At 42.8% G+C, this 42,516-nt stretch carries 38 protein-coding genes, 3 tRNA genes, 1 other RNA gene and 1 other annotated feature (1 of these 43 cut by a window edge); of the genes, 6 read left to right on the top strand and 36 right to left on the bottom strand.

What is annotated here, in order from left to right; genetic code table 11:
- Nucleotides 1–418, top strand: a 418-nt coding sequence (locus tag BXO88_RS16700; RefSeq protein WP_139355513.1) for an IS3 family transposase, incomplete at its 5' end; no start/stop codon positions are given.
- 293 nt (nt 419–711) lie between these two features.
- Here BXO88_RS16700 and BXO88_RS05175 read toward each other — a convergent pair.
- Complete coding sequence (locus BXO88_RS05175) at nt 712–2,889, bottom strand: FAD-binding protein (RefSeq protein ID WP_168171623.1); 2,178 nt, start codon at nt 2,887–2,889, stop codon at nt 712–714.
- A 213-nt stretch (nt 2,890–3,102) separates the two neighbouring features.
- Between BXO88_RS05175 and BXO88_RS05170 the strand changes: the two genes are divergently transcribed.
- Nucleotides 3,103–3,990, top strand: coding sequence for a LysR family transcriptional regulator (locus BXO88_RS05170; RefSeq protein WP_078036678.1), 888 nt, complete (start codon nt 3,103–3,105; stop codon nt 3,988–3,990).
- A 41-nt stretch (nt 3,991–4,031) separates the two neighbouring features.
- On the opposite strand, the gene BXO88_RS05165 is transcribed toward BXO88_RS05170, so the two are convergent.
- The 6 genes from BXO88_RS05165 to BXO88_RS05140 all read right to left on the bottom strand — a co-directional run bounded on the left by BXO88_RS05165 (nt 4,032) and on the right by BXO88_RS05140 (nt 7,244).
- A complete protein-coding gene (locus BXO88_RS05165) occupies nt 4,032–4,556 on the bottom strand; it encodes a cysteine hydrolase family protein (protein ID WP_078036677.1) in 525 nt (174 codons plus the stop codon).
- 111 nt (nt 4,557–4,667) lie between these two features.
- Nucleotides 4,668–5,384 (bottom strand): RraA family protein, encoded by a 717-nt coding sequence (locus BXO88_RS05160; RefSeq protein ID WP_078036676.1) that lies wholly within the window; start codon nt 5,382–5,384, stop codon nt 4,668–4,670.
- Nucleotides 5,385–5,619: 235 nt separating this feature from the next.
- Nucleotides 5,620–5,739: a DUF4869 domain-containing protein gene (locus BXO88_RS05155; protein ID WP_330395089.1), complete on the bottom strand. Its 120-nt coding sequence runs from the start codon at nt 5,737–5,739 to the stop codon at nt 5,620–5,622.
- Between the two features lie 253 nt (nt 5,740–5,992).
- Entirely contained in the window at nt 5,993–6,328 is a 336-nt protein-coding gene (locus tag BXO88_RS05150; protein ID WP_139355512.1) for a hypothetical protein, read from the bottom strand.
- Between the two features lie 8 nt (nt 6,329–6,336).
- Nucleotides 6,337–6,699: a hypothetical protein gene (locus tag BXO88_RS05145; RefSeq protein WP_078036673.1), complete on the bottom strand. Its 363-nt coding sequence runs from the start codon at nt 6,697–6,699 to the stop codon at nt 6,337–6,339.
- A complete protein-coding gene (locus tag BXO88_RS05140; protein WP_078036672.1) occupies nt 6,678–7,244 on the bottom strand; it encodes an HTH domain-containing protein in 567 nt (188 codons plus the stop codon). Before BXO88_RS05140 ends, BXO88_RS05145 begins: the two co-directional genes overlap by 22 nt.
- A gap of 320 nt (nt 7,245–7,564) precedes the next feature.
- On the opposite strand from BXO88_RS05140, the gene BXO88_RS05135 reads away from it, so the two are divergent.
- Nucleotides 7,565–7,807, top strand: a complete 243-nt coding sequence (locus tag BXO88_RS05135) for a helix-turn-helix domain-containing protein (protein ID WP_078036671.1) — start codon at nt 7,565–7,567, stop codon at nt 7,805–7,807.
- A 258-nt stretch (nt 7,808–8,065) separates the two neighbouring features.
- The gene (locus BXO88_RS05130; protein ID WP_078036670.1) at nt 8,066–8,983 is read left to right on the top strand and encodes a hypothetical protein; all 918 of its coding nucleotides are present in this window, start codon (nt 8,066–8,068) and stop codon (nt 8,981–8,983) included.
- 130 nt (nt 8,984–9,113) lie between these two features.
- Here the strand turns inward: BXO88_RS05130 and BXO88_RS05125 are convergent, their stop codons facing one another.
- From BXO88_RS05125 to BXO88_RS05035, 19 genes are all read right to left on the bottom strand, one after another.
- Nucleotides 9,114–9,455 (bottom strand): S41 family peptidase, encoded by a 342-nt coding sequence (locus BXO88_RS05125; RefSeq protein WP_242945158.1) that lies wholly within the window; start codon nt 9,453–9,455, stop codon nt 9,114–9,116.
- The gene (locus BXO88_RS05120; RefSeq protein ID WP_078036668.1) at nt 9,419–10,216 is read right to left on the bottom strand and encodes a hypothetical protein; all 798 of its coding nucleotides are present in this window, start codon (nt 10,214–10,216) and stop codon (nt 9,419–9,421) included. Before BXO88_RS05120 ends, BXO88_RS05125 begins: the two co-directional genes overlap by 37 nt.
- Nucleotides 10,217–10,393: 177 nt before the next feature.
- Nucleotides 10,394–11,401, bottom strand: a complete 1,008-nt coding sequence (gene asnA / locus BXO88_RS05115; protein WP_078036667.1) for an aspartate--ammonia ligase — start codon at nt 11,399–11,401, stop codon at nt 10,394–10,396.
- Nucleotides 11,402–11,551: 150 nt separating this feature from the next.
- The gene (locus BXO88_RS17045; RefSeq protein ID WP_330395088.1) at nt 11,552–12,895 is read right to left on the bottom strand and encodes a DUF4186 domain-containing protein; all 1,344 of its coding nucleotides are present in this window, start codon (nt 12,893–12,895) and stop codon (nt 11,552–11,554) included.
- A 121-nt stretch (nt 12,896–13,016) separates the two neighbouring features.
- The gene (locus BXO88_RS05105; RefSeq protein ID WP_078036666.1) at nt 13,017–13,664 is read right to left on the bottom strand and encodes an RluA family pseudouridine synthase; all 648 of its coding nucleotides are present in this window, start codon (nt 13,662–13,664) and stop codon (nt 13,017–13,019) included.
- Nucleotides 13,665–13,691: 27 nt separating this feature from the next.
- Entirely contained in the window at nt 13,692–13,943 is a 252-nt protein-coding gene (locus tag BXO88_RS16300; protein WP_139355511.1) for a hypothetical protein, read from the bottom strand.
- A 213-nt stretch (nt 13,944–14,156) separates the two neighbouring features.
- Complete coding sequence (gene pgeF, locus BXO88_RS05100) at nt 14,157–15,029, bottom strand: peptidoglycan editing factor PgeF (RefSeq protein WP_078036665.1); 873 nt, start codon at nt 15,027–15,029, stop codon at nt 14,157–14,159.
- 70 nt (nt 15,030–15,099) lie between these two features.
- Nucleotides 15,100–15,171: transfer RNA gene (locus tag BXO88_RS05095), tRNA-Glu, on the bottom strand.
- A gap of 24 nt (nt 15,172–15,195) precedes the next feature.
- A tRNA-Glu gene (locus BXO88_RS05090) sits at nt 15,196–15,267 on the bottom strand.
- A gap of 24 nt (nt 15,268–15,291) precedes the next feature.
- Nucleotides 15,292–15,363 (bottom strand) — tRNA-Glu (locus tag BXO88_RS05085).
- 112 nt (nt 15,364–15,475) lie between these two features.
- Nucleotides 15,476–16,801 (bottom strand): 3-phosphoshikimate 1-carboxyvinyltransferase, encoded by a 1,326-nt coding sequence (gene aroA / locus BXO88_RS05080; RefSeq protein ID WP_078036664.1) that lies wholly within the window; start codon nt 16,799–16,801, stop codon nt 15,476–15,478.
- Complete coding sequence (locus tag BXO88_RS05075) at nt 16,801–17,439, bottom strand: cytidylate kinase-like family protein (protein ID WP_078036663.1); 639 nt, start codon at nt 17,437–17,439, stop codon at nt 16,801–16,803. The genes aroA and BXO88_RS05075 overlap by 1 nt, the downstream gene beginning before the upstream one ends.
- Before the next feature lie 260 nt (nt 17,440–17,699).
- Nucleotides 17,700–18,515, bottom strand: a complete 816-nt coding sequence (locus BXO88_RS05070; RefSeq protein WP_078036662.1) for an ABC transporter ATP-binding protein — start codon at nt 18,513–18,515, stop codon at nt 17,700–17,702.
- Entirely contained in the window at nt 18,508–19,461 is a 954-nt protein-coding gene (locus tag BXO88_RS05065) for an ABC transporter permease (protein ID WP_078036661.1), read from the bottom strand. Before BXO88_RS05065 ends, BXO88_RS05070 begins: the two co-directional genes overlap by 8 nt.
- A 197-nt stretch (nt 19,462–19,658) precedes the next feature.
- Nucleotides 19,659–20,765 (bottom strand): ABC transporter substrate-binding protein, encoded by a 1,107-nt coding sequence (locus BXO88_RS05060; RefSeq protein ID WP_078036660.1) that lies wholly within the window; start codon nt 20,763–20,765, stop codon nt 19,659–19,661.
- A 157-nt stretch (nt 20,766–20,922) separates the two neighbouring features.
- Nucleotides 20,923–21,165, bottom strand: a binding site (T-box leader).
- A 60-nt stretch (nt 21,166–21,225) separates the two neighbouring features.
- Nucleotides 21,226–21,714 carry a GNAT family N-acetyltransferase gene (locus tag BXO88_RS05055; protein WP_078036659.1) on the bottom strand — a complete coding sequence of 163 codons (489 nt, stop codon included), beginning with the start codon at nt 21,712–21,714 and terminating at the stop codon, nt 21,226–21,228.
- A 149-nt stretch (nt 21,715–21,863) separates the two neighbouring features.
- The gene (locus BXO88_RS05050; protein ID WP_078036658.1) at nt 21,864–22,175 is read right to left on the bottom strand and encodes a HigA family addiction module antitoxin; all 312 of its coding nucleotides are present in this window, start codon (nt 22,173–22,175) and stop codon (nt 21,864–21,866) included.
- Nucleotides 22,176–22,187: 12 nt separating this feature from the next.
- The gene (locus BXO88_RS05045; protein ID WP_078036686.1) at nt 22,188–22,466 is read right to left on the bottom strand and encodes a type II toxin-antitoxin system RelE/ParE family toxin; all 279 of its coding nucleotides are present in this window, start codon (nt 22,464–22,466) and stop codon (nt 22,188–22,190) included.
- Nucleotides 22,467–23,245: 779 nt separating this feature from the next.
- Nucleotides 23,246–24,277: a sugar kinase gene (locus BXO88_RS05035; protein ID WP_078036657.1), complete on the bottom strand. Its 1,032-nt coding sequence runs from the start codon at nt 24,275–24,277 to the stop codon at nt 23,246–23,248.
- Between the two features lie 330 nt (nt 24,278–24,607).
- Between BXO88_RS05035 and BXO88_RS05030 the strand changes: the two genes are divergently transcribed.
- Nucleotides 24,608–25,636: a LacI family DNA-binding transcriptional regulator gene (locus BXO88_RS05030; protein ID WP_078036656.1), complete on the top strand. Its 1,029-nt coding sequence runs from the start codon at nt 24,608–24,610 to the stop codon at nt 25,634–25,636.
- Nucleotides 25,637–25,688: 52 nt separating this feature from the next.
- Nucleotides 25,689–27,104 carry a glucuronate isomerase gene (uxaC, locus tag BXO88_RS05025; RefSeq protein WP_078036655.1) on the top strand — a complete coding sequence of 472 codons (1,416 nt, stop codon included), beginning with the start codon at nt 25,689–25,691 and terminating at the stop codon, nt 27,102–27,104.
- Nucleotides 27,105–27,357: 253 nt separating this feature from the next.
- On the opposite strand, the gene rnpB is transcribed toward uxaC, so the two are convergent.
- The 10 genes from rnpB to ilvB all read right to left on the bottom strand — a co-directional run.
- An RNA gene (gene rnpB, locus BXO88_RS05020) (RNase P RNA component class A) lies at nt 27,358–27,705 on the bottom strand.
- Nucleotides 27,706–27,835: 130 nt separating this feature from the next.
- A complete protein-coding gene (locus tag BXO88_RS05015; protein ID WP_078036654.1) occupies nt 27,836–34,252 on the bottom strand; it encodes a Cna B-type domain-containing protein in 6,417 nt (2,138 codons plus the stop codon).
- A 361-nt stretch (nt 34,253–34,613) separates the two neighbouring features.
- The gene (locus tag BXO88_RS05010) at nt 34,614–36,266 is read right to left on the bottom strand and encodes a nucleoside kinase (protein ID WP_078036653.1); all 1,653 of its coding nucleotides are present in this window, start codon (nt 36,264–36,266) and stop codon (nt 34,614–34,616) included.
- Nucleotides 36,267–36,373: 107 nt separating this feature from the next.
- Entirely contained in the window at nt 36,374–37,246 is an 873-nt protein-coding gene (locus BXO88_RS05005) for a Nif3-like dinuclear metal center hexameric protein (RefSeq protein ID WP_078036652.1), read from the bottom strand.
- Nucleotides 37,243–37,986, bottom strand: a complete 744-nt coding sequence (locus BXO88_RS05000) for a class I SAM-dependent methyltransferase (RefSeq protein WP_078036651.1) — start codon at nt 37,984–37,986, stop codon at nt 37,243–37,245. Before BXO88_RS05000 ends, BXO88_RS05005 begins: the two co-directional genes overlap by 4 nt.
- 103 nt (nt 37,987–38,089) lie before the next feature.
- The gene (gene dnaG, locus BXO88_RS04995) at nt 38,090–39,850 is read right to left on the bottom strand and encodes a DNA primase (protein ID WP_078036650.1); all 1,761 of its coding nucleotides are present in this window, start codon (nt 39,848–39,850) and stop codon (nt 38,090–38,092) included.
- Nucleotides 39,851–39,939: 89 nt separating this feature from the next.
- Nucleotides 39,940–40,998 carry a deoxyguanosinetriphosphate triphosphohydrolase gene (locus BXO88_RS04990; protein WP_078036649.1) on the bottom strand — a complete coding sequence of 353 codons (1,059 nt, stop codon included), beginning with the start codon at nt 40,996–40,998 and terminating at the stop codon, nt 39,940–39,942.
- Nucleotides 40,999–41,210: 212 nt separating this feature from the next.
- Nucleotides 41,211–41,579: a RidA family protein gene (locus BXO88_RS04985; protein ID WP_044993888.1), complete on the bottom strand. Its 369-nt coding sequence runs from the start codon at nt 41,577–41,579 to the stop codon at nt 41,211–41,213.
- Between the two features lie 105 nt (nt 41,580–41,684).
- Nucleotides 41,685–42,179, bottom strand: a complete 495-nt coding sequence (ilvN, locus tag BXO88_RS04980; RefSeq protein ID WP_044993889.1) for an acetolactate synthase small subunit — start codon at nt 42,177–42,179, stop codon at nt 41,685–41,687.
- A gap of 10 nt (nt 42,180–42,189) precedes the next feature.
- Nucleotides 42,190–42,516: the 3' end of a biosynthetic-type acetolactate synthase large subunit gene (gene ilvB / locus BXO88_RS04975; RefSeq protein WP_078036648.1), read on the bottom strand. The gene runs 1,308 nt beyond the window's last position; only the last 327 of its 1,635 coding nucleotides appear in the window; the start codon falls outside the window, past its right edge; it ends in the stop codon at nt 42,190–42,192.

Raw genomic sequence — 42,516 nt, 5'->3', positions numbered from 1 at the left:
ATCATTAGAAGTAGATTTTGTCCTGGAAACAGTAAATACAATGATAGAAAAGCATGGTGTTGCGCTAACAACTGAAACCATAATCCATAGTGACCAAGGCTGTCACTACACAAGCTGCAGCTTCATTCAACTTGTAAAAGACAAAGGGTTACGCCAGTCTATGTCAAGAAGAGGCAATTGTTGGGACAATGCTCCACAGGAAAGCTTTTTCGGAAGGATGAAAGACCACATAAAATCCAAGCTTAAGAACTGCACTACTTTTGAGGAAGTTAAAGCAATAATAGATGATTGGATGGATTATTATAACAACGATAGATATCAGTGGAGATTAGCAAAGCTATCTCCTAATGAATACTATGAATACATAACATCAGGAGTATATCCTTTAAAGGATGTTATACCTTCAAAAAGATATTGAGAAGAAGGTAATTTAATAAAATATAGACATCTGCTAGACTGATTTTTCTCAAATCCCTTCTTCTTACTTTGTCCTTGACAAGGGGTACACTTTAACTGAATTAGCCACAGTAATAAAGCTTTTAAAATCCGGTTCACCGGTTCAGATACTTCTTGATAAAGGATATAATCCCGATATCGTTAAGTCTGCAAATGAACTGCTGGCAGAAATCTTATAATAGAGATACTGTATGTAAGCATCCGAATTTCTGGAAGGATATTGAAATTCGGATGTTTTTTTTTTATATGCTCACATTAAACCTCATTTGCAGCATTTTCTCCTGCAACTTTCCCATAATACATCGCCATGGAGTGGCTCACGCCCTTAAGTCCAATCGGATATTCCATTCCGAATCTTCCGCCCTGCATATTTCCTGCAACATAGAGGCCTTTAATAATGTCCCCACAAACCTTTCGGCCCTGTTCATCTGTGACCTCTGTAAATGTATGGCAATCCTCGTCCGATTCAAGGCCTCCGATACATACAAGCATGATGGCTGTTGTGAACTGGTCGGCATAGAAAGGAGCTTTATCTATAGGCAGAAGACGGCTTGGAGTCTTGTGGAAGTCCTCGTCGTAACCGGCATTTGCAAGTTTATTGTATCTCTTGATTGACTCAAGTGCCTGCTTCTGAGCTTTTTCATCATCAGGATAAACTAAAGCTGCAAGCTCTTCCAATGTATCTGCCTTGAGGCACCGTCCCTCAAGAACTGCTTCCTCAAGCTGGTAAGGACTCTTCCAATTACGATAGGTCTGGTTATTCTTAGGGGCTTCATCGATAGATGCATAATCTTCGTAATAACATGCACCGCCGTGAGCTGCCGGCATGTGAGTCACCTGCTCAGGCCAATTGGCATCAAAGAACTGCCAGCTCTGCATAAGTCTGGTCTGTTCGATCTGATTTTCAAGCTGCTGCCCCGGAATGTCCTCGCACATAAAACGGTTACCATCGACATCCAGATTCAGGAAACCGGCATTACCCATTACACCAACACCGGAGAGATCAGCGCCTCCGCCCATATGGTGAATCATAGGAGCATTGTAACCCATTATCTTTGCACCTGCCCAGGCGCCCATTCTGAGGCCGTCTCCCTGATTTGTCGGAACACCGTTGACATCAAAAGATGTAAAGAGTCTGTTGTTTGCATGTGTTTTCATTACGTCCGGAGCAAAATGATTCATAGCAGCATCATTGGAACCATAGTCTCCTGTGGCAAGGATGACTCCCTTTTTTGCCAGGAGCTTTAAGTACTTACCCTTATCAGCTGAGTCTGGATCATCGTTTAGGGCATAAACACCTACACATTTACCATCTTCCAAGATGAGCTTCTTTCCGAAATGTCCGAAATAAGCCTCAACATGTCCTGTATCGAGAGCCTTGTTCCAGTTCGCTGTAAATGTTGCTGACTGGTTAGGAAGGAACTCCACTGAAGTCGGATAACACGGGAAGCGCTCCTCCTTCCAGTTGTAAACATGCTCCTGACCACTAGCGTCCTTATATGAAGGAAGTGGTCGGAAGATCGGTACCAGAAAATCGTCTGCATTTTCATCATCGATAGGCTGTCTTGTTTCATCGGCGATAAACAGGTGATCATCTGCATCTGTCCACCAGTCAAAGGCTTCACCGATGTTGTCGGCCCATTTCTTGGCGATACTTCTCTTTACACGGTAGGATGACTCATTGACATGTGAATCGATGATCTCGTCAACTTCCTCTCGTGATAATGCTCTCTCTGGCCAGCGGGCATTGAGCTTCGGACTGTTGATGACAGCATACTCTCCGGAACGGCAGTTTGGAGCTGCGGAACCGTCTATTCCGATTACAGTTGAGCCTGCTTCCGAAGCGGATCTTGCTGCAGAAACTCCCGCAACCCCAAGACCAACTATGATGACATCAGCTTCAACCTCTTTATAAATATCACTGTCCTTTATCTCCGGTTCAGCGCCGAGCCAATCCTCCTCGGTCGCAGCTGCTGTAATTCCTTCTTCAGAGGATAATATCTCTCCCTTGGCTTGAGATATGCATTTTGCTGCTGCCTTCTTTACAGCGTTTGATGTTACTGTGGCACCGGAAACTCCGTCAACCTCCGCACTTTGCGCCTCAAGTATAGCCTTTTTAAGAGGCTCCGGTGTTGTTGTACCGATACCATCAGTTTCTCCTGAAGCATCGATAACTACATCTGTTATATTGTTTTCATCAAAGGTCATGGTTACGGTAACATCACTTTCCAGACCTTTTTCGCTGGCAGTATAAGTTCCCGGTATGTATAAGGATCTGTTTGCTTCTGTAGTCTTTGCAGCCTCCGTTGTCCCGACCGGTACAGCGTCGGACCCACAACCTGTGAGGGCTCCAACGAGTGTTCCCGCGGTTAGTGTTACAGCACCTGCTGCTGAGCCCTTTAGAAAATCTCTTCTGGATATAAGTTTAGCCATTTTCGCCTCCTGATAGCTATATCTAAGTAGAATCATAAAATCTAAGGAAACACTGATTTAATCAGCGATTCAATAGGTTCATCACGTAGTATGTGATTTTCTTTCCACTGAAAACATGAATGTATGTGCATTGTCACATATTTATCATTGTCTGTATATTTCAGATGTGTTAATGTGTATTCAATTTTACTTAATATCTAAAGTGAGGCGAATATGTACAGTACACAGATCATCACATTTCTGACAGTGTGTGAAAAAGGCAGTTTTAACAAAGCTGCTGCGGAATTATATATTTCCCCAAGTGCAGTTCTCCAACAGATCAATACTTTGGAAAAAAGGCTTTCGGTACAGCTTATCGTGAGAAACAGAAGCGGTATTGAACTAACTCCTGCCGGAGAATATCTGAAAAATGAAGCAAAGACCTGGGTACACAGTGCTGATGCGATAGTTGAAGAAACAAGAGCCATAGCTGAACGGGAAAAAACCATTTCCATCGGTACATCTCTTATAGAAAAATGTCGTCTTCTTTATGAGCTTTGGATGTTGTACTCTTCTGAAAACGACGATGTTAAGATTAATATGGTGCCTATTGATCCGGAACACCACATCCATACCAAGACGGATCTTATCGAAAGTATTAACAGTGATGTACCATGGATGAAGGAATGGAATTTTATAAAGATATGCGATGTGCAATTCGGGATTGCTGCCTCAGAAAGACATCCTCTTTCAAAAAGAGACCTGCTCTCATGGGCAGATCTCCGCGGTGAAACTGTCACTTGCTTTAGGGATGATAGTTCTCCTGTGCTGCAGGAAATGTTTACACTTATGAAAGAATATGACATTAAGCTTGATATAAAGGATTATCCGAATCATACGATTCTGTGGGGAAGCGGCTTTAGGGATCAGCTGATGCTTGTCCCTATGTGTTGGAATGACATAATTGCCGGCATGAGGATCATTCCATGCACCTGGAACTATACACTGCCTTATGGGATTTTTTACAGAAAACACCCGACACAAACTGTCCGTAGTTTTCTAAATTTCATCAGAAAAACTTATGGGGAAGGCAATAATCAGGGTATTGTGCCTGTATTGTAGGAGGAACGCGTGAGCGCTTTGTGCGAAGCGGTCCGATTTCATCATGATTTCACATAAATCTGGCAGGAACGCATGGTTTCCAGTGCAGCTTCATGTTTTTCGGGAGTCACACCGGCGCAGCATCTGGGATCTACGGAGATTGAAACTTCAGGCATAGAGGCTTTAAGGAGCAAAGCATTGGAAACTACACAAATATCCGTACAGAGACCGATGAGCTCTATCTCGATGCTTTCTTTTTCACTGATTGCCTTGAGAGTATCTGCGAGAATCGTGGAACCGAAGGTTGGCTTGTCGATAAAGGTTGCCCCTTCAACTGCCTGTGCCACGCTTTTATCAAGCTGCCATCCATCCGTTCCTTCCACACAGTGCACAACCGGAAGATTTTTACCTTCCTGAGTATCCATGTAGTCAGGCTGATGGGTGTCGCGGGTAACAAAAACATCCTTAATGTTATAGGATTTGATCTTTTCAACTACAGCCGGAACGATAGCCACAGCCTCCTTTGTGCCGAGGGATCCGTCAACAAAGTCCTTTTGCATGTCCACCACAACAAGTATCTTTCTCATATAGTCCTCCCATGATTCTGATTTTATGTTGAGCTAATTCTAGTGGTTTTTCTGTTTAAAAGCAATGTAAGCATTAATCAGAAAAATATGTGGAATAAGAGAAAATTTCAGTTATTTCCCGAACTGCTCCAGTCTTTCTCTTATCTCAATTACTTCCTTTGGGGCAAGCTCAGGCAGTGCCTCTCCGTTTTTCAGTGCTTCGGCATAGCTTTCTATCAGTGCTACTCTCTTTTCTTCGTATTCAAGCTTTTCTTCTGCCTTTTCAAGCACCACTTCTATATGCTCTCGTGGTATAACACAAACTCCGTCCGCATCTCCCACCACCAGATCTCCGGGCTTGACATCAACACCTGCGCAGTGGATGTCAGTGTTAATGTTTCCTTCGCCTTTTCTCACCGGACCTCGGGGAAGTATCCCCAGTGAATATACAGGAAAATCAAGCTTTTTTGTTTCCTCGGAGTCCCTTGAATAACCATTTACAACTATACCGGAAAGTCCCATGGCCTTGCAGGCTCTTTCAAAAAGATCTCCGATATAGGGCCTGTCTTTATATGCTTTACCGTCTACAACCATAACATAGCCTTCAAGAGATCTTGTATAGGCGGCGATATTGATGGGAAGATTATCTCCCTCTTCGGTTTCCACAGTAAGAGCCGTACCTGCCATAAGTTTGGTTGTTCCGACAGGCTTCATCTCAGCACACATACATCCGTCCATGGGTATGGAAATCTTTGCTTTCTTGACCCCGTCCAGAATCAGGGCAACACTTAATTTCTTTACCCTGTTCAGTATTTCATCAGGTAACAATGGTGCATTTTTATTTATCATGACAAAAGCCTCCTTCAAAGTATGTCTATAACATATCATTTAAAGGAGGCCCTTACAAATAAAACCAATATAATACTAATTATGTTTTTGTCTCTATTTCGCTATTGATACCGTAAATGTGATAGAATTCCTGATAACACTGCTTTATATCAGCGTATTTTCCGGACTTATGTATCCCGTATATCTCATCTACACTATATGGTAGATTTGGGAGACCTTCACGGCTTAAGCTCCCCTATACGAATTTCACTGCATTTCCAATTAGTTCTTTCATTGAGTGGACTATCATTCCGGTATTTGATATCTCAATATCAAAATCACCTTTTCCAAAGTCCATGAGGTGTCTCAAGTTTATAGTTCTGTCTTCAAAAAAAATAAATCAGTAGCTCTCGTCAAAAACTTTTCTTGATAAAAGGTATGATTTGAATATCGCAAAATCAGCAAGTAAGCTGTTGGCGGAGATATCGTAATATGATAAGCGTTCAAACCATATTTCTGATTGAACGCTTTTTAAACTAGAAAATTCAGGGCTACACGCTACAAGCAATGTGTGTAATTATGTAAAAGACACATCATAATATCGCATATGGTTAGCATTGAAAACTCTTTCAGCTAAAGTAATCTTCTGCCCCAACAAGAATATTTTCTGCCACTTCCTTATTAGCTTCGATGCCAATAGATTTAGCTTTATGAATATAACTTAATCCATTTTTTTCAATTCCAGAAATTCTATTTTCGATTTCACATACTTTTATTGGAAATATGATATTGTTATACAAAGAAAGCTCTATACCCTCGAAAATCTCTACTGCCTCAACTAAATTATCTGGAGTATAATATACATGGAACTTTCCATAATTATCTGTGGTATTTTTACTATATTTTGTTTTCTTAAACTCTGTCCACTTTTCTTTAAATAGTCCATGAACATCATCTCTAGGCATACCAATCATTATGGGTCCCACAGAAACAAGTGGAATACAAACATATGTTTTGTTAATTCCTCTGAAGAGATACAAATTCGCCTATTGGCTTCTTTAGAATGCATATGGTATGGGCATCCCAGTTCTATATCGAAGTAATCGGAGTCATGTTCTCTCAAAGTGTGTTCTTCTCTTCCAAATGCTGCTACATGCATTACAGGAACACCACCGATTGATTTTTCCGGAAGGTTAAGTGCACAGGCCACTTCGTTTCCGAAAATAGAGGTTGCTGCCGTGACCGGAGATGGATATATCAGATAATTTTCATCTTTATTGTACAATTCTTCTTTAAGAAGAAAAACAGGGTGCCTTAATCCTTTGATAGATGCCAAGATTTTTTTAATGTCTTCATTTTGTTTATATATCGAATCAGCACGCCAAATATTAACTGTGGTTTTTGACATGAATGACTCTGCGCCTGCGGCAAGGCTTCTGTAGGCATTAGCAACATTCTGAACCATTCTCGGAGATTCAGATATGATATAGGCAGTAAATCTCCATGCACCTGAAGATTCTCCATTTTCAATCCTTTTAGCAGTTTATCAAGGATGGTTTTCATATCTTCCTTGCGAAATGCCCGGCTGTCGAGAAGAATCTTGCATATAGCAAGAACTTCATCATTGGAAAATTTCATTCTGTTGATATGTTCGAAGTGATAGCCCCGGATGGTGTAATCGTAGATAAGGTCATTATGGTCATCGTCACTCACAAACCGGTTATCAAGAAACTGTCGTATATCATCCAGATCACGTTGTATCGTTTTTTCATTTACATCAAATTTCTCTGCAAGCTCTTTTTTCTTTAGTACCTTGTCGTTCAAGAGGTCCGAATAGATGGATAATATTCGTGTGCTTTTATTCTTATCATTTTCATACATATTGATTATCTCTTATCAAAACATTTAAGTGATTCTGTAAGTAGTATACTTATCAGGGTGGTCACAATATGTCCAAGTAAAAATAATTTATATAAATAATTTCTAAAAAACCTTTTCGGTATATAAATATACCGTGTAGATATATATCTCGACTGTTTTCATAAGATTATAAAACTGTATATATTTAGTATTAAATATGGAATCAAAACACACGAAGTTCACTATGACAATATTTTAAGAAAATCCAAAAATATACGCAAGCGCGTATACGCGACTGCGCCAATTTTCATAAAATTTTTATGAAAGGAGTGTGCGGCAGGATGAGTGTTAAGGATGCTGTTGTTACAAGATTTACTCGTTTATGCCAAACACGAGGAATCAAAATCAATGAACTGGCAAATCGTTCCGGTGTAACACCGTCTACGGCTTACAGTATGTTTGATGATTCAAGAAGAGATGTTTCTATTGTAACTATCAAAAAGTTTTGTGACGGGTTAGACATTAGCATAAGAGATTTTTTCGATTCTGAAGAGTTTGATGATCTGGAACAGGAAATAAAATAAGCGTTCAAGTTGAATTCTGACTTGGGTGCTTATTTTTTATTTTATACAAAATCCCATATAGTCTGAATTCAGACTATATGAATTTTTCTTTTTTCTGTTATTATTCATTTTGAAGTCAATAGTTAATAATTCTTATCATATTAAATATTCTTTCAATATCATCTATTTTAAGACTTCTTTCAATCTCGAAACATTCACATAGAGATACCCCCACTTATTGTCTCCTATAGTAATTGATGGTAATATGAAAGTGATCGTATGAAATCACTTATAATTACCATGAAAAGAAAGAAAACCATTATGAGTGAATACGAAAAGACCCAATGGCACCCGCCATTCTGTGCTGCTATGAAGCTTGAGCTTAAAGCCAATAAAAATGATTTAAGCTTTGATTCTGAACGCACCCTTAACACAAAGCCCATACAGATGGATCTGTTGGTCATAAAAAAGAAAAAAGAAGCTAAGATTGAAAATGAGATCGGCAGGCTCTTCCTGCAGCACAATATTTTTGAATACAAGTCACCTGAAGATGAGCTTGGTATAGATGAGTACTTCAAAACAATGGCCTATGCTTGCTTGTATAAAGCTAATGCTGAGAAAGAAGATGTTATAAAGTCAACTGAAATGACCATTTCTCTTGTCAGGGAAGGAATGACCAGAACACTGATTAATTGGTTAAAGATTAATGGTTCTGATGTGTTTGAGAAATCTCCGGGTATATTTTATATTTCCGGAGATAAAATACTTTTTCCAACTCAGATAATCATATCATCAAGACTTAATGCCACGGAACACCGGTGGTTAAAGGCGCTGACCCGCAAGATGGATGAAAATGCAGCTAAATGTTTAGTTACATCTGCTAAAGCCCTGATAGAAAAGGATGACAAGGAAAATGCCGATTCAATTCTGAATCTTGCAATGATAGAAAATGAAGAAATTTTCAATAAATTAAAGGGGGTACCGGAAATGAATGAAGCTCTTATAAAACTCATGAAACCTGAACTTGATGCGGCAAAAGCAAGTGCAAAAAACGAAGGAAAAGCAGAAGCTGCTGCTGAACTGGCTACTGTAATCAGGCTGTTAAAATCCGGATCTCTTGTTCAGACACTTCTTGATAAAGGGTATGATTCTAACATCGTAAAATCCGCCAGTGAAATTCTTGCAGAAATATCTTAACATCATAGAAAGCTATTGCGTGGATGAGTAAAAATCATTTACTTTTAATAAACAAAGTCCCTGCCGTGTCTCCGGCAGGGACTCTGTTTATTAAAAGCATCTGCTTTCGATACTCTACATCAAAATATGATCAATAAATATCGTTTATTATTTCCGTCAATTTTTTTCTGTCGTAGAAATCTGCGATCTTTGCGATGTAGATATCCGGATCTGCTCCCCGGTCTATATCGTAAAATGAACCGTTCTTAAATGTGCTCAGGCGATAGTTGCTTGAGATCTGGAAAACACTTCCTCTTGCAGTTGAAAGAGGCATGATACTGCAGGAGCCCCCTCCGGAGGTTTGACCTAAAACAGTCACAAAAGGTGAAGTTTTGAAGACATTGGGCACAAGGTTGCCGCAGGAAAAGCTGACAGGTGATGTAAGGCAGTAGAGGTTTAATCCTTTATCTGCAAGGGTGTCGTTACTATCAATATTCCGTCTCCGTTTGTGTTGATGGAATATTGATAGGTTGTGGTGGCTCCGGTCAGCATATCCCTCGTATTGGCTTCACCTATTCCGAGGTAGGATGCTATGACATAAGCTGCTGCATCTGAATAACCACCTAAGTTGTTTGATAAATACATAACCACATTTTCCACGGGGCTGTCCTCACGGAGTATACGGTCACATGAATACTGTATAAGTCTTATGGTATCATAAAGCTCCTGTTCCTTTTGCTCTGACAGATAATCGATGTTTTCATCAGGGAAAGTAAAATCGTCGAATGTTATGTAGGCTGTATTTCCTACTTCTTCATAGGGTGGAATGCCATCGGGAAATGCCTTTTCACGTTCACTGCCGAAGGTAAAGATGGTGTCGTCAAACCTTGCTTTCCATGGGCCGCTGGCAGGATAAACTTCACCAAAGGAATATAATTCTGTAGAATAGGATGGAAGCGTAAAACTGCTGTGGAGATCATCAAATCCCAAATTGATCACTTGTGCCAATGCTTCGTCCGTTTTCACAGAGTCTGTCCCCAAAAGCTTTTTCCTGAGACTCATTTCGAAAAAGTAATCATCAAAGCTTTGTATATCATGAATCTCTTTGAGACCGTAGAGATGATCCAGAGCAAAACAGAGTTCATTTATAAGATACTGCAGCAGAAATAACAGAATAGGTATGACATTGTATAATGCCTTTTGACAACTCACATCAAATGATTTTATATGTGAAAAAACTTTGTAAAAATTCAAAAACCTCCGGAATATCTGTGAAGATACCCCGGAGGCTTTTATGTACAGTTTTTCTGATACAAGTAAAGTGAATTTATTCTGAAATTCAATATGCTGTAATAAGATGAATTTGCTGAGAAATTCGATATCCTGTAATGAGTTAATTATATTCGGTAAATCAATATCCTGTAATTCGAATTACAGTAAGATGATATCGTGCTCTTTGCACTCGTCGATCATATCCTGAGGCCAGATACTTGCCTGAACCTCACCGATATGTGCACGGTCAAGAAGAAGCATACAGAGACGTGACTGTCCGATACCGCCACCGATGGTGTATGGAAGCTCCTTGTTGAGAAGCATCTTGTGATATGGAAGCTCTGCTCTCTCCTCGCAGCCTGACTTCTTGAGCTGCTCTGCAAGAGAATCCTCATCTACACGGATACCCATGGAGCTTACCTCGAGGGCACAGTTAAGAGTTGGATACCAGAAAAGGATATCACCGTTCAGCTGCCAGTCATCGTAGTCCGGTGCTCTTCCGTCATGTGGCTCACCATTTGAAAGCTTGTCACCGATTCTGCTGATGAATACGCATCCATGCTCCTTGGTGATGGCGTTCTCACGCTCTTTAGGAGTCTTGTCCGGATACATCTTGAGAAGTTCTTCTGAATCGATAAAGTATATATCATCAGGAAGCTTGTTTACAGCCTGAGGATACTTATACCATACCTCGTGCTCCATATGCTTGATGATACGGAAGATCATGCGAACTGTTCCCTCAAGGGTGTTGGTATTTCGGTCCTCTTTGTTGATGACCATTTCCCAGTCCCACTGATCAACGTAGCAGCTGTGAAGATTGTCCAGCTCCTCGTCACGACGGATAGCGTTCATGTTTGTGTAAAGCCCCTCGCCCGGCTTGAAACCGTAACGCTTAAGAGCCATACGCTTCCACTTTGCGAGTGAATGAACTACCTCGACTGTCTCATCTGGCCACCATGGTACATCAAAACTTACCGGACGCTCATATCCATTGAGATTATCATTGAGACCACTGCTCTTTGGTACGAAAAGTGGTGCGGAAATACGGCTTAAATTCATCTCTCGGCCGAATTCCTTCTGGAATGTATCGCGAATATACTTGATGGCTTCCTGTGTTTCACGGACAGAAAGTCTTGGATCATAGTCCTTTGGAATAATAAGTCCCATAGTATGCCTCCTGTGATTATTTAAATTTTTTCAAGTTTTAATAATATCAATATAAAAAGCGCATAGCAAGCACTAATAAATAAAATATAAGTGTCAAAAGTCTTCCTCCACTTGTGCCTGCACAAAGGTGGAGGGTAGACTTAATGACACTTACTTCATATCCTTCTCTATCCATTTCATGATGACGTCCACAACGTAATTCTGCTCACTCTGTGACAGTTCCCGGTGTTCCGGTATATGGTGCCATTTCTTCAGACATCCTCTACAACAGCAGGCTGTTGCATGTTGAGCTATGAAAACCGGATGTCCCTTCATAGGTGTCTGCTTTCCGTCATTGGCAGGCTCTGCCGGGGCGAGTCTCTGGGCTATAAAATCGGAAGCATGCTTTCTGATGGTTTCTTCACCGTGGGATATGAAATAGTCTCTTTCAAGTTTGTGAAGATGGAAACCGGAACGGAATTTGCTTCTTGCAAGATGTGAGAACAGCTCGTCCATACCCTGCACTTTAAAGTTTTGGGACAATGTTTCTGCATCATCATCGATCTCTCCGCATTCAGAAAGATCCCTCTTTTCAATTCCCAAGAGTCCTTTTTCTGTATATTCTGAAGAATCCTTTTCTACAGTTACTTCATAGTTGATGCCCGGTATAGACAGAGTTTCTTCATCTGAGTCATCAGACTGAAACTCTTTTTCATCCTCATCTTCTATCTCGATATCATAGTTTATGTGAGGGATCCTTAATTCTGTACCGGATAAATCGTCAACAGAGGAATGCTCCTCTGTTGATTCCAAACAAATGGATGAGCCTGCGTTTTCCTCAACGGCACCAATAAGAAAAGGATTCTGTGTGATGGATCCGGAATTATCTTCGGAATCTGCATCTTCAAGGAAAGGATTGAAAGAATCCGATGCATTCAGTGAACGAAAGCCCAATGCTCGTAAGTCATCAGAAGCAGTTCCTCTGTAAGAGGATTGCGTGGACTTTGAATTCCGGACAGATCTGTTTGCAGAATCGTAATCAACGGTACCTGAAAAATGAAATCCCATCTGACGGAGATCATCTGAAGCTGTATCTGTACCTTGTACCGGAGGATTCATGGCTCTCGACAGGGGAAAGTAATTCATTTCGGATTTTCTCGCCTGTGACTCCTGAAACTTTTTATCTATGTGGAAGTCACGGCCTCTCATCCTGAAGTTTGCGCCTGTACCGGTGAAGTAAAATGGGATATCCAGTTTGATGCACTGTCGGCGAAGATCCTGTATCCATGAAAAATCCAGAACTGAGCCGGATTCATCACTGTCACCGCAGCAGCTAAGATATGAGATCTTGCCGCTTTTGAGATCAGGATTGAGAGTGATCTGTCCGCGAAGAGGATCAGCAAGAAGAGCAACTGAATGATCTTCTTCTGTATCAGAAATCATCTGAAGCTGATGATCGGCTTCCTCCTGAGTGCTGAATTTTAATGTTTTTGAAGCCTGTAATCGGATTTCCATCGGATATCCTCCGTCAAAATTTTTTGTAATAGGCCATTTTCATAGTAAATATGGTCCATAAAAATGATGCCAAATCAATGTATAGAACAAAAGTATCGATCAAAAGCATTAATCTAAAACCTTATTTAAAAGCATCAAATAGATTCCATGGTGCCTCGTCCTCCGGTAAAGCTTCAAAAGACACTTTGGACTTTGCCGCAGAATCATAAAAGCCCAGACTGTTGCAGAAAAGACAGAGGCTTTTTGTCTTGATTCTGGAACCGTATTTTCCGTCTCCTAAAAGCGGCATCTTTCTCGAAGCGAACTGGCAGCGTATCTGGTGGAAACGTCCGGTGTGGAGTTTTACTTCAACCAGAGAAATCAAAGAATCCTCGTATTCGATGGTCTCCAGAACTTTGTAGGAAAGGTCAGCTTCTTTTACACCCTTTCGCATACGCTTAACAGGAAAAGATTTCTGCTTCATTTTATCCTTATAAAGAAGATCGTGAAAGCTTCCTTCCATTGTCTCTGGTTTTCCGGCAACAACTGCAAGATAAGTTTTCTCCACGGTCTCATCCTGTATCTGCTTTGTGAGATCTGCCGCAGCTGATTTGTTCTGTCCGTATACCAGCAGTCCTGAGGCTGTTTTATCCAGTCTGTGTACACAGAAATAGTCTTTGGCATCTTTTTCAGACTGAGAGGCGAGGAGCCCGGGAACATCCTTTTCAGAATCCTCTCCTGGCGCCTTGCAGATCACTATATAGTTTTCTGTTTCATTTATAATTCTCATATTTATTTATCAGTGCATGAAAGAATATCAGTTTGAAGTTTCAGCTTCTTTGTCTGTTGCATCGCATTTCTGAACAGTTTCTTCCTGAGAGCATCCCTTTGCACCCTTTAACTTTGAGTCATTACAGTAATGAGACATACGACAGGATGAGCATCTTGAGCGGATGATAGTCTCCTGCTCTTCCGGAGTCAGCTTGTCCATGCGTACTCCGTTCTTGAAGATGAAAACAGTACCTGCGGCTAAAAATATTAAAATGCAAATTGCGATTGGTAAATTCATAGGTTTAAAACTCCTTATAAACAGCTCGGAAATCTTCCGTAGTGAAGATTTTGTTATGTGAACTGGGTTGACGTGATCAGTTCACCAAATCAGATTGTAACATAGATTTAGTTTCGGCACATGCCTGTTTCAGGATGTTAGTACGGAAAAGAATGTGTACTTCATTTATTATGAGCAGCACCAACAACACATTCATGCATAATGTAAATCTTTTCATTTAAGCATGATAAATGCGCCGTTGTTTCCTCTTTGACCATTGGTGAAGCGGTGGCTGAAAAGCAGGTCCGGATTACAGTTTGTACATATGTCTGTCATGCTAATGTTTTTCGCCGCCACTCCTGCTTCTTCCAAAACGATTCTGTTTGCATTCCAAAGATCCAGATGGAACTTGTGCTCGCCCTGTTCATTTAATCCGTCATCAGTTAAGATCTCTGATTCATGCCCCGGAAAGACCTTTTTAAACTCCTCGGCGACATCCTCTGAAACCTCATAACAATTTCTGCAGATGCTTGGACCTATAGCACATATTAGATTCTTAGGATCAGTTCCGTAGCTTTCAGCCATCTTTTCTATGGTGACCTTACCCATGCGGCTAACTGTTCCACGCCACCCAGAGTGGCTCGCTCCGATAGCCTTGTGGACTGGGTCGACAAAAAGCAAAGGAATGCAGTCTGCCGCAAATACAGTAAGGACCAGGCCCGGAACATTGGTTATCAGACCGTCAACGTCAGTATAGTCTCTTTCCTTTGTGAGACCCTTTCCGGCATCCTCTTCTGTTACGACTCTGACATTTACAGTATGAGTCTGATGTGAAAGCACCAGACGGTCATCAGATACACCGAATAGAACCGCATATCTATGGAAGTTCTCATATGCATCCTTTGGGTCATCCCCTCTTGTGAAGCTAAGGTTCATGCTTGACCATATTCCCTTGCTGACACCTCCGATACGGGTAGAGAAGGCATGAGTCGCTATTCCTGCTTTTTCTATAGCCGGAAACTGAAGATACTGAAGCTGGCTTCCGTCTTCATTTGTATGATACTTGATTTCTAATCTGCCGGCATCGCCGGAGCGTTTTATTTTCATTAAATTTACCTTTCTAAGGAAATTCCACTATATACAAAAATAGCTTCAGGTCAAACGACCTGAAGCTTAGTGACGGATCCGGGAATCGAACCCGGGATTCAGCCGTGAGAGGGCTGCGTCTTAACCGCTTGACCAATCCGCCATAAAACAATATGAAGTTTTCAAGTGACGGATCCGGGAATCGAACCCGGGATTCAGCCGTGAGAGGGCTGCGTCTTAACCGCTTGACCAATCCGCCATAAAACAATATGAAGTTTTCAAGTGACGGATCCGGGAATCGAACCCGGGATTCAGCCGTGAGAGGGCTGCGTCTTAACCGCTTGACCAATCCGCCATTTGTGTGTCGCTTGTGGCGACTCACATAATTTATCAGAGACATGCTTATATGTCAACAACTTTTTAATATTACTTTTGGTTATTTAAAAGCGGGTTATTTATAACCCGCTTTACAGACTTGCAAGGTCCTCATAGAATCCCGGATAGGAAATACTGATGCAGTCAGCGTCGAGAAGCTTCACTTCGGTACTCTCCGAGCCTGCGAGAGCCAGGACCGCGAAGGTCATGGCTATACGGTGATCCTTATGGGTATCGATCTCACCTGACTGAACCTTGAGCCCTCTGCCCTGTCCTTTTATGACCATGCCGTCCTCTGTCTCCAAAGCCTCGATGCCGAGAGTCTTAAGTCCATCAACCATAACGGCTATTCGGTTTGATTCCTTGACCTTCAGTTCAGCCGCATCCTTTATTACTGTATCGCCCTCTGCGCCCGCTGCAACAGCAGCGATAACAGGAAGCTCGTCTATAAGCTGAGGAATAAGTGCTCCGCCGATCTCGGTTCCGTGAAGACCTTCGGTGAATCTCACCCGGATATCCGCCACATCCTCAGAGCCTGACATCCTTCTGTTTTCGAGAGTTATATCCGCTCCCATGCTTCTGTATGCTGTGAGAATTCCTGCACGTGTTTCGTTAATGCCTACATTTTGCACTACTATATCAGATCCCGGAACCAGAAGTGCTGCGGAAATGAAGTATGCCGCAGATGAGATGTCTCCCGGAACCTCCAGAGTCTCCTTCGGAGCTGAAAGCTTATCACAGTGGGAAACAGTGATCTCCGCTCTTCCGTCAGGAAGAATGCGGGTGGAGATATCAGCACCGAGAGCCTTCAGCATACGTTCACTGTGATCTCGTGACAATGCAGGCTCCACCACAGTGGTGTCACCCTCCGCGTAGAGTCCTGCGAAAAGTATGGCTGACTTGACCTGAGCGCTGGCAACAGGTGATACGTAACGGATCCCGTGAAGCTTTTGTCCGTGGATCAATAAAGGTGCACAGTCATTGCCTCTGATAGAGCTTATCTCCGCGCCCATCTCTGATAAAGGTTTCATGATGCGCTTCATGGGACGTTTCTGAATGCTCTCATCTCCAGTCAGTTCTGAATCAAAATCCTGAGCTGAGAGTATACCGGAGAGAAGTCTCGTGGTGGTTCCTGAATTACCACAGTCGAGGATCTCTGAAGGCTTCTGAAGTCCTCTGATGCCCTTTCCGTGTATAGTGACCTCTGTCTCATCCTCACTCAGTTCGATGTCTATCCCCATCTTTCTGAAGCATGAAATAGTGGAGAGACAATCGGCTCCGTTCAGGAAGCCGGTCACATGAGTCGTTCCCTCGCTGAGTGCTCCCAGCATAACGGAACGGTGGGAAATGCTCTTGTCCCCGGGAACCTTTACGGTACCCTTCAAAGGACGCAGTACACCTTTTAAAGTTTTATCCATCAGTCAATGAATCCCTTCATACGAATATAGTCTTTCATGAGAATCTCCATCTCGTCGTAGCTGATACGGCTTGCGTTGATCATGAGATCGTAACGGTCAGGTGACATCCAGTCCTCACCAGTATAGTACTTGTGGTACTCTTTGCGCTCCTTATTGATCTTCTGAATGCGCTTGATGGCCTCATCTCTGGAAATCCGGTCATAATCCATGGCACGCTTTATCTTGGTCTCAGTATCAGCGTAAACAAAGAAGTCAACGTGATCCTCGATCTTCGCCTGGGAAAGAACATAATTTCCGCAGCGGCCTGCTATGATGCAGGACTCATTCTTTGCGATCTCACGGATGACCTCTGCCTGGAATCTGAAAAGATTGTCAGGAGAAACGATGTTCTCATCGAGCTTAGGGCTGCTGATATCCGGTTTCAGATTGTTGATGATCTTATAAAGAATGTTGTTGCCCGCTTTTTCATCAGCTAAACGGAAATACTGCTCGCCTATGGCTGCACGCTCTGAAGTAAGCTTCAGGATGTCGTTGTCATAAAAGTGAATGCCTAAATCCTCTGCAAGACGTTTGCCTACCACACGTCCTCCGGAGCCATACTGTCTGTCAATGGTGATGACAAAATGCTTTTTAATCATATCCGCCTCCCGATTTTGCGCATTAGTATAAGGTATAAGTCATACGCATTGCTGCGCAATACTACGATAATCACTAATCCGCACTATGCGATACTTATATGTTAATTATACAAAAACAGGAGCCCCATTACAACAAAACGGGGCTCCTGCAGCAAGGCATATTATTTATTGTTTTAATAACTGACAAACATATGATGTGTATGTCAATGACTACACATGAACGAATCATGCTGCTGTGGTGCCGGCGGCAAATCCGGGTTTTAAACACCTTCTTTTGTAGAAAGCAGGATTCTGTCGTTGTTAAGTGCCTTTCCTGCATTCTCCTCGAATTTATCCAGAAGATCCTTGATAGTCATGTGGGAGCGTTCCTCGCCCTTTACATCGAAAACGATATTTCCGTTGTTCATCATGAGAGTGCGGTTTCCCAGCTCCAGAGCCTGATTCATGTTGTGTGTTACCATGAGGCAGCTTATGTGGTTCTCTTCAATTATCTTCTTTGTGAGATCCAGTACCTTTGCGGCTGTAGACGGATCAAGAGCTGCGGTATGCTCATCGAGAAGCAGGAGCTTCGGAGTTACCATCGTAGCCATGAGAAGTGTAAGTGCCTGACGCTGTCCTCCTGAAAGAAGTCCTACAGGGTGATTCATTCTGTCTTCAAGGCCCATATCAAGAAGAGAAAGATGTTCTCTGAATTTATCTCTTTCACTTTTAGAAACATGGCTGAACAGTCCTCTCTTGTGCTCGCTGGCACGGAGATATGCAACAGACAGGTTCTCCTCTATGGTCATGTGAGGCGCAGTTCCCATGAGAGGGTCCTGAAAGAGACGTCCGATGTAGCGGCTGCGGGTATGCTCCGGAGTGAATGTGATATCCTCTCCGTCCAGCTCTATAAAACCGGAGTCAGTGTAGAAGGAACCGGCTATAGCATTGAACATGGTGGACTTTCCGGCGCCGTTGGAACCGATGATGGTGGCGAAATCTCCGTCCTGAAGCTCGAGATTAAGATCTGTAAGAGCCTTTTTCTCGTTGACTGTTCCTGTATTGAAGGTTTTGAAAACGTGTTCTATCTTAAGCATTGGCCTTATCTCCTCTCATGCTTTTTCTTTCCTGCATGGCTGTTATTTGCTTATGCTTGAAGGCAATGATCTGCTTTGCTCTCGGTGCCGCGATGGCGATTGCGACGATAACTGCAGAAACCAGTTTAAATGCCTCTGTCGGAACATTGAGACGGAGGGCGATGGAAATGATGAAACGGTAGAGACATGAACCCACTACCATTCCTATGATTCTAAAGATCATTCTGCCCTTTCCGAGGAGTGTCTCACCGATGACAAGTGAAGCAAGAGCGATGGTGACCATACCGGTTCCTAGGTTTATATCACAGGTCTTGTTGTACTGACCGATGAGGCAGCCTGCGAGACCGGTGAGAGCATTGGAAAAGCAAAGACCTACTGTGATGGTGAAGATCGGGTTAATGGATGAAGCGCGTACCATGGCAGGACTGTCTCCTGTAGCACGGATGGAAAGACCGAGAGTTGTTCCCAGGAACCATTTGATGAGGAGGCATACTGAAGCTACTATCACAGCAAGAAGTATGAGGTTGCACCAGTCCTTCCAGAAGCCTGATGAATTCAGATCCTTGAAAATAGAAAAGATGGTATCTGTGCCGAATATGGAGACATTGGAACTGAAACCCATGACTGCGAGATTCACAGTATATAGTCCTGTGTTCACTATGATTCCTGCGAGAATGCTTTGCACTCCGAATTTTGTCTGAAGAAGTGCTGTCACGTAACCGGAACAGATGCCTGCCAGCATAGCGGCAGGGATGGCAAGGAAAGGATGCCCTGCTATGGTCACGATGGCGCCCACTGCACATCCCAGTGTGTAGCAGCCGTCTGTGGAAAGATCACAGATGTTCAGGATAGAGTAGCTGATAAAAAGAGAAAGAGCTACAAGTGAATAGATGAGTCCGACCTCAAGTGCGGTGCGGATTATGCCTGCTGTTAAAAAGCCAGTCAATGGTGTTTCCTCCTAAAACTTACTGATACCAACAAAAGGCTTCCCGATGTGTTATCCGGGAAGCTATTTTGTCATTTGAAAAGACATGATCAGATAAAACGATTCAAGTCTATATTATTCTATTTCAGAATCTGATGATTTTAAAGTACTCTTCGACAGTTAACTAAGTGGACTGTCGAAGGTTAAGCCCATATGTATTACTTTGAGAACTCCTGCTCTGTCTTTGTCTCAACTATCTGAGTGCAGAGAGAACCGATTGAATTCTTTACATCATCGATCTTGAGTCCCAGGGCTTCACAGGTCTCTGTGTTAACTGTTGCTATACCGTTGTCGAAAGTCTGAACAGGGAATGTAGCTGTTGGTCTTCCGTCAACAAGGATCTCAGCTACCATGTCAGCAGTTGCTGTTCCGAGATTTGCATAATCAACGCCGTAACCCATGAATGCACCGTTAAGTGCGAAGCTGTCGGCACCTGCGTAGTGAGGGATCTTTGCATCCAGGAACTTCTCATAGATTCCGAGCTCTGCCTGCTGGATGGTGTTATCTGTCGGTGTGAATACAGCGTCAACGCCTTCAGCCACAAGTGCGTCTGCGGCAGCCTGAACTTCGTCAGTCTTTGTTCCTGTCTTCTCGATATACTTGATACCCTTCTCGTCGAGGTACTTCTTTGCGTCTGCTATAGGCTGCTTTGAAGAATCCTCTGAGTTTGAGTAAAGGAGACCTACATAGTCAGTGTCAGGATTTACTGCAAGCATGAGATCCATGATGGCGTTTGTGTTAAGTGCGTCAGATGTTCCGGTAATGTTTGCGCCCGGCTCTTCCATGGAAGAAACGAGGTTGGCTGATACTGGATCTGATACTGCTGAAAATACTACAGGGATTCCTTTATCTTCCACTGCTGCCTGAACTACCTGTGCTGCAGGTGTTGCGATAGGGATGATCACGTCGACTTCGTCTGAAATGAGCTCACTGGAAATCTGATTCAGTACACTGGCATCGCCCTGACCGTTGAAGGTGTAATCTGCATAATTGAATGTAACTCCCATGCTGTCTGAAAGTCTGTCGAGCTCAGAAGCAACATTGTCCTTTATCTGATTGAGTGATGGATGATCCATGAAAAGAACGATACCAACCTTATACTCTTTGTTCTCGGTTGCTGTTGTTTCAGCAGCTGCCTTTGTGGTCTCAGCAGCCGCCTTTGATGTAGCCTCAGGTGTGGATGACTCAGGTGTGGATGATCCGCATGCTGCAAGAGATGCTGCCATAAGAGTTGCCATTGATACTGCGATTAACTGTTTCTTCATTTTGTTTTCCTCCAATTTTGTTACGTCAATTTGTGATGATTCGTTTTACTGGAGCCATGTGATACTGTTAGAAGTTAGTATATGTATAAGTCCTGCGGATTTGCCGCCTGACACTGGACTTATACACTAAAAAAACCTCATACAGAGATTACTCTCCGTATGAGGCGAATGTTTAAATCCGTGGTACCACTCATATTACCTTTAAATAAAGGTCACTTTTCACATACCAGCATATGTGCTTCCTGATAACGGTGAAGAACCCGTTGCCGCATACTTGATATATAAATCTTTCTGAGCACCCTCCAGAGTCCATTCGTCTATCCTTCCATACCGCTATTCCACCATCAGCGGCTCTCTATAATGTTACAGATAAAGTACTTCTCTCTGTCATCGGTTTGATTTTATTTATTTACCGGTACTTTAGCACGTTGAACCGTGAGTGTCAATAACTTTGAATCATTTATGATAAACTTTCAAGTTCCTTTTCGAAAAATCTGTTCATAGTGCTGTGGACCACTTCTTTAGGACGTTCAATCTCGTGATATCCGCTTTTCTGGTATATATGAATAGCCGCCTGAAGATTTTCGTGAGTTTCAAGATAAGATTTTCTGAACCCGGCCTCTCGCATCTTTTCTTCGATGAAGGCAATAAGCTTATACCCTATACCGCTTCCTTTTGCGCTGTCTGTAAGATAAAGTTTCTGAAGCTCGGCAGTATTTTTCATATGTTCAAAAGGTGCAAATCCTATTCCGCCGATAACAATTCCTTCTGATTCAACCACGTAATACTGGCACATATCACTGTTATAAAAATCGCTTAGATGATCAAGTACCTCATCGAAATATACAGTTCCGGGAATATCTAATCCGAACTGTTTTAAATTATCGCGAACAAGTCCGGCTACAGCCGCATCGTCTTCTGCGGTTATTTTTCGTAATTTGTAATTCATGTCATTCCTCCGATAAGAGATACTGCCGTTGCTACCGTACAGAGTAGTAATTCTTCTTTTGTTTTCATTTTTCAATTTTATATAATCGTTCTCGGTTGAAAAACCTTCAAGCTTCAGAATGCCATACACATAATGTTAATTGAATCGGTTCACATTTGCAGCAACGTATTTTCTTCTATATTACGGCAAGGAAAAGGAATAACGTTCTCGGGCGAATGCTGTTCAGCTTCCCACAAAGTAAGCTTTTGCTGCATGTTAAGCCAGCTTTCTGCAGATGTATTAGTCGCTTTCCCTATTCTAATCGCCATTTCAGGGCTTAATGAAATACGTTCATTGACTAGCTCTGATAATGTCTTTCTGGTTACTCCCAGCATCTGTGCGGCATCTGTTATTGTAAGATGTAATGGTTTTATCACGTCTTCTAAAAGTACTGTTCCAGGGTGAGTAGGTCTTCTGTTCATATTTTACCTCCTTTAGTGGTAATCCTGATAATCGACAAGATAAGCATCGTTGCCTTCGAAATAGAAAGTAATTCGCCAATTACCATTAACCGTTACAGACCACATATCTTGTTTATCGCCTTTTAAGGGATGCAATCTATATCCTGGCAAGTTCATATCTTGCGCAGAAGTACTTGCGTCAAGCCTATCAAGAATTCTTCCTAGCTTTGGCGCATGTTCTGCTTGTATTCCTTTTTTAGAACCCGTTTCAAAGAAATCTTTTAATCCTTTGTGTGCAAATGACTTAATCATACAATTATTGTAACTCGCAACGTTACGCGTGTCAACAGACGCACCCCAGCATGCAGCGCAATACATAAACGTATGTTTGTATGAAAACCATGGTTTAACTAACTGTTGTATATTGTATACTTGTGACCAAAACCTGTGTACATTATCCCTTTTAATTTCATCAAGAATGTCGGTCATCTTTAGGATATAGTTCTACGATAATATCTCGAAAAGTTTCTTCTAATTCATATCTAACTATGAAGACGGATCTTATTGCCTCTTTAATCGAGAGGGAACATTCCTTGGCGTTCGTTCTGGAAAATGGGACGATCTTTGGAAAATCTGTAACGAAGGTTGATTTTGTATGAATATAAAGACCGCTCAGGCACTATGGCTTGGGTGGTCTTCATTATCTTTATTTACTTTCTGCTACAGCTCAAAAACCAATAATTATATATTCTCTTAAATATTTTGTGATTTCTGTATTGACAAATTGTACAAATTCAAGTACAATTTAAAACAAGTTAAAGAGATGTGGCGAGTGCTTCACATATCTGAGACGATTCGTGATAAAAGGAACGGTAGATGACATGGCGAGTGCTTCATGGATTCGAGGTTCCTTTTTTTTGTGTACTAATCTTCCTCGTTATTCTTACGTCCATTAATCATCTTAATGTCCATCATTCATCCTGAATCCACCGGGTATCGTAACAAGTTGTATGAAGCCAAGTCTTTCGTAGAGATGTCTTGCATGAACATTGCTCTCTACATCCTTTCCTTGTAACCCACAAACTTCGATCTTATCTGTTCATCTCGCTGTGGAAACCTGTTGAATAATGGTCTTCGATGACAGCATCGATTTCTGCAAGGTTTGACTGAGGGAGATCGCCCTGTATGGTGTTTTTCATGGCGGATGTGGCATTACCATACTTCACAGCCTCTCTCACATCTCCGCCTGAACTTATGAGTCCATAGAGGGCACCGGAAATGTATGAGTCACCGGAACCGATGCGGTCAACTACATCGATGTTCTTGTATGGCGGCTCTTCAAAGAACTCATCAAGCTCCGCGTCATATGCTATGGAACCGAAATCGTGGCACTTAGGACTGTGAACTGTACGCTGTGTCGCGAAAACAGTCTTTATAGGATAGTCCTTTGTAAAGCTCTTTATCATATCACGGCATGAACCTTCCTTAAGGAAAGTGAGCTGTGCTGTTGACTCTGAGCAGAAGAAAATGTCTACATAAGGAAGGATCTCGAGGATGGTCTCTCTGGCCTCGTCTCCTGTCCAGAGATTACCTCTGAAGTTTACATCAAAGGAAATGAGAGTTCCATTCTCTTTGAATTTTTTTATGGCTTCTATAGTTGTCTTTCTGATATTAGGTGAAAGAGCAAGGGTGATTCCTGATGTGTGGAAGCACTTGGTGTTCTTGTAGACCTCAGGATTTATCTCTTCGGGATCGATGGAGAAAAAACTTGAGTTTCTTCTGTCATAGATGACCTGGGGCTTACGTGGATAAGCACCGTATTCGTAGAAATATACCGCCACTCTCGCGTCCGGAGAATTATCGTAAATAAAAAAGTCGTCGGATACGCCATAACTTCGGATGGTACCCTTCATGAAACGTCCAAGGTCATGGGATGGGAGCTTCGAGATGATACCTGTATGCAGCCCCAGAAGAGACGCTCCGACAGAAACATTGAGCTCTGCTCCTCCGACATTTTTTTCGAAAATATCGCTGGTTGCTATACGATCGTTTCCCGGAGGAGATAATCTCAGCATAAGCTGTCCCATGGTTACGAGATCAAAAGAACGATTTGGAAAATTCATGATATAAGCTCCTTTGTGTAATGAAAACACTTTACTCAAAATTTCGATATTGCATTGATTTTATAACATTAGTCGGCTATAATCAACAATAAATGTAAGCGGTTACAGCGGAGGAATCCGCATAAAGCGGATTCCGGAGCGATACGGCCCGAGCTGTGCTCGGGTCCCGAAGGGATCGGGTGAGGGTATCAAGCCCGAACCCGACCAGCGGAACGCAGGTGGGTACGGTCAAGAAAATCATTCAATCCCGAAGGGATCGGGTGAGGGTATCAAGCCCGAACCCGAGCGATACGGTCAAGTATACCATTTTATTTTGATAAAGGAAAAATAATGAACATTTATGACATTTCAAAAGCAGCGGGTGTATCCATTGCTTCAGTATCACGAGTTATCAATGGAGCCGACAATGTCTCGGAAAAAACAAGAAAAAAGGTCATGGACATTATCGACGAGTACGGATATACGCCCAATGCTTATGCCAGGGGCTTAGGCCGAGGTTCCATGAAAACCATCGGAATCATGTGTTCCGATTCATCGGATATCTACCTTGCCAATGCAATCTACTATCTCGAGACGGATCTTCGAAAGAACGGCTACAACTCCATCCTGTGCTGCACAGGTTATGATCTGGAGACTAAGAAGGCAAGCTTCGAGCTCTTGAAATCAAGACAGGTTGATGCCTTCATCCTTGCGGGATCAAAGTATGTGGAGAAGAATCCTGAGGATAACCAGTACATCATCGACGGGGCGAAGGAACATCCTGTAATGATGGTGAACGGCTGTATAGAAGCTATGGGCATCTACTCAGTGAGAAGTGATGATATGGGCGGCATGAAGGAAGCATTTACACAGCTTCATGAGTCAGGTGCGAAGAAAATCATATACGTCTATTCCAGTGACAGTTTTTCCGGAGAACAGAAAATCGAAGGAATTAAAGCCGGTGCAAAAAAATGCGGCATCTCTGAGGAGAACATCCGTATAGTCAAGGGAAAGAAGTCCTACGGAGATATAGCTGAGCTTCTCGCCGCTGAGTACGAGAAGGAAGCATTTGACTCAATCATCGCATCCTCCGACACCTCAGGTATCGGAGCGGTGAAGTTTGCTGTCAGCCACGGTCTCAGGATCCCTGAGGATATCCAGATAGTAAGCTACAACAACTCAAAGCTTGCAGAGGCTTCTACCCCGGAGCTTACCAGTGTTGACGCAAAGCTCGAGGAGGTCTGCCAGAAGACCTGCGATTCACTTATGAAGCTTTTAAATCCGCCTCTTGATGAGAATGGCAATGCTTTGCCCGTTTCACTTCCTGCCAGGACGGTGGTTAAGACAAAGCTCGTAAAGAGAGCTACGACCAGATTTTGATATCGGGTGACCGATTTCAATTATATATGATGCTTTATGGAGGTAAATTCAAATGAAACCATTTATGGACAAGGACTTTTTGCTTTCTACAGATGTAGCAAAGCAGCTTTATCATGACTATGCTGAGAATACTCCTATTCTCGATTATCACTGTCATATCAATCCTCAGGAGATCGCAGAGGATCGTCAGTTCGATAATATCTTTCAGGTTTGGCTGGGCGGTGACCACTATAAGTGGAGACAGATGAGAACAAACGGTGTTCCGGAGGAGTACATCACAGGTAACAAGTCTGATCGCGAAAAGTTCCAGAAGTGGGCAGAGACTATGCCTAAGCTTATCGGAAACCCACTTTACCACTGGTCTCATCTTGAGCTCCGTAAGTATTTCGGATATGAGGGCTATCTCACAGGAGATACAGCGGAGGAGGTATGGAATCTCTGCAACGAGAAGCTTCGTCAGAAGTCCATGTCTGTAAGAAATATCATCAAGGCTTCCAATGTTACTCTCATTTGCACAACAGATGACCCTATCGATACTCTCGAGTGGCACAAAAAGATAAAGGATGATCCTACATTTGATGTTCAGGTACTTCCTGCATGGAGACCTGACAAGGTAACAAACATCGAGAAGCCTGAGTTCCCTTCATATATGGCTAAGCTTTCTGAGAGATCAGGTGTCGAGGTAAAGGACTTCGCATCACTCAAGGAAGCTCTCAAGAACAGACTTGATTTCTTCCAGTCCATGGGATGCCTCGTAACTGACCATGCATTACGTTATGTAATGTACGCTCCTGCTACTGATGCAGAGGTTGATGAGATCCTGAAGAAGGGGCTCAAGGGTGAGAAGCTCACAGATCTCGAGTGTGCCAAGTATAGAACAGCCGAGATGCAGTTCCTTGCCAAGGAGTATAACAAGAGAGATCTCGTATTCCAGATCCATTTCGGCTGTATCCGTGATAACAATGCTGACATGTACAGCAAGCTCGGTGCAGATACAGGCTTCGATGCAGTTGATAACTATGCTCCTGCTGACCAGCTTGCAGCATTTTTTAATGCTCTCTCAGCAACTGATGAGATTCCAAAGACCATCCTTTACTCACTGAACCCATGTGATAACACTACTATCAATACCATCACAGGATGCTTCTGCAAGTCTCCGGTACAGAACCGTATCACTCAGGGTGCTGCATGGTGGTTCAATGATCACAAGCAGGGTATGACAGATCAGCTTGTAAATTACGCTAATCTCTCAACCCTCGGAAACTTCAACGGAATGCTCACAGACTCACGTTCATTCCTTTCCTACACACGTCACGACTACTTCCGTCGTATTCTCTGCGAGCTCGTAGGAAACTGGGTAGAGAACGGTGAGTATCCATATGACAAGAAGGCACTTGAGGAGATCATCAAGGGTATCTCTTACAACAACGCTGTAAAGTATTTTGGATTTGATCTTAAGCAGTGCTGATAAAAAATAGAAGGTAGAAAATGCGGCGGGATAGGCACCAAGGCTTGCGAGTTGAAAGCACAAACTGCGAAGACGTGTACGTATCCGGATGCACGAAGTGCAGACGGGACGAACACGACAAGCAGTATGTACTTTCAACCGAGTGGGCCGGTGCTATCCCGCTGCATTTTTGCATTCACTCAGTTTGTACTTTCTGGAAACAAAAAAACTGCCGCACTGGAGCGAACTCCGATGCGACAGTATGATGATCAAATGATCGAGTATCGTAATAAGCCGGGTTATGTATCAAGTGGTCATCTATCTAGGGCGTATGTTGCCATACGTCTCAATCAACCTACCCGGAAACTGACGAGCAGCCATATGTTTCCTATTTGGTCTTTCTTCGAATGGGGTTTATAATGCCGCCTCTGTCACCAGATGCGCGGTAGTCTCTTACACTGCCGTTTCACCCTTACCGGCAAAAGCCGGCGGTCTGTTCTCTGTTACACTTTCCTGTGCGTCACCGCAACCTGCCGTTAGCAGGCATCCTGCTCTGTGAAGCCCGGACTTTCCTCTCCCAGCCGGTTTCCCTTATACTGGCAGCGACCACATCCGATACTCGAGCCTAAAGTTTACTATCAAATAAGACATTTTACAAGTAGAAAATATCTTATTTGAAGAATATAAACTTTAAAAGCTGATGTAAAACTCACTGCCGTGAAATCAAATCCACAGCAATAAGATGAAGGTCATCACTTAGTTCTTTTTTTTCTATTAATAACAAACCAGCTTACTGAAATAAGCATTGACACAAGGCTTAGAATTCCGTACAGGAACATCGCAGACTCATCACCGGTCTTTGGAGCTCCGGATCTTCCTCTGCTTATAGCACTGGTACTGTCATCATCGAAAGGCCTCTTTGCGACCAGAACAGAGCCTGATTCATCAAAAGTGCTTTCTGAAGCAGAATCTGTATCTGTGTAGAACTGAATAATGCTTGTCTCCTTCGCGTCTTCAGAATACTTAAGACCCTTTTCGGCAGGATCAGCATTTGTTACTGTCACAGGTCTATCGTCGGAATCATTGTCACTATTATCCCGGGAATAGGACGGAGTACTCTTTCTGCTTACAGAACTTCCAGAGCCTGAACCTGATGAAGAGACTGTGGTGGTAGTTGTACCGGTCTTTGTATCAGTTTGAGGTTTTGTGCCCGATGTAGAAGGAACTGCAGTTTCAGGCTTCACTTCGGTTTTACCGGGAATCTGAGAGCTGAACGGAGGTGTATTGCCACTCATACTTCCCTTTGAAGATGAAGTTGATTCCTTTGCCTTTGAATCACCGGTATAGACATTTATAAATCCTGCAGTACCCTTACCCTTCTTATCGTCGATACTGTATTCTCCGTTTACAGGAGTGTCATAGCCTGTCCAGTTATTATTGTGATTCACCATGCCGCCTGTTTTTGAAGAAAAGATATTTGCGATCTCAGTTGAGATACCATAAAGATTCTTACCTGATCTATCGAGATTTACCTCACCGGATCTATCCTTTATCTCAGCGGTATATACCTCACCGTAACTCTTGACCTCTTCTCCTGGATTCTCGGATACTACGTAAAAATATGGTTTAAGGTTAGGTGCATAGTATGGAACCTGCCAGGTATATGAACTGTACTCGGGATGCTCAGAGTCATACTTAAGAATGACATCTGTCGTTGTTACCAGCTCCTCACTTCCGGCGATGATTCCATCTTTGGACTGAAGATAACGGTACAAGCGGACTTTTATGGATGGCACTGTTGCAGTATCATGTGATTTACTGTAAAGCTCTAAGCCGTCCCACTTCTTATAGAAAGTGATCTCATATCCGTCATTCACATTGTATCCGTTGGTGGCAACCAGACCGTTTGTCAGGGTGTCTTCTGTTTTAAGATTGAAAACATGACCAATAAGCTTTGATTCTTCAGAATCAGCTCCGTCACTCACCTCCCTGATGGTGTAAGTGTAGAGACGACCCTTTTCATCGTACTTAGGTACCTCTGCAATTGTTCCGTCTTCATTCCTGAACTGGAACTTGGTAGAGCCCTTTGCAGTTGCAGGATCATATATTGTCGTAAGTTTTTTGCCGCCTTCCTTAAGCTTCAGAATATCACGGCCCAAAGTATCAACATCGTGTACGTATTCATAAACTGGCTCAGTAACTTCATTTCCTATTTTTCTCCAGAGCTCAAACTTTATCTTTGTGAGATTAGATGAGCTGTAACCGGCAGGAAGATTTGAATATATCTTTTCTCCGCTTACGGTACGACTGCTCCTCTGTCTGTTGACTATAGTCTGGGCATCTTTTTTGTCAATGCTTACCTTAGCGGCAGAAATGCTTGTTGTCTTATTTTCAAGTAAAAGCTTTTCCGGTGTATTTTCATCATAGCTGTACTCGGCTGTTTTACCGTTTAATTCCGGAGATTTAGGAAAGGCTCCTATCTCGACGTAATCGTTGGTTTCGCCGGAAGGGATGGTTTCTGTGATGTAGTAGGTATATTCGTAGTAATCCCCCTTGCTGAAACGAGGCTGAGCTGAATAGGTGAGCTGCCACCAGTTGTGATACTCATCCTTATTTGTTTCCCATTCGTGGGGGATATAGCCTGTATTATCAAGCTGTTCTACATGGTAATTTCCACCCTCGTCCTCATATGTACGGTAAAGATGCATGACGATATCAGGACGTTTGTTTGTCTTTGTATCATCATCTTCCCAGTACTTGTTGACAGTAGGAACGATGTTCTGTTTAAGTTCGTGATTTAACTTAAATGAATAAACATCTCCTGTATGGAAAGGTCCGCGTGAAATGCTGTTTTCATCTGTTCTTACATAGGCTCCTGCGAAATGCTTTTCAGCCTCTGTTCTGTTACTGTTATAGCTGAAGCTTACAGACTTGATGCCCAACTTGTAATCAATCAGTTTACCATTTTCGTCATACTTTCTGTAAGGACCGTAACCGGCCTTCCAGTTGGTCTTTGCATCGCCGGTCTCCCTAAGAGGCACAGTGATGGTTTCAGAACCCTTCGTAACCTCCAGTGAGATGCTGTCAGGACGCGCCTTTTCTTTAAGCACACCATCCGTCCAGTTCTCAGCATTGACATCAAAGGACACATAACCGATTCTTAAATTGGTTATGATGAAATCAAAAGACTGAGGTGTATCGAGTCTTACGGATCCGTCGTTTTCCTTTACATGAACATCGTAAATATAGTTGTTTCCCTTTACGAAGCCATACTGCTCGGCTTCGGATGAGGCTGATCTCTTTGATGCAACGTCATCCTTATATTTCGTATAGGCAGTATAAACATCCGGCTGTGAAGCAAAAGCTGCTTCTATGGATGAGGCTGCTTCGTTGTAGGAATGAACTGCATTCTTTCCTTTCTTTTCGGAGCCTACATAAGTCTCTCTTACTCTGAAGGTATGTTCAGAACCATTTTCATGGTTTCTCCATGCTGTATATTCATTCTTATATCCATCAGGAATCCTTACGTAAACATAGTTCTCTGAAGCGGGATCAATGGTTGCTTCGGAGATCTGCTCCCATGTACCATTTATATTAACTTCAAGTACAAATGTCACAGGTTCTCTTCCGACAGAGTCACCATCATCCAGCCACTGCTTATAAACAGAAATATGGTTATCTTCACCGATGCTGTTGACTATTTTAACATTGGAAAGAAGGTACTTTTCCTTGTGGGTCTTGCCTGATATGGTAATGTCTTTTTCAGGCTCTTCTATAGAGTTATGAACTGTTGAAGAGTAACCATGAGTTTTTATATCACCATGTTCATAAGCAGTGTATCTGTATTCAACACCTTCATCATCATATCTTGGAAGAAGACCGGCTTTTTCTGCATCCTTCTTCTCATCCAGATCTTCATAGGATCTGATATGGATCTGATTTGAAAATTCCTTTGTGAAGTCTACATTACTTTCCAGAACGGTTCCGTCGGATTTAAGTATCTGTCCATCTTTATAGATTCGTTTTACAGAACCTATCTTAGTCTTGTTCTGATAAACATCAAAGGTGACTTCAAGACCGTTTTTCTGATCATCCTCGGTAAGACCTGATGAAAATGTCTTTGTGATCAGGACTTCCGCATCACCTACGAGAGTATTGGTAATGTTTATATACTGATCATCGGATGCTTCGGATGATGCATTTTCATCTGCTGCTTTATCAGGTGCGTAAGTCTGAATATAACGGTAGCCATCATAGGTCAGGATATAATCATTGCCATACTTCTTATATAAAACAGCTTCTCTGAATTCCGGATTGGCTGCTTCACTGTTGACAGCTGTAGCTACGCTTTTTTCTCTTGCAATGTAGTAAAGCTTATCACCATTTTCGTCATACTTAGGGAGCTCGGAAGTTGTACTTCTGCTCTGAACTTCAGAGATGAAACCGTCAAGCTTCATAGTGTCGGTAAGCTTGACAGCAGCATTTTCAGCAGCCTCTTTATCGGTTTTAGGATCCTTTGTTGTTTTGAAAAGTGACAGGGTGACTTCTGATTTTACATCCTGTCTGGCAGCAGCCTTCCATGTTTTGGTAGCTGTAACCTTGACAGAACCCTCTATGAGATTCTGGATGGTCTCACCGTTAAGTGCAAAATTGTTCTGATAAAGCTCACAGCTCTTTTCAGCTTTCGTTTTAAGGCTGGTCTTATAAGTCGCTGAGCCTCCGGCTTTCTTTACCTTTCCGACGTAGACGAGTTCGGCACCGTCTGTGTTGTATGCACTGAGAGAACCTTCCTTCGGTAAGGTAAGACCGTAATGCTTGTTTGTATTTTCTCCGGCTCCTATATTTTCTTTGAAGGCTTCATAATCTGAACCCTGTATAGGTGACAGATTTGACCATCTTGTTTTGTCATTTATTTTGCCGTTCTTTGCATATCTGTAAAGCTTGATGGAAATGGTAGGGCGTGCTCCGATCGTAGTATCGGCGGCATCATCCAGCCAGTCGTTATATACAGTAAAGTCTGTTTCACCTGTAAGTATATTTACAAGTGTACCTCCGGTATAGAGACTGTTTTTCTGGTCTGAGGCATTGTCCACATTTTTATAAGAGGCTTCATAATGACGTTTTGTTATTTTGTTCCCTTCTGAACCTGTGTCATCCCCAAGATTTATATCGTCCTGAGTGATGTAATAGTGAATAGGATGATTGTTCTTGTCATAGCCATAGCCACGTATGTTGATGACCCACTCATCTCCTGTTGTTTCAGTGATGCTCATTACACCTTCTGCGTTTTCTGCATCGGTGACGATATTTATTTCCTCAGCGTTTTTGGTGTCACCCTTTTTGACTTTGTAAAGATGGATATGCTTTATCCAGTCTTCTTTGGATGGTCTTTCATTTGTCTTCTTTGCATAATCGTTCCATTTGACGGTGGCAGTGTATGTCTGCATCTCATAGCAGCGAAGGATAGTGCCATCCTTATCTTCGTTTCCGCTTCCATCCTCATAGGTACTGAAATAATGAGCGCCCACAGCATTTTCAGCGGCGATACGGTATTTCACAGGATGAGATATGAGTTCTCCACTTGTGGTGTCACGTTCTATGACGCTGTCATAAAGAGAGTCGGTAAAACTATAGGTGACTACAGTGTTGTTGATGGATTTTGTCAATGTTTCCGACACGGGGTCTGCCGGAGAAGGTACATGGTCTGTCTCCGCTGCATGTCCAAGTACAGTTTTCATCTCATCAAGATCCAGGCGCTTCCATTCAGTACTTACACCTTCTATGAAGTACTCAAGATAAAGAAGGCTCTGTATATCCTGTCCCACCAGACTGTTTTTTGCCGTAAGATCCTTTCCGGCATCTTCCCAGTGAACAGTAAGCGGGATGATAGGGTTCTTTCCCTGTACCATGAAGAGGTTTTCGTTCTGAGCTACAAGTTCATTCTCACTCTGAAGCTTCAATGGCTCCATCGAGCCTGAGGTATTCTGATAAGAAGTTCCCTGTGTAACCATCTGAAGCTTGATGTCGTCATCCGGAGCTTCGATTAAGATATAGTAATCGGTCTTTTCGCTTACGACCGGAATGAAAAAGCTTCCATCGGTAACTTCTGCTTTTTCACGATTTGATCTGTCCTTGTCGGTGATGTAGACATTGGCATCTCCGAGATCGAGGTCAGTGATTGTAAAGTTAAGCTTGTCTCCTGCAGTGAGATATCTGGTTTCCACATGAACAGGGTATAAGATACTGTTGCTTGCATTTTCAGGGAGCACTTCTACAGTTAACTGTCGCTCTAAATTGTAATCGTAGTCACTTTTGAGGTGAGCTGTGAAGGTGTATTTTCCCGGTACCTCCGAATAATAGTCGTCGCTTTTGCCTAAGGATGTATCTATAAAGGTGGTATCAAGTTCCCATGATATAGACGCGTTTTTTATATCATAACCTGTGAGATCAAGACCGGTCTTTTTTGCTATTTCATGAATTTTTGGCTTCCTGCTGCTGAGAAGATCTTCTACTTCACGCTTTTGGTCTTCTGTTAAAAACTCGGCGTCCTTGTTGCTTTTTGAATTATCAGAAGAAGTCTTTGAAGTTTCGCTTTCCGTAGCCTTAGTATTTGATGCTTCAGTCTGTGAAGAAGCATTTGATTCAAGCTCTGAGGTTGAAGCTACAGTCTCATCCTGAGATCCTGTAGTCGCTGAGCTCTGAGCTGAGTCATCCAGAGATCCTGTAGTCGCTGAGCTCTGAGCTGAGTCATCCTGAGATCCTGCAGTCGCTGAGCTTTGAGCTGAGTCATCCTGAGGATCTGAACCGATGTTTACTTCACTTGTTGTAGCCTTCTCTTCAGTATTTCTCTGGATTGAGCTTGAGCTTGCAGTGTCTGTATCATCTGCTGTATCTTCTGATTCTTCATCATTAAATTCCGAATGATCTGTTCTGACAAGCAGATTTATGGTTTCAGGGAAATTGATCTCTGTTAATTTGGTTCCGTATTTTACTGTTATCTTTTCAGGAAGTTTAGCCACAGCTTTGATATCGTAGCCTGAGTCTCTGGTTTCTGCACTGCTCTCTGCGGCATATCCGGTCATTCCCGGAGCTGTACCTGTTTCAACCACCATCAGTATGCTTAACAGCAGTGAAAATAATCGTTTTGATAAACTACTACCCTTTATCATGTATAATCCTCGTCCTTTGGTTTTTAGTGATATTTTTTGTCATATGTTCAGTAAAATGCCCTGTCATATGTAAGTGATTCAATTTAATGAATTATTATGAATAACTAATAAAAAGTTCATGCAAATTAAGGATTATACTAAGTTAAAATAATAAATGTAAGTAAAATTTCAAAAAATATTGTTAAAATACTGAAATATTTGCGAAAAACATCGAAATTTAAGAAAAAATGCTTAGTTTTTGGTGCTTTACTGAGAAATTAAGATAGAAAAACCGTAGTATAAGCATTTTCATGATGGAGTTAAAGAGAATAATAGTTAAAACATAACGAGAAAAAGCGGTGCAAATGCACCGCTTTCATTATTATCCTACATCCAGGCAGCTTCCGCCGATGAACTCTCGTACGATAGAGTTCTGAGGGATGAGCTCAGGGCTTATAGGAAGGATGTAATCCAGGAACTTGAGGAGTCTCTTTGCTTCTGCGTGTTCAGGATCTCCGCGCTTTATCTGGAAAAGGAGCGGAGCTGCAAAGATCTTCAGAACCGGAAGCTCGTAGATCATGCTGGAGTTGACCATGACATCCGCGCTCTCCTGATACGGGAAGATGTTCTTGTCTTCTCCTCTTCTGACATTTTCCCACATGGCTATAGTGCTCTTTGCACTGTAGCCTCTGGTTCGGTTATCGCGGACTATACGGCGGAGAAGTCGTCCGTCGGTGGTGGCGATACGGTTGTGGGCGTCAACATTGATCTGAGTCAGTGATGAGATATAGATCCTGTACTTGTCGTCATCGGAAAGTGAAGAAGACATCTCATTATTGAGACAATGTATACCTTCGATCACCAGAACATCATTGGCTCCGAGCTTGCAAAAATCACCCTTGTATTCTCTTGTACCCGTGAAGAAGTTGTAACGTGGAAGCTGAATGGTCTCACCCTGAAGGAGCTTCAGCATATCGCTGTTGAACTGTTCAACGTCAACGCACTTTATGGATTCGAAATCCTTGTTGCCGTTTTCATCAAGAGGTGCCAGATCTCTGTCTCTGAAATAGTTGTCAACAGAGATGGGGTGTGGATTAAAGCCCAGTGCCTTCAGCTGGATACTGAGTCTTCTGGAGAAGGTGGTCTTGCCGGAGCTGGACGGTCCCGCTATCATGACGATCTTTTTATTCTTCTGTGCGATGTCCATGGCGATATTTCCGATGGTCTTCTCGAAAAGAGCCTCCTGCATAAGTATCAGGTCATCAGAATAGCCGTTCATGACCATCTCATTGAGGGCACCGATACTGGAGCAGCCGATCTTCGCTGCCCATTTGGAGGATGCGTGTTCAACCTCATACAGCTTGTTGAGAGGTACGAATGGGGCAACCTTTTCAGGATTGCTTCTGGTAGGAAGCATAAGTACAAATCCGTCTCCGTAAGGGATCAGATCGTAGTACTTTATATAGCTTGTGTTCAGAACCATGTAGCCGTAGAAGTAATCAACGAAATTCCCCATGTAGTAGACATTGACACTTCCTGTCATACGGAAATGGAATAGACGTTCCTTGCTTGCCATACCGTTTTCACGGAAGATCCTGATTGCTTCTCTGGTACTGATGGACTTTTTGAGAATCGGAATACTCTTTTTGTGATATTCATCCATCTGAGCCTTTACCTTCTGAAGAAGCTCAGGGGTCGCCTTTACTCCACCCTTTAGATAGCAGTAGTAACCGCCTCCCAGTGTATAATCAACCACGACTCCGAAGCCCTTCACATCCTCGCAGACATTGTAAAAGGCTTTGAGCATCATGAAGATGGCAGAACGCTCATAGGTTGACTGACCTATCTTTTCAGTGCCTGTAATGAAATGAATCTCGCCGTCTCCGGGAACTGTATGATAAAGCTCGAAAAGCATGTCGTTGTAACTGGCAAGCAGTATTTCATGCTCGTACTGAGGCTGAAAATGTTTTGCAACCTCGAGAAAAGTTGTGCCATCTGGAAATTCCTGTGTTTGTCCCTTTGCTGTGATTGTCATGATGATCTCCATTCCGCCGCAAAAAACGCGGCACAAACAGTGATATAAGTAACTTGTGTTTGTAGACAAATATCGATTTTATATATAGCTGTAGCAATCAAACTTCATTATACGTATTTTACCGGGAATCTGCTCTTATCCTTTATGATCTCCGCCTCCGGGAAGTTCTCTGAAAGGAAGTTGCCCATGTGTTCCACAAATATGTGCTCGAGACCATAGTGTCCGGCGTCTATGAGGCTGATGCCCTCTTCTGTGAGATCAAGCCCCTCGTGGTGCCCCATATCTCCGCTTATAAATGCATCTACATGAAGCTTCATGACTTCCTTAAGTTCGCCTCTTCCTGAACCCGGACAGCAGGCGATGGTCCTGATAGGAACACCTGCATCATAGAAGCCAACGAAAGGAAGCTTGAATTTATCCTTCACAAGCGCGGCCAGTTCATCGCAGGTCATAGTGTGAGGAAGCTTAGCTACAAAACCGATACCATATTGATTTATATCGGCGATATTTCCGTCATTATCAGTGTCAGGCTCAGGGGTCGGAAGCATTGAGCCAAAGGAGCTTCCGTTTTCATTTTCCCTTGGAGTATAGCCTGTTGGTTCCATGGTAGCGAGCTTCTTTAGACCCAGTGTCTCGCAGACTATGTCTGCCATGCCTCCGGGACAGCTGTCGTAATTTGTGTGCATGGAGTAGACAGAGACATCATTCTGTATGAGATCAAGGAGCTTAAGTCCAAGCGATGATTCATCGTTTATTGCCTTTATACCTCTGAAAATCACCGGATGATGGGTGACTAACATATCACATCCTGATTCTATGGCATCACAAACAGCTTCTGCAGTCGCATCAAGTGCCACATAGACTTTATTCACTTCCTTGTCACTTCTTCCCACCAGAAGTCCCGGGTTATCCCAGTCACAGGCGGAAGCTCTCGGTGCGAGCTTATCAAGCTTTTCTACTATATCTCTGACTGTGATCATCTGTATGCCTCCAATGCCTTTAAACAAAGCTCATATGACTTCCTGACAGCTTCATTCTGAGTCTTTTCAAGTATGCCTTCATATCTCAGCTTTTCCTTCTGTAAAAAGCTGTATAAGGTATCATTTTTATGGTGTAAAAGAAGTCCTCCGTAGATGAAATCCTCTTCATTCTTGTAGTGAACTGAGGTTTCCATTGAAGCTGAATTGTTGTCATGAGAAGAAGCCGTGTTCTTCTCATCAGAATCTGAATCAGATTTCTGAGTCTTGACTGTATCAGCCGGGACCGCTGTCATGATGGTATAATACTTCTTTTCATCGATCAGCATCTCCTCGGATACGATGTTCATTCCGTTATCTATGAGAAAATGTCTGAAGTGCTCTATATCCGACTGAGGAGAAAGAACAAAACGGTCGAAATCTCTGAGGCGTCCTGTGAGTATACGCTCCATCAGGAGCCCTCCCATACCGGCTATGATCACCGTGTCTGCCTCATGAGGCTTAACTTCTTTGAGACCGTCGCTCAGTCTCGTTTCTATCTTTTGTGACAGTCCCTCTCCTGCTATGTTCTGTGCCGCGCTCTGCAGAGGTCCTTTGTTAATGTCACAGGCAAGGGCTTTTTTGACCTTCTCGGAACGAACCAGCTCCATAGACACATAGGCGTGGTCACAGCCTATATCTGCGATGGTGTCTGACGGAGGTACTATCTCCACTATTCTTTTTAATCTGTAAGGTAAATTCATATATGTTATCCTGAATCACTGATCTCGTTTCAGATTTCTCATTGCTATGAGAGCATACGCTGACTTTATATAAGCATATGAGTCAGCGTAATAAGAGATTCCTTTAAAGTTTTAAATTCTGGAGATCCGACTGCTGCTTGAAAAGCTCTGTCAGCCTGTGCGGATCTATCTCGTTTTCTATTTTTGTATTTAGTGAGGTGAGTTTGATGTTTCGTATAACATCCTCCAGACCTCGTTTGAATTCGTATTCATCGGTGTCATCGGAAAGCAGATTACCGTTAAACATGGAAGCAACCTTTTCGTACTCTTCATCGGATTCTCTGAAGCTGTCCAGGATCTCGTTTGCCGGAGTCTCACTATAGACCATGGATATGACCTTCTGCATGGAAGGATCACTGAGATCTTCAGGGAAGATGTACTCTCTTACCTTTGGAATCAGCTCAGGCTTTTCCTGCAGCCATGTTATGAGCTGTTTCTCGGACTTCTGAAGGGCGGTTTCCTTTTTCTTTGACTTGTCCTTCGGCGTGAAGCTGGTATGGTTATATATCTTCTCGTTGAGAGGTGAATTTTTTCTCTCAGCAAGATCTCCAATATGATTAACCAGCTTACGTAGACTGTCGTAATCTATCATCTGCTCTCTTGCAACAGCCTTTATATAGTTCTCACGCTCTATAGGCTCCTTTATCTCACTGAGCTTAGTCGCAACCTCGTTTGTATACTGGGTCATACCTGCAGGGTCAGAAAGATCATAGTCCTGCTTAAGTACATCTATGAGCCATAGAAAGCTGTTTTTGGCATTATCAATACGCTCCTGGAATTTATCCACTCCCATAGCCTTGATGAACTCGTCAGGATCCTTGTATGGGCGCATATTTATGACCTTTGTGTTGATGCCTACTGCTCTCAACATGGGCATGGCTCTTTTTGCAGCGTTAATGCCGGCACCGTCAGAGTCATATGTCAGAAGAATGTCTGAGACATAACGCTTCAGTACACGGCACTGCTGCTCTGTAAGGGCAGTACCAAGAGAAGCAACAGCGTTGGTGAAGCCTGCCTGATGTAGCTGAATGACATCCATATAACCCTCGCAAAGGATAAAGAACTTTTTGCGGGATTTTTTGGCGTAGCAGAGACCGAAAAGATTTCTTGACTTATCAAAGAGCTTTGTCTCAGGACTGTTCAGATACTTCGGTTCACCATCTCCGAGGACGCGTCCTCCGAATCCGATAACTCTGTTGTTGGCATCCATGATCGGGAACATGACACGATTGAAGAACTTGTCATAAACACCCTTTTCGGAAAAGGTTATGAGACCGGAATCATGAAGTATGTTGTCATCGAAGCCTGCGTTTTTCAGATACTTATAGAGTCCGTCTCTCGTCTGGTCTGCATATCCGAGACCCCACAGGCGAAGAGTTTCGTCACTGAGCTCACGCTTTTTGAAGTAGTTCATACCGTTCTGACCGCCGGGACTTCTCAGAGCATTGAAAAAATAAACAGCAGCTTTTTTGTTGATATCCAAAAGCTTGATGCGTAGATCCGTATCCTTTTTCTGCTCAGCACTCTGTTCTATTTCCGGAAGTTTGTAGCCCACATCATCGGCAATTTTTTTAACTGCTTCAGGAAAGGTCAGATTCTCATATTCCATAGTGAACTTGATGACATCTCCACCCTTACCGCAGCCAAAGCAATGAAAGATCTGCATACGGGGATTTACGGAAAAGGATGCGGTCTTTTCACCATGGAAGGGACACAGACCGAAATAGTTGGCACCCTTCTTTTTCAGATTTACATATTGTCCGATGACATCAACTATGTCTGCACGGGATCTTAATTCTTGAACTATCTCATCAGGATAAAACAATGTGGTACACTCCAGTTTAGTTACAAATATGATATGACATAAATGTCATAAGCCTATCTTCCATTTGTGCTCGCACAAAGGTGGATATATCAGTATTTCTGCCATCCGATAGGTACGAAATACTCTTTGAATTTATATATGCAGTAATCATCCGTCATGCCGGCGATGTAATCACATACACTTCTTTCATGAGCAAGTATGATCTTCTTTTCTTTCATAGGATCATCTGATCTGATGGAAGAAAGCATGTTATCCAGCATGGTGGTATACTCTGAGGTCATGGATTCGGGATGCTCCATGTAGTAGTTAAACAAAAGGCGGATCATACGATTTACCTTCACTTCTTCAGCTTTTGCTGCACCGCCTATGTAGATGTGATCGAACATCCACTGTCTTAGGGTCTGCATGGCAGACTCGACTTCACGTGACATACTGAGCTCCTTTTTATTTTCAGAGTTGTATATCACATCATGAATCAGAGTGTTGAGTCGTTCCTTTACAGAATGACCGAGCACGTCCGTGATCTCTTTCGGTATGTCACTTTCCTTTATGAGACCGGCGCGTATGGAATCGTCTGTATCATGATTTATATAGGCTATCTTATCCGCGAAGCGAACTGCCTGACCCTCCAGTGTATTCGGGTGTCCGGAGGTCCGGTGATTAAGTATACCGTCTCTGACTTCCTTTGTGAGGTTAAGTCCCCGTCCTCCCTTTTCCAGGACTTCTACCACTCTTACACTCTGTTCGACATGGGAAAAACCTTCCTGACAGAGGGCATCCAGAACCCGCTCACCGCTGTGTCCGAAGGGAGTATGTCCCAGATCATGACCGAGAGCTATGGCCTCGATCAGATCTTCGTTAAGCCGAAGTGCCTTTCCAAATGTTCTCGCTATCTGGCTTACCTCCAGAGTATGGGTAAGTCGGGTGCGATAATGATCTCCTTCAGGTGCTATAAAGACCTGGGTTTTATGCTTCAGTCTCCGGAATGCCTTGCAGTGGATGATACGGTCACGATCTCTCTCATAGCATGGTCTGATATCATCCGGTTCTTCAAAACGGTCACGACCTTCTGAGTTTTTGGATAATGCTGCATAAGGCGATAATGTCTTCTCTTCAAGTTCTTCAAGTTGTTCACGAATACAGCTCATGTTTCCTCCATATTCCGCATCGATTGCTATGTATCATCCGGTCATCTTAGTTCTGTTCCGTATAGTTTCGAGTATACAGATGATTAATAGATATAGCATATCATTTTAGGGTGCCCTTCGCAATAATTCAAGAACATTTGTACAGCTAATAAAAAACTCTTCAAAAGAGGTATTTACCATCTTTTGAAGAGTCTGTTGAATTTATATGTTTATCAAAGCTCTGCGATTGCTTCGATCTCACACTTCACACCCTTGGGGATGTCCTTTACTGCAACGCATGATCTTGCAGGATTTGATACGAAGTACTTGGCGTATACTTCGTTGAATGCAGCGAAATCGTTGATATCGCTAAGGAAGCATGTTGTCTTCACTACCTTCTCCATTGAGCTTCCGGCTGCCTCTACGAGTGCCTTTACATTCTTGCAGCTCTGCTCAGCCTGCTCTGCTACTGTAGCGGCAACTGCGCCTGTTGCAGGATCAACAGGAATCTGACCTGAACAGAAAACGAGGTTGCCTACCTTGATAGCCTGTGAGTAAGGACCGATAGCTGCAGGTGCGTTATTTGTTGATACAATTTCCATTGTTTTTCTCCTTTTTGATTTTTTTTTAATTTTACAACATTCAGGATAAATAGCATTAAGCTATTACTAATGGTATCCATAAATAATATTGTCAGATATTTTACATTATTTCTCGTCACCCTGCTCTTTGATCTTCGTTATGGCAAGGGTTCCGGTTCGTGCCAGTTCAACTATCCTGATGGACTTAAGAGTATCCAGAAACATCTGAACACGCTCCGGAGTGTCACACATCTTTATGGTCATCATTGATTTTGAAAGATCCACGATACGTGCGCCCATGATCTGGCAGTTCTCCATGATGTCTTTTCTGTTATCACGATTGTATCTGATCTTTACCAGTACAAGCTCCTGAGTGATACCTTCGCTTTCATCAAAGGTCTTTACCTTTATGATATCCAGCTTTTTATTGAGCTGTTTCTCGATCTGTTCGAGAGTACGTTCGTCACCGCTTGAAACGATGACCATATTGGAAACAGTTTTATCCTCAGTTTCCCCGACAGTCAGAGAATCGATATTGAAGCAGCGTCTCCAGAAAAGACCGGCTACCTTGGCAAGGACACCTGACCGGTTCTCAACAAGGCAAGAATATATTCGTTTCATATGGTCCTCCTTAAGCTATCTCTGATGGGTCAACTGTAACTTCCATAAGTATGGATTCATCCTTTTCGAGGAAATCATCCAGCTTTTCAGCCATCTCGCTGTTGTTTGAAAGTTTGATGTATTTCATACCGTAAGCTTCTGCTATCTTGTCGAGCTCAGGACTTCCGGAAAGATCTGTAACTGAGAATCTGTCTTTATATGTGAAATGCTGATACTGCCTTACGAGACCGAGCCAGCCGTTCTTGATGACTGCTATCTTTACAGGTACACCGTACTGACGCATGGTGGCGAGCTCCATGAAGCACATCTGGAAGGCTCCGTCACCTATTACAGCAAC

Origin of the sequence: Oribacterium sp. C9, assembly GCF_002007235.1 — a bacterium.
Taxonomy (GTDB): Bacteria; Bacillota; Clostridia; order Lachnospirales; family Lachnospiraceae; genus Oribacterium.
This window is presented reverse-complemented; position numbering and strand designations above follow the sequence as displayed.

Coding starts and splice junctions, on each gene's coding strand:
- BXO88_RS05175 (WP_168171623.1), bottom strand. CDS start 2,889: ATGGCTAAACTTATATCCAGAAGAGATTTTCTAAAGGGCTCAGCAGCA.
- BXO88_RS05170 (WP_078036678.1), top strand. CDS start 3,103: ATGTACAGTACACAGATCATCACATTTCTGACAGTGTGTGAAAAAGGC.
- BXO88_RS05165 (WP_078036677.1), bottom strand. CDS start 4,556: ATGAGAAAGATACTTGTTGTGGTGGACATGCAAAAGGACTTTGTTGAC.
- BXO88_RS05160 (WP_078036676.1), bottom strand. CDS start 5,384: ATGATAAATAAAAATGCACCATTGTTACCTGATGAAATACTGAACAGG.
- BXO88_RS05150 (WP_139355512.1), bottom strand. CDS start 6,328: ATGCCTAGAGATGATGTTCATGGACTATTTAAAGAAAAGTGGACAGAG.
- BXO88_RS05140 (WP_078036672.1), bottom strand. CDS start 7,244: ATGTATGAAAATGATAAGAATAAAAGCACACGAATATTATCCATCTAT.
- BXO88_RS05135 (WP_078036671.1), top strand. CDS start 7,565: ATGAGTGTTAAGGATGCTGTTGTTACAAGATTTACTCGTTTATGCCAA.
- BXO88_RS05130 (WP_078036670.1), top strand. CDS start 8,066: ATGAAATCACTTATAATTACCATGAAAAGAAAGAAAACCATTATGAGT.
- asnA (WP_078036667.1), bottom strand. CDS start 11,401: ATGGGACTTATTATTCCAAAGGACTATGATCCAAGACTTTCTGTCCGT.
- BXO88_RS17045 (WP_330395088.1), bottom strand. CDS start 12,895: ATGGAAATCCGATTACAGGCTTCAAAAACATTAAAATTCAGCACTCAG.
- BXO88_RS05105 (WP_078036666.1), bottom strand. CDS start 13,664: ATGAGAATTATAAATGAAACAGAAAACTATATAGTGATCTGCAAGGCG.
- BXO88_RS16300 (WP_139355511.1), bottom strand. CDS start 13,943: ATGAATTTACCAATCGCAATTTGCATTTTAATATTTTTAGCCGCAGGT.
- pgeF (WP_078036665.1), bottom strand. CDS start 15,029: ATGAAAATAAAACGCTCCGGCGATGCCGGCAGATTAGAAATCAAGTAT.
- aroA (WP_078036664.1), bottom strand. CDS start 16,801: ATGGATAAAACTTTAAAAGGTGTACTGCGTCCTTTGAAGGGTACCGTA.
- BXO88_RS05075 (WP_078036663.1), bottom strand. CDS start 17,439: ATGATTAAAAAGCATTTTGTCATCACCATTGACAGACAGTATGGCTCC.
- BXO88_RS05070 (WP_078036662.1), bottom strand. CDS start 18,515: ATGCTTAAGATAGAACACGTTTTCAAAACCTTCAATACAGGAACAGTC.
- BXO88_RS05060 (WP_078036660.1), bottom strand. CDS start 20,765: ATGAAGAAACAGTTAATCGCAGTATCAATGGCAACTCTTATGGCAGCA.
- BXO88_RS05055 (WP_078036659.1), bottom strand. CDS start 21,714: ATGAATTACAAATTACGAAAAATAACCGCAGAAGACGATGCGGCTGTA.
- BXO88_RS05050 (WP_078036658.1), bottom strand. CDS start 22,175: ATGAACAGAAGACCTACTCACCCTGGAACAGTACTTTTAGAAGACGTG.
- BXO88_RS05045 (WP_078036686.1), bottom strand. CDS start 22,466: ATGATTAAGTCATTTGCACACAAAGGATTAAAAGATTTCTTTGAAACG.
- BXO88_RS05035 (WP_078036657.1), bottom strand. CDS start 24,277: ATGAATTTTCCAAATCGTTCTTTTGATCTCGTAACCATGGGACAGCTT.
- BXO88_RS05030 (WP_078036656.1), top strand. CDS start 24,608: ATGAACATTTATGACATTTCAAAAGCAGCGGGTGTATCCATTGCTTCA.
- uxaC (WP_078036655.1), top strand. CDS start 25,689: ATGAAACCATTTATGGACAAGGACTTTTTGCTTTCTACAGATGTAGCA.
- BXO88_RS05015 (WP_078036654.1), bottom strand. CDS start 34,252: ATGATAAAGGGTAGTAGTTTATCAAAACGATTATTTTCACTGCTGTTA.
- BXO88_RS05010 (WP_078036653.1), bottom strand. CDS start 36,266: ATGACAATCACAGCAAAGGGACAAACACAGGAATTTCCAGATGGCACA.
- BXO88_RS05005 (WP_078036652.1), bottom strand. CDS start 37,246: ATGATCACAGTCAGAGATATAGTAGAAAAGCTTGATAAGCTCGCACCG.
- BXO88_RS05000 (WP_078036651.1), bottom strand. CDS start 37,986: ATGAATTTACCTTACAGATTAAAAAGAATAGTGGAGATAGTACCTCCG.
- BXO88_RS04990 (WP_078036649.1), bottom strand. CDS start 40,998: ATGAGCTGTATTCGTGAACAACTTGAAGAACTTGAAGAGAAGACATTA.
- BXO88_RS04985 (WP_044993888.1), bottom strand. CDS start 41,579: ATGGAAATTGTATCAACAAATAACGCACCTGCAGCTATCGGTCCTTAC.
- ilvN (WP_044993889.1), bottom strand. CDS start 42,179: ATGAAACGAATATATTCTTGCCTTGTTGAGAACCGGTCAGGTGTCCTT.